At 45.6% G+C, this 57671-nt stretch carries 41 protein-coding genes, 2 tRNA genes and 1 pseudogene (2 of these 44 running past the window's edge); 16 read left to right on the top strand and 28 right to left on the bottom strand.

The window, feature by feature from the left end; translation table 11 throughout:
- Positions 1-638 (bottom strand): annotated as a pseudogene (locus JJU34_RS16125) (glycoside hydrolase family 43 protein); its annotated part reaches 457 nt to the left of the window's first position; the annotation flags it as partial.
- Positions 639-756: 118 nt separating this feature from the next.
- On the opposite strand from JJU34_RS16125, the gene JJU34_RS16120 reads away from it, so the two are divergent.
- Positions 757-1254 carry a GNAT family N-acetyltransferase gene (locus tag JJU34_RS16120; RefSeq protein WP_228693429.1) on the top strand — a complete coding sequence of 166 codons (498 nt, stop codon included), beginning with the start codon at positions 757-759 and terminating at the stop codon, positions 1252-1254.
- 56 nt (positions 1255-1310) lie between these two features.
- Here JJU34_RS16120 and JJU34_RS16115 read toward each other — a convergent pair whose 3' ends face one another.
- Positions 1311-2642 (bottom strand): DUF5723 family protein, encoded by a 1332-nt coding sequence (locus tag JJU34_RS16115; RefSeq protein ID WP_228693428.1) that lies wholly within the window; start codon positions 2640-2642, stop codon positions 1311-1313.
- A gap of 129 nt (positions 2643-2771) precedes the next feature.
- Here JJU34_RS16115 and JJU34_RS16110 point away from each other — a divergent pair, with 129 nt between their 5' ends.
- The 3 genes from JJU34_RS16110 to JJU34_RS16100 all read left to right on the top strand — a co-directional run bounded on the left by JJU34_RS16110 (position 2772) and on the right by JJU34_RS16100 (position 5072).
- Entirely contained in the window at positions 2772-3659 is an 888-nt protein-coding gene (locus tag JJU34_RS16110; RefSeq protein ID WP_228693427.1) for a hypothetical protein, read from the top strand.
- A gap of 38 nt (positions 3660-3697) precedes the next feature.
- Positions 3698-4780, top strand: a complete 1083-nt coding sequence (locus tag JJU34_RS16105; protein ID WP_228693426.1) for a S41 family peptidase — start codon at positions 3698-3700, stop codon at positions 4778-4780.
- Positions 4781-4961: 181 nt separating this feature from the next.
- Positions 4962-5072, top strand: coding sequence for a CbbQ/NirQ/NorQ C-terminal domain-containing protein (locus JJU34_RS16100; protein WP_228693425.1), 111 nt, complete (start codon positions 4962-4964; stop codon positions 5070-5072).
- 63 nt (positions 5073-5135) lie between these two features.
- Here JJU34_RS16100 and JJU34_RS16095 read toward each other — a convergent pair whose 3' ends face one another.
- From JJU34_RS16095 to JJU34_RS16060, 8 genes are all read right to left on the bottom strand, one after another.
- Positions 5136-5714, bottom strand: a complete 579-nt coding sequence (locus tag JJU34_RS16095; protein ID WP_228693424.1) for a DUF4202 domain-containing protein — start codon at positions 5712-5714, stop codon at positions 5136-5138.
- A gap of 53 nt (positions 5715-5767) precedes the next feature.
- A complete protein-coding gene (locus JJU34_RS16090; protein WP_228693423.1) occupies positions 5768-6796 on the bottom strand; it encodes a PAS domain S-box protein in 1029 nt (342 codons plus the stop codon).
- Positions 6793-7230, bottom strand: coding sequence for a response regulator (locus JJU34_RS16085; protein WP_228693422.1), 438 nt, complete (start codon positions 7228-7230; stop codon positions 6793-6795). Before JJU34_RS16085 ends, JJU34_RS16090 begins: the two co-directional genes overlap by 4 nt.
- 252 nt (positions 7231-7482) lie before the next feature.
- The gene (locus JJU34_RS16080; RefSeq protein WP_228693421.1) at positions 7483-8829 is read right to left on the bottom strand and encodes an ATP-binding protein; all 1347 of its coding nucleotides are present in this window, start codon (positions 8827-8829) and stop codon (positions 7483-7485) included.
- A gap of 81 nt (positions 8830-8910) precedes the next feature.
- Complete coding sequence (locus JJU34_RS16075; RefSeq protein WP_228693420.1) at positions 8911-9882, bottom strand: ATP-binding protein; 972 nt, start codon at positions 9880-9882, stop codon at positions 8911-8913.
- 241 nt (positions 9883-10123) lie between these two features.
- Positions 10124-16567 (bottom strand): PAS domain S-box protein, encoded by a 6444-nt coding sequence (locus tag JJU34_RS16070; protein ID WP_228693419.1) that lies wholly within the window; start codon positions 16565-16567, stop codon positions 10124-10126.
- A 485-nt stretch (positions 16568-17052) separates the two neighbouring features.
- On the bottom strand, positions 17053-18327 hold the full coding sequence (locus JJU34_RS16065; protein ID WP_228693418.1) for an ADP-ribosylglycohydrolase family protein: 1275 nt from the start codon (positions 18325-18327) through the stop codon (positions 17053-17055).
- On the bottom strand, positions 18320-19303 hold the full coding sequence (locus JJU34_RS16060) for a phosphotransferase (protein ID WP_228693417.1): 984 nt from the start codon (positions 19301-19303) through the stop codon (positions 18320-18322). The genes JJU34_RS16065 and JJU34_RS16060 overlap by 8 nt, the downstream gene beginning before the upstream one ends.
- Positions 19304-19423: 120 nt before the next feature.
- Between JJU34_RS16060 and JJU34_RS16055 the strand changes: the two genes are divergently transcribed.
- The gene (locus tag JJU34_RS16055) at positions 19424-22381 is read left to right on the top strand and encodes an FAD-binding and (Fe-S)-binding domain-containing protein (RefSeq protein WP_228693416.1); all 2958 of its coding nucleotides are present in this window, start codon (positions 19424-19426) and stop codon (positions 22379-22381) included.
- Between the two features lie 163 nt (positions 22382-22544).
- Here JJU34_RS16055 and JJU34_RS16050 read toward each other — a convergent pair.
- The 7 genes from JJU34_RS16050 to serA form a co-directional block, all read right to left on the bottom strand.
- Positions 22545-22619: transfer RNA gene (locus JJU34_RS16050), tRNA-Val, on the bottom strand.
- Positions 22620-22804: 185 nt separating this feature from the next.
- Positions 22805-23020 carry a hypothetical protein gene (locus JJU34_RS16045; RefSeq protein ID WP_228693415.1) on the bottom strand — a complete coding sequence of 72 codons (216 nt, stop codon included), beginning with the start codon at positions 23018-23020 and terminating at the stop codon, positions 22805-22807.
- A gap of 107 nt (positions 23021-23127) precedes the next feature.
- Positions 23128-27729, bottom strand: a complete 4602-nt coding sequence (locus tag JJU34_RS16040; RefSeq protein ID WP_228693414.1) for a PAS domain S-box protein — start codon at positions 27727-27729, stop codon at positions 23128-23130.
- 90 nt (positions 27730-27819) lie between these two features.
- Positions 27820-28317, bottom strand: a complete 498-nt coding sequence (locus JJU34_RS16035) for a dihydrofolate reductase (protein WP_228693413.1) — start codon at positions 28315-28317, stop codon at positions 27820-27822.
- 23 nt (positions 28318-28340) lie between these two features.
- Positions 28341-29276 (bottom strand): DUF4412 domain-containing protein, encoded by a 936-nt coding sequence (locus JJU34_RS16030; protein WP_228693412.1) that lies wholly within the window; start codon positions 29274-29276, stop codon positions 28341-28343.
- A 90-nt stretch (positions 29277-29366) separates the two neighbouring features.
- Positions 29367-30290: a universal stress protein gene (locus JJU34_RS16025; protein WP_228693411.1), complete on the bottom strand. Its 924-nt coding sequence runs from the start codon at positions 30288-30290 to the stop codon at positions 29367-29369.
- A gap of 551 nt (positions 30291-30841) precedes the next feature.
- Positions 30842-32734: a phosphoglycerate dehydrogenase gene (gene serA / locus JJU34_RS16020; protein ID WP_228693410.1), complete on the bottom strand. Its 1893-nt coding sequence runs from the start codon at positions 32732-32734 to the stop codon at positions 30842-30844.
- A 247-nt stretch (positions 32735-32981) separates the two neighbouring features.
- Here serA and JJU34_RS16015 point away from each other — a divergent pair, with 247 nt between their 5' ends.
- The 7 genes from JJU34_RS16015 (at position 32982) to JJU34_RS15985 (ending at position 39504) form a co-directional block, all read left to right on the top strand.
- Positions 32982-33482 carry a DUF4920 domain-containing protein gene (locus JJU34_RS16015; protein ID WP_228693409.1) on the top strand — a complete coding sequence of 167 codons (501 nt, stop codon included), beginning with the start codon at positions 32982-32984 and terminating at the stop codon, positions 33480-33482.
- A 33-nt stretch (positions 33483-33515) separates the two neighbouring features.
- On the top strand, positions 33516-33719 hold the full coding sequence (locus tag JJU34_RS16010; protein WP_228693408.1) for a hypothetical protein: 204 nt from the start codon (positions 33516-33518) through the stop codon (positions 33717-33719).
- Positions 33720-33728: 9 nt separating this feature from the next.
- The gene (locus JJU34_RS16005; protein WP_228693407.1) at positions 33729-34118 is read left to right on the top strand and encodes a DUF983 domain-containing protein; all 390 of its coding nucleotides are present in this window, start codon (positions 33729-33731) and stop codon (positions 34116-34118) included.
- Between the two features lie 171 nt (positions 34119-34289).
- Positions 34290-34970 carry a TetR/AcrR family transcriptional regulator gene (locus tag JJU34_RS16000; RefSeq protein ID WP_228693406.1) on the top strand — a complete coding sequence of 227 codons (681 nt, stop codon included), beginning with the start codon at positions 34290-34292 and terminating at the stop codon, positions 34968-34970.
- Positions 34960-36672: an ATP-binding cassette domain-containing protein gene (locus JJU34_RS15995; protein WP_228693405.1), complete on the top strand. Its 1713-nt coding sequence runs from the start codon at positions 34960-34962 to the stop codon at positions 36670-36672. Before JJU34_RS16000 ends, JJU34_RS15995 begins: the two co-directional genes overlap by 11 nt.
- Before the next feature lie 4 nt (positions 36673-36676).
- Positions 36677-38029: a biotin/lipoyl-binding protein gene (locus JJU34_RS15990; RefSeq protein WP_228693404.1), complete on the top strand. Its 1353-nt coding sequence runs from the start codon at positions 36677-36679 to the stop codon at positions 38027-38029.
- 23 nt (positions 38030-38052) lie between these two features.
- Positions 38053-39504, top strand: a complete 1452-nt coding sequence (locus JJU34_RS15985) for a TolC family protein (protein WP_228693403.1) — start codon at positions 38053-38055, stop codon at positions 39502-39504.
- A gap of 9 nt (positions 39505-39513) precedes the next feature.
- On the opposite strand, the gene JJU34_RS15980 is transcribed toward JJU34_RS15985, so the two are convergent.
- From JJU34_RS15980 to JJU34_RS15970, 3 genes are all read right to left on the bottom strand, one after another.
- Positions 39514-39891, bottom strand: coding sequence for a response regulator (locus JJU34_RS15980; RefSeq protein ID WP_228693402.1), 378 nt, complete (start codon positions 39889-39891; stop codon positions 39514-39516).
- A gap of 170 nt (positions 39892-40061) precedes the next feature.
- Entirely contained in the window at positions 40062-41696 is a 1635-nt protein-coding gene (gene groL / locus JJU34_RS15975) for a chaperonin GroEL (protein ID WP_228693401.1), read from the bottom strand.
- A 42-nt stretch (positions 41697-41738) separates the two neighbouring features.
- Positions 41739-42017, bottom strand: a complete 279-nt coding sequence (locus JJU34_RS15970) for a co-chaperone GroES (protein ID WP_209330265.1) — start codon at positions 42015-42017, stop codon at positions 41739-41741.
- 226 nt (positions 42018-42243) lie between these two features.
- Here JJU34_RS15970 and JJU34_RS15965 point away from each other — a divergent pair, with 226 nt between their 5' ends.
- Complete coding sequence (locus JJU34_RS15965) at positions 42244-42954, top strand: hypothetical protein (RefSeq protein WP_228693400.1); 711 nt, start codon at positions 42244-42246, stop codon at positions 42952-42954.
- A 55-nt stretch (positions 42955-43009) separates the two neighbouring features.
- Here JJU34_RS15965 and JJU34_RS15960 read toward each other — a convergent pair whose 3' ends face one another.
- The 7 genes from JJU34_RS15960 to JJU34_RS15930 form a co-directional block, all read right to left on the bottom strand.
- Complete coding sequence (locus JJU34_RS15960; RefSeq protein ID WP_228693399.1) at positions 43010-43969, bottom strand: sterol desaturase family protein; 960 nt, start codon at positions 43967-43969, stop codon at positions 43010-43012.
- Between the two features lie 263 nt (positions 43970-44232).
- Complete coding sequence (gene secG / locus JJU34_RS15955) at positions 44233-44595, bottom strand: preprotein translocase subunit SecG (RefSeq protein WP_228693398.1); 363 nt, start codon at positions 44593-44595, stop codon at positions 44233-44235.
- 8 nt (positions 44596-44603) lie between these two features.
- Positions 44604-45506, bottom strand: a complete 903-nt coding sequence (locus JJU34_RS15950) for a hypothetical protein (RefSeq protein WP_228693397.1) — start codon at positions 45504-45506, stop codon at positions 44604-44606.
- Between the two features lie 45 nt (positions 45507-45551).
- Positions 45552-46055 carry an LptE family protein gene (locus tag JJU34_RS15945; protein ID WP_228693396.1) on the bottom strand — a complete coding sequence of 168 codons (504 nt, stop codon included), beginning with the start codon at positions 46053-46055 and terminating at the stop codon, positions 45552-45554.
- A 25-nt stretch (positions 46056-46080) separates the two neighbouring features.
- Entirely contained in the window at positions 46081-47385 is a 1305-nt protein-coding gene (locus JJU34_RS15940) for a sigma-54 dependent transcriptional regulator (RefSeq protein ID WP_228693434.1), read from the bottom strand.
- Positions 47386-47404: 19 nt separating this feature from the next.
- Positions 47405-48865 (bottom strand): tRNA (N6-isopentenyl adenosine(37)-C2)-methylthiotransferase MiaB, encoded by a 1461-nt coding sequence (miaB, locus tag JJU34_RS15935; RefSeq protein WP_228693395.1) that lies wholly within the window; start codon positions 48863-48865, stop codon positions 47405-47407.
- A gap of 463 nt (positions 48866-49328) precedes the next feature.
- Positions 49329-49401: transfer RNA gene (locus tag JJU34_RS15930), tRNA-Gln, on the bottom strand.
- A gap of 347 nt (positions 49402-49748) precedes the next feature.
- On the opposite strand from JJU34_RS15930, the gene JJU34_RS15925 reads away from it, so the two are divergent.
- On the top strand, positions 49749-52496 hold the full coding sequence (locus JJU34_RS15925) for an outer membrane beta-barrel protein (RefSeq protein ID WP_228693394.1): 2748 nt from the start codon (positions 49749-49751) through the stop codon (positions 52494-52496).
- A gap of 146 nt (positions 52497-52642) precedes the next feature.
- Here the strand turns inward: JJU34_RS15925 and purL are convergent, their stop codons facing one another.
- Positions 52643-56323, bottom strand: coding sequence for a phosphoribosylformylglycinamidine synthase (gene purL, locus JJU34_RS15920; RefSeq protein WP_301005389.1), 3681 nt, complete (start codon positions 56321-56323; stop codon positions 52643-52645).
- Between the two features lie 384 nt (positions 56324-56707).
- Here purL and JJU34_RS15915 point away from each other — a divergent pair, with 384 nt between their 5' ends.
- Together JJU34_RS15915 and JJU34_RS15910 are read left to right on the top strand one after the other, a co-directional pair.
- Complete coding sequence (locus JJU34_RS15915) at positions 56708-57373, top strand: TetR/AcrR family transcriptional regulator (protein WP_366512721.1); 666 nt, start codon at positions 56708-56710, stop codon at positions 57371-57373.
- A 5-nt stretch (positions 57374-57378) separates the two neighbouring features.
- Positions 57379-57671, top strand: partial view of a TolC family protein gene (locus JJU34_RS15910; protein ID WP_228693392.1) — the start only. The gene runs 1105 nt beyond the window's last position; 293 of the gene's 1398 nt are visible here — the first part of the coding sequence; its start codon is at positions 57379-57381; the stop codon falls past the right edge of the window.

Genomic DNA, 57671 nt, shown 5'->3' with positions numbered 1-57671 from the left:
CCGTCTCCGACAACGTTAAATTGGTTGTTTCGATACTTCTGTAGCTGTCCGCCCCATATGCCGCCCCAGTAGAGGTAGTAGGTGCCGTCCGCATCTTTAAAAACTGCCGGATCGATGGAATACGTACCGGGAATGGGGTTGGGTTCGGCAGTAAAGGGGCCTGAAGGATTATCCGCTACCGCTACACCGATCTTGAATATGCCTGCTTCATCTTTGGCAGGAAAATAGAGGTAGTAGTTGCCATCCTTTTCGGCTGCGTCCGGCGCCCATAGTTGCCGGGAGGCCCAAGGGACATCTTCCACACGGAGAGCAGTGCCGTGGTCTACTACCTTGGCGCCTGGCTTTTCCATGGAGTATACGCGATAATCCCGCATGCCAAAGTGAGATCCAAGGTCATCGGAAGGGATCCCTGCATCTATATCGTGGGAAGGATAAACGTAGATTTTACCCCCAAAGACATGTGCGGATGGGTCCGCAGTGTACTGTTCGGTAACCAACGGGGCATGGGCAAAGGTTTTTGTGGGGGGGTGGTTTGAGGAGGTTTGGGTTTCTTTTGGCGGATTGGCACAGGCAACCGCCAGCAGGGTGCTCAGAGCCAAAGCAAAGTGCCTGCCGCTGTAGGGATTCAATTTTTTCATTGTAGGATGTTAATAGGTTTGACGGGAAAGTTACGACAAAATCATCATTTGATCAACCCGTTTGCGATTGCAGGGTATTCGCTGTATCTTAAAACCCTGCTACTAAATAAAGAAGTCAATGGAAATTGGAATAAGGCCTATGTGGGAGGAAGACTGGGAGTCCGTGTCTACGATATTCAAAGAGGGCATTGCCACCGGTAACGCTACTTTTCGGGAAACGGTACCTTCCTGGGAGGAATGGGATAAGCTATTTGTGCAAAATTGCCGCTTCGTTGCAGAGAAGGAAGGGCGTGTGGTGGGGTGGATTGCCCTTTCATTGGTTTCGACTAGACCCGTGTATGCCGGCGTGGCGGAATTGAGTGTGTATGTATCTCCGTTCCATTTTGGACAGGGTATTGGGAGAATGCTGTTGGAAGAGCTGGTGCATGAAAGTGAGCAAAAGGGGTTTTGGACGCTACAGGCCTCTATTTTTCCGGAAAATTTGGCCAGTCTCAAGATTCACTATGAAAACGGTTTTCGGCTGGTGGGCGTACGCGAAAAAATCGGCCGGCATTTCGGTGCCTGGCGGGATCTGTTGCTTTTGGAACGGCGCAGCGATCATGTGGGTTTGGAATAAGGAAAGCAAGGGTAGTTTGATAACGAACTACCCCTGCCAAAATTTGGGCAGTATACTTATTTTTTGCCTACGCCAAAGCTGAATCCCATGTGGAAGTCAGCCTGCATGGAGTTGGCCAGGGTACCGGTAAGTAGGGCATTGCTACCGATGAAAAAACCACCCGCTTGAATTCCCAAGCCGCCGGTTAGACCGGAAACCTGATTATGCGCCCAAGGGGAATAAATCTGAAACGAGCCCAAAACCAGTCGAGGGGTAAGCACGATCATGTTTTGGGCTGTGATTACATTGTTGTTAGCTTCGTTAGAAAGCCGGCGCTGAATAAAAAGGGAGGCATGAAATACTTTGGCTGGACTGATTTCTCCGTATAGATTCATGAGGGTAGGGAGATTCACCGATAGTCCTTCCGATCCACGACTTACCGTAAAATAGCCACTTTCTAGCAGTTGTTCCTCAATGTCCTCGAAATCGCCCTCCAGGTTATCAATCTGAAACCGCTGATTGGCGGGTACATTCATGGCGTACGAGCGGTTGGTGGAGTTTGTTCCAAATGACATGCCGCCAATATTTTTGATGGCCAACCCCGCATGGACAAACGACCTACCCCCGGATTTTCTCCATTGGTAGTTGCCTCCGAGGTCCATGGCAAAGCCACTCAGGGAGCCTAATCCATATCTGAAGTCCTCGTTGATGGTTGCGTCTGAATAGGCAATGCTCAGTTCACCCCTGGCATCGCTCAGGAAAGTTCCTTGTTCGTCCTCGATCAACGTGCCGCGGAATTCGCCGAATCCCATGCTAGCATACAAGCTGGGTAAGATTAAACGCAAATTGGCGCCGGCAGCGAAATGGTGGGGTCCTATAGCGAAAACCTCCCGTCCCAGCAGCAAGTCCAGTTCTGACCATCCCGCTGCCACGATTCGTTGGTTGTATGAACTGGTAAGGGAGGTAAAGGTTTGGGAGGAGGATTCCCATGAATCCCCGAATAGTGCATTGGCAATACTCGCATCCAAATCGATGATGTCTGCTTTTACAAATCCTTGAGTGGCGATGCCAAAGGACCATTTGCCCACAGAGAAACCAACTGAAGGGCCCAAGGCAGCTACTTCAGTTCGAAGGTTCATGGGGCCGTCCGCCTTTTCCAACGCCAATTCCAATAGATCTGCATCATTCAGGATATCCTGAAAGGTGAGGACGTCGTTATTGATTCCAACGTGAGCGGAAACCAAATGAACCTCTACTTTTTTAGAAAGGGCGGTGATTTCTGCTGGATTCATGATGGCGCTCTGCATTCCCTTTCGAGGCCCATTTTGAACGCCTAAGAAAGGGGACTGCGCGAAAATTGCTGTTACGGGCAATGCGCATAGCATTACCATTGGTAAAAATTTCTTCATGTGTGTATTGGTTTACTTTTAGAGATCAAATGCCCCCTTGCCAGAGGGTAGGTATTCCTGTTTCGTCAAATTTACCTGCTGTTCATTTGTGCTACAAAAATAGCAGAATAATTGGTAATAATAGGAAGGATGATAGGTGCCCTAGTGTTTTTGACGAATGGTGTTAGGTTTGTTGGGGGGATTGAATTAGAAGAAGAGAAAATCACCTATATTAAATGGGGATTTATTCCGAGTAACCTAAAAAACTCCTACATGAGGGTGCTAGTTGTATGTGTTTGGATGTGTTGCGGTTTGTCTGTCCAAGGCCAATCATTAAAGAGTTTGGGCGTAGGCAGCGGAATGCAGGTTTTTGCTGAGCGCGACCGGGCTTTTTCCCCGCTGCTATATCGAGGGCAGCGATCTGTGTTTAATCTGAATTACACACAGGAGGAAAAATCCAAGACCATGCTCTCTACTATATACTATGCGCGGGGTTTTGCCGAGAGTGCAGGGGAGAATGAGCTGGAACTGTGGACCGGAGGAGCACAATGGCATACCTATTATCATCAACAAGGCAATGTTCCCCTGCGTTTGGGTTGGTCTGCGGTGAGCGAATTCAACAAACGGCGACACGAGGGGTTTGCCAATTTCAATGAACGATCCGACTTTACCATCTCTTTGGGTCCTGCATTATCGTTTGCACTGCCGTTTAGGTTGGTCAAGAGCCACCTGCATTTGGAAGGCAGTGCACATCTACAAGTGGTTGGGTTTAAGGTAGCCTCTGATTTCATCTCTCCGGAACCCCGTAGACGAGGGATTGATTCGGAACAGCATTTTTGGGGATTTCTGGATATCTTGGATCCGTTTATCGTGCCCCGGGATCTGCGTATGGGGTTAGATACGTCCTTGGTTTACCAGTTTTCCTCGGGCAACGCCCTCGCGTTCAGGTATGCATTCGATTTTCAGCAGCTTCGATTGGCCCATTCGCTGCAGAGGGGACGTGGAAATTACGGATTGGTACTTCATGTTCGGCTTTAAAAATGGGCAAGAAGCTAACGAAAAATAGGTGTCTAGATTTGAAAAGTACGCTATGGAACTATGGTTGGGCGCAGCAGATGCAGCGAATGCATGGCGAAATTTGGGATAGGTTGAAGCTACTGAATATCAACAGAAGAATGAAGGAGAAGGTGATAGCTACGTTGCTGTATGTGATCTTGGTTTTGGGGGGCTGCGAGTTGGTATGGATTTCACCGGATCCGCAGCCTACTCCTGAGGTGGTTTTCGAACACCTTTGGAGGGATCTAAATGAGCGATATGCTTACTTTGACCACAAAGGAGTCGATTGGGGTGAGTTATACAGTGTTTTTCGACCCCAGATATCGTCTGATATGGACGATCAGAAGCTGTTTGAGGTATTGGGTGAGATGCTACATGAGCTTAAAGACGGGCACGTGAACCTATCTAGCGACTTTAATCGTAGTCGAAATTGGGAATGGTACCAGCAGTTTCCAATGAACTACAATGAAAATGTGATTCTGCTTACTTACCTGAAGAATGACCACTGGATCAGTGGTTCGCTTTATCATCAAATGCATGGTGAGGTGTTGTATATCAATTACCGGTCCTTCGCCCAGGAGATTTCGGAAGCAGATTTGAATGCGATCATGGAACGTGCTGCCGGTACCAAAGGTGTGATTTTGGATATCCGTAGCAACGGCGGAGGAAATCTGGCCAATGCCTATCGATTGGCGGGATGCTTCACGGATTCCCGAACGAGATTTGCAGAGCAACGCTGGAAAAACGGCCCCCGGCAGGATGATTTTACCCCATGGTCGCCCATGTTTGTCGTACCCCGAAATGGACTTCGCTACGCGGGGAAAGTGGTGGTTTTGACTAACCGAAGGGCTTACAGTGCCAGTACATTTTTTGCCCAGATGATGCGTTCTCTTCCGGGCGTTCAGTTATTGGGTGATCAGACAGGTGGTGGCGGTGGTACACCTGCTTTTGGCGAGCTGCCCAACGGGTGGATATACCGGTTTTCGGCTACCCAGACGATTGATCTGGAAGGAAGGCATTTGGAGGATGGTGTGCCGGTGGATCTAGAGGTACGTCTGCGAAGGACGGACGAAAACGCAGGCAGAGACACGCTGATCGAATAGGCGCTGAAGCTCCTGCGTGCACAGCATTGAGGGATTCCTACTCTCGGCGGGGTGCGGCTGGTTTAATGGAGTCTTAGAATGGTCTCGATGCTCACCAGAACATATCGTATCCCCTCCTTTTTTTTGGCCGGGATGGATTCCCGGATTTGGCGCATATCGGCAACCAGCCTAGGACAGGCTGTTGGTAGATGCAGACAAGCTGATCCACAGCGGTCTGCCCAGGCGTCTGTCTGTTCAGGTGGCCGTGATAGAACCATTGACGGATGATACGCAGACTTTGGAAGCGTTATAGGACTTATCAGACCTGATGATATAATCGGGTAAATGAGCGATTTTTCCCGATCCTTACAACATGCTATGGCTCCAATGCTCTCTTTACCAGAATGGATGTCTTTTCGGAAAGTTGAAGGTTTAGCGCTGCAGCATGGCCTTTGGAAGACATCTTTTTCCACGTTTTTCGCAGGATTTCCACCACTTTATCCTGCTCGGCTTCATGTTTGGATAGAAAATCTTCGAAGTAGTAGGAAAGGAATACCAAGCAAGTCACGTCTTCTAGGCATTGAGCTTCTGTATCCGTCTTAAGCTGCCGTTTGTTAAGCAAATCATCTACGTGATGAACCTCCTCAGGTGCATATCCACATGTGTGCATGAGCTCTCCAGTTAGAGCACCGTGGAATTTTTTCAATTTGGTGCGCCAAGTCAAGTAGCCGGTACGATCCATTGGGTAGGTGTCTCTGGGAATGCTCCAACGTTTGATGTGCTGTGCGCGGGCGGCGATCTGTAGCAATTCCGAAGCCTCCGGTTCGAAGGACATCAGCATTTGGGTCATTTTTCGGCTGTAAGCCAGTTCTCTCGGTGTGCCGTCCGGCTCCAAATTAGGATCGGACGCGTTTACCTGGTCGATTGCTTCAATCACCTGGGATAGACGCTGCATAGTTCAAAGGGTTAGGTGTTGATGGGAATACCTGTTTCGAACCAAGTTAGCGGTTAAAGATCGCCTTCCTGTTTCAGGTTCTCGGTTTTTCGCACGATCTCCCGAATGATTTCATCAATTTCATAGGCAGATCCTTCGATATATCCCAATAGCTGAATTAAATCTTCTGGCGGGGAAATCTCGGTCGTTTTAATCAGGTTAATCAAACCCATCATACGTGAAAGTGGCGCTCTCACCACGTGGGACTGCTCGAATGCGATTTCCTTTAATCGACGGTTTTGGTCTTGTATGATATTTAAGTGCGTCAGTCGTTCTGTTACGTCGTTAGCAAGAATTACCTCCGCTTTGATTCCATTGAAAAGCAAGAGGTTGCACCTTAGTTCTACGTCGACCCAAACACCTGATTTAAGCCGAAGTTTGACTAGATCTCGAAAGGAAGATTGATCCTGATCACTGGACGATTCCCGACATTCGTAGTGGTTGAAACCTACACCATTCTCCGGCATGATATCTCGGAGTCCCATTCCAAGGAACTCCTCTTTGGTATAACCATAATGCGTGATAGCCGCCTCATTTACGTCGAGGAATTGATGTCCTTCCCGATCCACCACAAACATTGCCTGGGGGCTTAGGTGGAAAAGGTCGCTGTATCGCAGTTCGGATTCCTTCAGACTAAGCAGCGTTTTGTAACGCTCAATATTGTAAATTAAGCTTTTATAGAGGGTGGTGGCAGTTAGTTCATCTTTCAATAGATAATCCGATGCACCCAAGCTAAGTGATTTGGTGGCAAAGGAGGCGTCTGTATAACCGGTAAGCACGATGACTGGGGTATGTTTGACCATCCGTAATATTTGGATGATCAATTCCTCGCCACTTTTGTCTGGTAGCGATAGGTCCAAAAAAATAGCGCTGTAGGTATTGGGAGACAAATGCGTAAGTTTTTCTGCTGCCTGTTTGAAATCCGAAGCATGTTCGATCTCAGGCGCTAGAATAGTCTCTTCTAAAAAATCACTGACTAGAATGAAATCTCCTAGGTTATCTTCAATGATGAGGACTTTATACGGGTCTTTATCCTTTCTCATGTTTGCATGGGTGAGGGCAATACCGCTGTTTTAAACCAAAATTTATCGATCATCGCAACCGTTTCCATGAAATCTTCCACATCCACCGGCTTAGTAATAAAGCAGTTCGCATGGTTTTTATAGGCTTTTAGGATGTCGGAATTCGAAGAAGAGGTAGTAAGCATGATGACAGGAATATGCTTGATCTCCTCTTTATTTTTGATAAATGAAAGCACTTCGTGCCCACTTTTCTTGGGAAGATTGATGTCTAATAAGACAAGATCTGGTTTTTTGGTCCTATCAAAGGGCTCTTCTTGAACTAAAAATTGCATGGCCTCTTTTCCGTCCTTCACCACACTGAGTTCATGGTCGAAGTTGCCCTCGGCTAACGCCTCTCGGGTCAGTAAAATATCTCCCTCGTTATCCTCCACTAGTAGGATATGTATCCTTTTCATTCTTTTCAACAGTTGTTAGGATCCTTAGCCATTTGGATCTCTCAGTCGTTCATCGCATAGCATTCGACGGGCTAAATGGAAACCTGGTGATATTCGATATTTCTTCTCGGATAATAGCCATTACGCAACGAAGCTATTAGGTATCCGACATGTTTGACGTGCAAGATACGGAGAAATTTGTCAGGTTTACAAAATTGAAAAAATCTATTTACTGACGCCAGAATTATCCTCCGTTTTGTTCACTTTGGTTTTTTAATTTTTTTTAAGGGTGAAGTGAAAGGTGCTTCCTTTGCCCAATTCAGATTCCACCCAAATCGTTCCATTTAATGACTCGACGATTTTCTTAACTATCGCCAGCCCAATGCCATTCCCTGGGTAGGAATTTCGGTCGTGCAATCGTTTAAATATCACGAATATCTGATCAAAATAGGCTTTATCTATCCCTATGCCGTTGTCATTTACGGAAAACTGATGGCAGTTTTCAAGTTCTTGGTGGGAGATTTCCACGCGTGGAATGCGTTCGGCAGGGCAATATTTTAGTGCATTTTCGATGAGGTTTTGAAAAACTTGGGCGAGATGGGATTCGGAGCTTTTAATGACGGGTAGTGGCCCAATTGAAATGACTGCTTGCTTTGTCTCAATGGTAGTTTGTAGCGTTTTTAGTGCGGTATCTACTATGGCAGCGATATTTACTTGTTCAAACTGATGCGCTTCAGCACCCACTCTCGCATATTGCAACAGGTCCAATATGATTTGCCTCATCCGGTCGGCACCGTCCACGGCAAGGGCTATGTAGGTCTTACCCTTTTCGTCAAGTACATTGTTGTATTTGGATTCGATACGGGAAAGAAAACCTGAAATCATGCGAAGTGGTTCCTGTAGGTCATGGGAGGCAACATAGGCGAACTGTTCTAACTCGTCGTTTTTTTTTTCGAGCAGTCGAAGCGATTCTTGTAATTTTTGCTGTTCTATACTCAGTTGCTCCTTCAAGAGGATCTGCTCGTCCAAAGTTTGTTGCATGCCAAGAAACATCCGAGGGATCAAGACAGCGAAAAGTGCGTTCAGAAAAAGGAAGTTAGAGGATACGGCAAACCAAGAAAGCAAGCGGTCTTCATCTGCGGCATGAATCCCGCCCAGATCCAAATGGATCAACAGACCATAGGCGAAGCAAAATACAACATTAATAGATAGCGTGTATAGTGCGTATTTGTTTTGAAATATGATGATGCTAAATACAGCTACTGCCAGTAAATAGACCAACCCTGGGCCATAGCTACCTAGGGTTTTGAAAAGGATCACAGCGAAGCAGTAGACGATCAGGATAAACAGGACTTTCTTAGCCTGGATCGATAGACGTTTTTGAAATCCAATCAGATAAAGAACCACCGCTAGTACTGCATCGAAGAAGATGATTTCGTAAAACTCCGCTACCAATGAGGCTACTATGCCCGGAATAATGGCCACTAAACTAAAAGGGATGAGATAAAGAATGGTGATGAAAAAAAGGTAATCTCTCCAATAGCCTATTGAAAATGACTTGTCCGCAATTTCCGGAAAATTTTTACTGACGGTTTGGTAATAGCGGTTCCAGATAGTCAATGTATTTCTCTATTAAATTTCCAATGAAGGATTTATTTTCGTTCCTGGCGAATAATTTTCCCTTGTTTTTCTACATGTAGTTTACGACGTGGTCCTTGAAACGGTCTCTTTAGGAAGGGTCAGCGTAAAGGTACTGCCTCTACCCGGTGAAGATTCTACGGCTACATTTCCCCGCTGCAGTTCTACTGCTTTTTTGACGGAAGCCAAACCAATCCCCGATCCTTCGTATCTCGCTGAATTATGCAGCCTTTGGAAAATTACGAATATTTTTTCAAAATATTCTTCTTCAATTCCTATCCCGTTGTCTTTTACTACCAGTACCCAATGTTTACCGAGATCCCGACAATTGATTTCTATCGCTGGTTCGGTGTCGTTTTTGGTAAATTTTAGCGCATTGTCTACGAGTTGGTAGATAATCATGCGAAGTAATTTAGCATCCCAACTAAACGCAGGGCAGGACACGTTTACCTGTATACTTGCTTTAGTCTCGGTAATCTTGGGTCTTAACTCTGCCAGGCATTCTTCGATAATGCTTTGTACGTCCACCATGGATGGTTCATCGCTAATTCGACCGATCCGGGAGAATTCTAGAAGATCGATGAGGATTTTCCTCATTCGTTTGGCGCCGTCTATGGCAAAATAGATGTATTGGTGAGCTTTTTCGTCCAGTCTTTCATGGTATTTTTTGTCTAACTGTGTCATAAAAGCGGAAATCATCCGGAGCGGCTCCTGTAAGTCATGGGAAGCAGTATAGGCAAACTGCTCTAAATCCTGATTACTTTGCTTAAGCTGCACCGCCTGGCACTCCAGTTGCTTATTTAACAACTCGAGTTCTTTCACTTTTTTTTCAATTTGATCCAAATAATGTCTGATCAAGAAATACAACAAGACTCCGGTGATAGACACGTAGATTAGTCCTTTGATGGTCTGAAAGTCGATCCAAATAGGGGAGGTGTCGGTATCTGTCAGCCAAAGCAGTATACGATCACTGAAAATTATCCAGCAATAACCAACTGAGAGGTAAGCCAGCGTAATTTTTAGAGCGGGTTTCATGTGTCTATAATTGTTTTTCAGTGGTCACATGGAATCTCGCATGGCGGATAGTCATCCCAGTGTGTGACGGCTACGTCATGCTCGATTTCATATGTCTATAATTGCTTTTTTAGCGGTCACAATTTGTTCCAGTTTATCGGGATGCCTGCCTCCTCGGCAGACAGGGAATCCCTTCTTACCGGCAGGCAGGTCGCACATAGTATAATCATCCGTTTAGACTTGCTTCGCTTAAAACTTCGATTCACAGGCTGCCTGATTTAGTGGGAGATGAACTGAAGGGTTGTTTTGGCAGGGTAAAGAAAAAAGTACTACCCTGATTTTTTGTTGATTCTAACCACACATTTCCTCCCATATTTTCAACGATTTTTTTCACGATTGCCAACCCTATTCCGGTTCCGGAGTACTCGTTTTTGTTATGCAATCGCTGGAAGATAATGAAAATTTTCTGAAAATATTCTTCTTCGATGCCAATTCCGTTGTCACGTACGCTAATCTTATATTGAGTTTCCTGATTCTCACAAGCGATTTCAATTTCGGGTGCTTCCGATTTTTTGCGATACTTCAGCGCGTTCCCTATTAGGTTGTTGAACACCTGAACGATCGGTGAACGAAATCCAATGATCGTTGGTAAGCCTTTTACCGAAATTTTGGCCTGTGTTTCTTCAATTAGTTTTCGATTTAGCATGGTGACCTCCGTTACGATATCCGTGAGAGAGACTTCCGAAAGCTTTTCGTCATTTTTACCTACTCTGGAAAACTCCAATAGATCCAAAATAATCTGCCGCATCCGACTGGCACCGTCTAACGCAAAGTGAATATATTCCTTTGCTTTGTCGTCAAAAAGACTGCTGTATTTCTTATTCAATTGAGCTAGGAAGCTGGTGATCATCCGGAGCGGTTCCTGGAGGTCATGCGAAGCGACGTAGGCAAACTGTTCCAACTCTGAATTGGAAATGGCCAGTTCTTGAGCTCGTGCTTCCAAGGCCAAATTTAATTTTTCCAATTCGTGGTTAGCCTTTTCTAGTTTCTCTGTAGCCATCACCCGGTCGGTAATTTCAAACCGAATGGCGAGGTATTGTTTGGGCAGGCCATTATCGTCCAAAAAAGGAACCATCGTGGAATCCATCCAATAGTCGGTTCCGTCCTTCGATTTATTTTTGATGGACCCATGCCATACTTGACCTTTAGCTAGTGTTTTCCACATTTCATGAAAGAACTCCCTGCTGTGGTATCCGGAATTGATGATTTGGTGGGTGCTGCCTACCAATTCTTCTCGACTATATTTAGATATTTCGCAGAACTTGTCATTTACCGAGAGGATGTTTCCTTTGCTGTCCGTCAGCGCAACAATAGCTGCTTGGTCCAATGCAAACTTGTAGTCTTCCAGCGTTTGTAGGTTTTGCCTAAGGCGATCTTCCGCTTGCTTTCGTTCACCAATGTCCGTGTGAATCCCAAATACTGCGACCAAGTTGCCTTTCTCGTCGCGAATAGGACCGGCACTTAGGAAATAGGGTGTGACCTTTCCGTGCCGGTCCATCAGGTCTATATCTCCTTTCCAGGATTCCCCTACTAATAGGCGGTCAAATACCTCTTTCGCAATTTCCTTGTTTTTGTATACTGAGGGAGGTCCTCCCGCTGTTTGAAGTTCATCGGTATCGAATCCCAGGCGATCTTGAAAAGATGGATTGAGGTAAATGACCTGGCCTTCCAAACCTGCCACCGCAATGCCCTCCTGCGAGGTCTCAATTATTCGTTTGAAAATCAATAACTGCTGCTCGGCCATTTTTTTGTCATGAATATCTTGCACGCTTCCAAAAAGTTTGCTGATTTTTCCATTGACAAATTCAGCCTGACCGATTGAGCGGATCCATTTTTCATTTCCCTTGGCGGTGATGATGGGTGCCTCAAAATCAAAGGAGGTACCTGACTGCATGCAGTTCTCTATTGTTTTGGCTACAAATTCACGGTAGTCTTCTCGGTAAAATTTTAACGCAGCTTCCACGTCTGGGACATAGGAAGCATCCTCTACTTCGTGGATTTCACGTGCGACTTCAGACCACTGGGTGATTTCACCGTTTAAATTCACCTCCCAACCACCGATTCTTGCCATTTTGAAGGCATTGTCCAGCATCATTTGGAGTGACTTTTGCTTGGTTATATTCTTTCCTACGGTATAAATGACGCCCTCACCCGGCAGTGCAGTAGAAGACCAAGTTAGCCAAATGGTTTTGCCTGACTTGGTGATGTACCGGTTTTCGAAGACGATTGGACTCGTGTCAGTCGTAAGCCGCTTAAATTCAGTGTGGGTTTTGGCCAAATCGTCTGGATGGACAAAATCAAAAAATGGGCGTGAGGTGATTTCTTCTTCCGTATACTCAAGCATATGGCAGGCTGAAGCATTGATGCGGATGAAATAACCATCGTAATCGGCGATACCGATTAGATCAGGGGCGGTTTCGATTATTTGGTTTAGCTCTGTTTCCAGTTTTTTACGCATGAGCTCACCGCCTAAATATTCTTCCAGTGTACTGAAAATTGCCTTTAAGGACTGAAGGCGGTCTACTGAACCTGTAGTACCAAAGACCATTACACCGATGGTTTCGTCCCGGTGGATCAGTGGTACACCAAATATTGCCGAGATGCCCGATTTGCGGGCTGCGTGGTTTCGGAAAAATTCGCTTTTGGAGCCTACTTGATCCCATATTTCAGGTTGTTCCGTTGCCCAAACGGTTCCTGGTAAACCTTCGCCTTTTAGGAAAGAGTCGTATTGCGTGCTAAGGCTTTGGAAGATTTCCGCGGGGTGAGTTCTCAGATGCTGGGATACTAGTTTGATAGTTTTTTTGTCGGAGTGAATCAACCAGGCCTCTGCCAAATCCACCTTAGCGAAGTCGCCCAAGAATCGGGTACTCTGCCCCAAAGCTGCGATCAATCCAGTGTTTTGGTTGAAGATGAGGCTGATCTCTCGTTGTAGTTTCTTTTCAATTTCTTTATTGTACTGTTGGGTGATGTCCTGCATAGCTCCAATTACACGAACAGGTCGTCCTTCTTTGGTTCTAACGATCAAGGCTTTATTGGAGACCATTGCAAACGTGCCATCTGCCTTAAGGTACCGATGTTCGCATTGCCAACGGGTATTCTCTGATTTGAGCGCTGCATTTGCATCATCCAATATGCTTTCCAATTCTGCGGTATCTAATCGTCTGTGAACTTGCTCTAGGTCACTTAATCTGGTATCGTTCGCAATTTTACCGAATACCTTTTCGTAATTTTCTCCCCAATGTACTTTTCCAGTCGCTATATCCCAATCCCAGATCACATCCGAAGTTGCCTGCGTGACATAGGTAAACCGTTGGTTACTTTCCCGGATTCTTTCCTCAGCCTGTTTTCTCGCGGTGATATCTTGGATCGAACCGAATACACGGACAATTTCTCCGTCTACGGTCTCTGCTTTTCCAATTGACCTCACCCATTTCGGTGTTCCGACATAGCTAACAAACTCCAACTCCAAATCAAAGGGGGTTCCTTTTTCGATACAATCTGTAATGGCCTTACTTATCAGGTCTCGGTTTTCGCCTTCTTTGTAAAATTCTACCCCGTTGGTAACACTCAGCATATAGGACTCCGGAATTTCATAAATCAAACGGGTAATCCTCGAATAGTTGAGCCGGTCGGTTCCCACGATATATTCCCATGCCCCAATTTGGGCCATCTCTTGGGCCTCGGCCAGGAGTTTCTTGGTACCTTTTTGCTGCGTGATATCTTTGACAGATGTTATCTTAAACTTCTTACCATCCGGCTGGATCATTAAGTCAGAAGAAACCTCCACCTCTATCGTAGTTCCGTGCTTGGTGACTACCCTTTCTTCCGCGATTTCCTCCAAGCCGGTTTTGATGGCCCGATCGTGCAAAGACTGTAGCCGATCCCGGTGTGCCGGAGGCACCACTTTAGTGAACTTTTCGCCGATAAGTTCTTCCCGTGTGTAGTTATACAGTTTACAATACGCTTCATTTACATCAACGAAATAGCCCTCCTCGTCCGTGATACAAATACCGAGGGATACAACATTGTAAACGGAAGAAATCAGTTTTTCTGCCTTGGTGAGGTTGGATTCGATTTCCTTTAGTGAGGTGATGTCCAGTAAGCCGAGCGAGATACCCGTTACCTCTTCAAGGTTAAACAAAACAGGAGTGTAGTTTACTGCCAGCCACTTGGATTGGCCCGATTTGTCCTTGAATTGCTTTTCGCCAGTGAAGGCTCTTCCAGCAATGACATCCTTGAAATTTTGAATGAATTGCTCCGTTTCTCCCTCGGGGAGGTAGTCCAAAATAAGTGAACCGATTACCAAATCTCGACCACTCAAATTTTGAAAAAGATGGACAGCTTGTGTATTAAATTTTTTGATCAGGTAATTGTTATCTACCAGTACAAATGCTTGCAGTTCATTGTTTAGTAGGGCTTCTGTATTGGCTTGGAGGTATTGCAGATCGAGTTCCTTGGCTTCTAGCGTTTCATGGGCGGATTTAAGCTCCATGTAGGCAACTTGGATCTCCTCGTTGGTGCTTTGAAGTTCTTCGTTTGTGGTCTCCAATTCCTCGTTTGCCGACTGTAGTTCTTCATTGGTACTTTGCAGTTCTTCGATTAGTGATTGGAGTTCCTCGTTGCTGGTTTCGATTTCCTCGATGTACGTCTGAAGTTGTTCTTTGGTCTCATTTAGCTCCTCTTCCAGTTCGCGAACCCTAAATGGTTCTGCATCTCCGTTATTTGTCGGTTGTCCGGGCACAATGAACTCTTCGATGTCCAGTTGCTCAAAAAGCACCATAAAAAGCGGCTCGGCGCCGGCACGGTCTTCTATGGGAAACACACTGACCCGTACATAGTAGATAGAACCGAATAAAATGAATTTCTTGATTTTACTCTTGATGCCCTTGTTCGATTTAATGCATTTGCTAAGTACAGAGCGGACTTCTATCTGAAGTTCAGGGTTCAACATCTTGATTAAGTTGGCCTGAATTCCTCCTTCACTTAGGCTAATGTAGAGGCGTACGTCGCCGTGAACCTCCTGAATATCGTGGGATTCGTTTACTACTACGTAGGGGATATCCAATGCCAACAACAGCGTTTTTTTCACTGCTTCTTTTAGGTTGGAAGCCGTGTCAGACTGCAAGGTCCCGGTTTTTTTTGCTGGCACGGTTTGAGGTTTGAGTGCTGAAAACCGAATGGTTTGCAACCCTTGGGATATCTTTTTTTTGTAAATGCGGTGTTTGGCATTTTCCTCCCCGAACAGAGAGGTAAAGGCTCCGATGGATTCGGATTTGCCCAAAAACAGGTAGCCTGAGGGAAGGAGAGCAAAATGAAAAAGGGGAATGAGCTGCTGCTGAAGCGAATTCTTGAAGTAGATGAGAAGGTTTCTACAGGAAATTAGATCCAACTTCAAAAAGGGTGGATTTCGCATGATGTCGTGTCTCGAAAACAGCACCATGACCCGAAGGGATTTTGCCAACTCAAAGTCCTGTCCTTTGGGGGTAAAGTACTGTGCGATGGTCTCCCTGGAGAGCTTTTCCAATGCCGATGCAGGATAAACCGCGGACCTCGCATGGGCGATTGCGCGGTCATCGATATCCGTTGCAAATATCTGTACGTCCAATTGCTCCTTACTGTGGGTTTTCAATAATCGGTGGAGCATGATGGCTATGGAATACGCTTCTTCACCAGTGGAGCACCCTGGAATCCATACACGGATCGACTCGTGGTTTTTTTTACTTTGGATCAAGCGGTCTAGACAGGACTCCAATGCAGCAAATGATTCGGTATCGCGGAAAAAGGAAGTGACACCGATGAGAACCATCTTGAATAGCTCGTTGACTTCTTCAGGATTCTCCTCGAGGTATTCTACGTAGCGGTCCAGTGAGTCCATGTGCAGTGTGCTTACCCTTTTTTCCAACCTCCTGGTTAAGCTTGCGTTTTTATAGTTGAAAAAATCTGTACCACTTTTTTTGCTAAGCAGCTCGACGATCTTCTCGTAAGGCGTTTTTTCAAATGCTTGAGTTCTAAAAAGATCCGATGTAGCAGTCAATGACATTAAACCCGTCAGGTGCTTCCCTAGTTCTTTGGCCGATAGGACCTCGTGCACGTGTCCTGTTTGTATCGCGGAATTGGGCATTCCGTCGTACTTGGCGCTGGAGGGTTCCTGTGCGAGAATATACGCATCTCCAGCCATTGCTAGGCGATTGATGCCTTCCGAACCGTCTGTGCCAGTGCCTGAAAGGATGATGGCGATAACCTGATTGTCCTCTTTGGCCAAAGACTCGAACAAGACATCTACCGAAGGTTTTGGTCCAATGCTGGAATGTGGCTTGGTTAGGTGGATGGTTTCCTCCACGATGGATATCTCGGTGTCCGGAGGGGTAATATAGATGGTTTTTTCGGTCAGAGTCTGAAGGTTTACCGCTTCCTGTATCGCGAAGGGGGTGGCTTTGGCAAGTAGTTGCACCAACATGCTGCGGTGGGTAGGACTCATGTGTTGGGCAATCACTACACAACAATTGTCCAACACACGCAGGTTGGACAGAAAATCTTGCAGGGCCTCCAAACCTCCCGCAGAGGCACCGACGGCAATAATCCGCAGAGCATCGTTATTGGTAGATGTATGATCTATGGCTGACTCGGGTTTCGAGTTCGATGTCATATGTAAGCTGGGGGTTTTTTAAATGAATAGTACTTTTGGTTAAGTGGGGTATGTGCACCATACTTGGAAAGCTACTTACACCTATTTGCGTCGTCCTTGATTTTGTTAGAATAGTGAGAGCCGCTTTTTTTTGCCCATAAAATCAACCCGCACAAACGATGTCCGTAAAAAAAAACGTCGTCGCAAGGTTACAATCCGAAGGGCTCTTAGTCGCTGTTGTTATCCCATGCTAAAAGGTACCGAACACGTAGAACGGTCTTTTTGGGAGAGTAATTGAGTATTCCCAACTAGCCAGACTAAACGTAGTTCTAAACTCACATGAGACTGATAAGCACTGAATGGGCCCTGCGAGTATGTCGTTTAGGTGGCGATGAACTTACCGTCTGGATAACGGTTGGATTTCCCCCTACAAAAACCATTAAACTAGCTGGTAAGCTATCAATAATATTTTATTTATAAAAGAATAAATGATGGAAAATACCGGATCAGCCCGACGGGCGGGAATGAATTGATTGCACCTTCTGGGTATATATTTTAGCTAAATCCAAAATGTCAAGGTCAAGTTGCTTTTTGCTTACGTTAAGTACTTGTTGGTACATAGTTTCAGGTAATTGGGCAATTCCCCAATAAGCGCCTAAGATGGCCCCTGCGATCGCTGCTGTCGTGTCGTTATCTCTGCCGTAGTTGACCAAAAACTGGAGAGTAAGCTCAAAGTCAAAATCCGACAATAGCATGGCCGTAATTACTTGAAGGAATATTTCCCCCGCATGGAAGGGCATATCCTGAAGATGCTCGTCCAACAACACGAAGGCTACCTGCATCTCGTCCCTCGTCACAACTTGCTTTTTGGATGATTCACCATCGATTTGTCTACTTTCTGTGCGAGCATTCGCCACGATGCTCTCTGCAATACCTAGGATTCGCTGTGCGGTACGCCCCACCAATCTTGCGTCGCCATAGTGATAGGGGTCTATGGTACGAATCACAGCGATCACATCCTCCGGGGTAGCACCGGGTTTCATGGCTGCTGCCGTCATGGCAGCAGCCAGTGCACTAATGTCCCTAGCATATCCCAAATCAAATATCGCCAGTTTAAAAGCCTCCGAATAGGCCTTCTCTGCCTGCCCTGGAAACAGGCCACCAATAGCTGGGGAATACAATAATCCGGCACAAACCATTTCCCCACCGTAAAAGGTGCTTAGGCTGTTTAGGTAGTTCACATAGTCATTTTGAACATAGGGACCACTGACTTTTGCCCATTCCTGTAACCAGCCTACCCGGAGAAAATTCTCCTCCAACGCAAGAGAATCTTCCTGGCCGATCGTCTTTCTTTCATCCAAATAGCTTTGGTATTGGGTGAGAATGTGCCTAGCAAACCGCTTCGCACTCAATTCATGCCCTGGTTCGTTGTGGAGATATTCAACGGTCAGTTTTTTCCAGCGCGTATCGTCCGTGGTGCCTCCTGCCGGAAGATCAGCTACCCAGATTCCTTCGGGAGAAACCTCCCGCACCATGGTATCCAATCGATCCACCCAGCCGTATTTGGCGTTGATTTCCGTTCGGGGCCACATCTCTGTTGGCGCCCCCATGGCGTCGCCAATGGCAGTGCCTACCAATAGGCCCAGCACTTTGTCGTTTAATACGTCTTCGTCAAATGGAAGAGCTTGGCCCATTTCTCTCTCAAAATCCGCTTTCTGCGGTAAGCATGCGCCGATGGTCAAAAGGGCGAAGATCAATGTTTGGGGAATGATACTATGCATGTAGGATGTTGTTTTTTGCCTCTTGGGCGAGGACTTGTTTTTTCTCCAGTGTCAGATGTAAAGGTAGCTGGGCAACTCCAAATAGCCTCCGAAGAATTTCGATACCGGCATAGCGATGCATCAACGTATCGTCAATACCTACCGTGTCGTATACCTCGAGGAAATAGTTTAGTAGATCTTGATCGACTCCTGCTAGTTTCAGATGGGCAAGGGCCACACCCAAGTCGAACTCCCGGTCTCCCATGAAGGCGAATTCGGTATCGATAATCCGAATTCCATCTGCTGTTTTCAACCAGGACCCCGGATAAAAGTCTCCATGTAACAGGGTGCGACCCTGCTGAAGGTATCTATTGCCGGTAGTTCTGATCTGATCTTTCAGTATAGTATCTTTTCGGTAGGGGAGGGAGATTTCCTCTAAGCCTGGCTGAACCTGGTCCAGGTTTAGTCCATTTTCGAGCATAAAGGGGATTTCGAAGATATGCGCATGGTTCAATAGTTTCATTGCTTCATTGGTCGGAAAAGCCTCAGCCGATACGGCATGCAGCCTCTTCAGGAAAACAGCTAACGGCTCGATGTCGGACCTTCTCAGCAGCGAGGGAGTCTGGTAGATGGCAGCGAAATCCGCGGATGGACCCAAATCCTCCATTGCCAATACTTGGTGTTCGTCATCAAAGGCAATCAGAGATGGTGTCATTTCTACCAAGCGATTGTCCGTCAAGAGGGTATCATAAAATGCCTTTTCGATGGACATTCGGTGAAAGGGAGCGGGAATTTCGGGATACTTGTTTACATAGGGCCGGGATTGCTTGAGGATCAGCTGCCGGTGGTTGGTTCGCACCCGGAGGACCATATTCATGTTTCCTGCTCCAGCCCGCTCTACAGTGTCAATTGATTCATCTATTGATAGGATTTTTAGTTTGTTTCGTAAAAAGTACAGCTCCTTTGCACCCAGAGGGACTTCCAATTTTATTTCCATGAATTCGTTTTATTGATGCTTCTTCCTGGGCAAAGATAGGCGTTTAGGTCAAACGAGGGCCCCGTTAAAATAATTTAACTATCTATTTATTTCTATGCGCAACTGTCTTAATTTTGAGCCATGAGTAAGGACACCAACCCCATCACCCCGGTACTTGACCAATTGGCCAATAGTTTGGAGGGCGAGCTACACCACGATTCTTTGATGAGGACGCTATATGCCACGGATGCTTCCGTGTATAGGGAGATGCCGCTAGCCGTGGCGTTTCCAAAAAACACCAAGGACATCCAAAGGCTGATCCGGTTTGCCACCGAGCATAAAACCTCGCTGATCCCACGAACAGCCGGAACTTCTTTGGCTGGACAGTGCGTGGGGGATGGGATAGTGATGGATGTATCCAAACACATGAACAAAATCTTGGAATTTAACAAGGAAGAGGGATGGGTAAGGGTTCAGCCTGGCGTGGTGAGGAATGAGTTAAATCATTTTTTAAAACCCCACGGGTATTTCTTTAGTCCCATTACCAGTACCGCGAGCCGAGCAATGATCGGGGGTATGGTTGGAAATAATTCCTGCGGTACTACCTCCATCGTCTATGGCAGTACCCGGGAGCATACCCTTTCCCTAAACGTGGTGCTTAGCGACGGGTCCGAAGTCGAAGTAAAAGCCCTGACAGAGGGTGAGTTTGAACAAAAATGTGCCTTAGATACGCTGGAGGGAAGGCTATACCGGCACATGAGGGATGAGCTGGGCAATCCTGAGGTGCAATCGCAGATAAGGGAAAACTTTCCCAAGCCCAGTATCCACCGACGAAATACCGGCTATGCAGTGGATTATCTGTTAGAATCCCAAGAGTTTTCCGATAAGCCAGCTCCGTTCGATTTTTGCAAGTTGCTGTGTGGGTCAGAGGGAACCCTAGCCGTTACTACAGAGGTGAAACTGCACCTAGATCCCCTCCCTGATCCACATGAGATTGTGGTAGCAGCCCATTTCGATTCCATCCATCAAAGTATGAAGGCTGCCCAAGTGGCCATGAAACATCAGCCATCCGCTGTAGAGCTGATGGACAAGATCATTCTTGACTGCACGAAGGAAAATGTGGAGCAAAGCAAGAACCGGGATTTTGTGGAGGGCGATCCCAAGGCTATTCTGATGGTAGAATTCAGAGGAAAGGAGCTATCAGAGGCCATTATACAGGGCGAGCAATTCATCCAATCACTGAAAGACGCGGGTTTGGGATATGCCTATCCGGTGATCGGTCCCGAAAGGACTAAAAGTGCATGGGAACTCCGTAGTGCCGGTTTGGGACTGCTCGCCAACATACCCGGCGATCCCAAAGCCGTGGCGTGCATCGAGGATACCGCGGTAGACATTGAAGATCTGGCCGATTATATCGATGAGTTTGCCGAGATCATGGAGGGGTTTGGTCAAAGTCCGGTCTACTATGCACATGCGGGCGCTGGTGAAATTCACCTAAGGCCTATATTGGATCTGAAGAAGGCCGATGATGTTCAAAAATTTTACGAGATCAGCGAGGCTTCTGCCAAGCTGGTAAAGAAATACAGGGGGTCACTTAGTGGTGAGCACGGAGACGGTAGGGTGAGAGCGGCATTTATTCCTTTGATGGTGGGAGATGCAAATTATGCTCTTTTCAAACGCATCAAAGAGGCCTGGGACCCCAACCACATCTTCAATCCAGGCAAGATTGTGGATGCTCCTCCTATGAACACCTCCCTCCGATACGAACCCGGAATGGAGACACCAGAACATCAGACAATGTTTGATTTTAGCTCGGTAGGGGGTATCCTGCGCATGGCCGAAAAATGCAATGGAAGTGGAGATTGCAGAAAGCTTCCTACAACAGGTGGCGGTACCATGTGTCCGAGTTTTCAGGCAACCAGAAACGAGCGTGATACTACGAGGGGCCGCGCCAATACCCTGCGGGAGTTTTTGACAAATAGTACCAATGAAAATCCTTTTGACCATCCTGAGATCAAAGAGGTAATGGACCTTTGTCTTTCCTGCAAGGGCTGTACGTCTGAGTGTCCGTCCAACGTGGATATGGCCACTATGAAAGCAGAGTTTCAACATCAATACTATAAAGCGCATGGGGTCCCGCTTCGTGCCAAAGCGTTTGCCTACATCAACCAGCTCAATGGGATTGGGAGCAAGATACCAGGTATTTCCAATTTTTTCCTCTCCAACAGCCTTTCGGCCGGATTGCTGAAAAAGGTGCTTGGCGTGGCGTCTGATCGGGATCTACCGAAGATTTCGCATATATCCCTCCGGGCATGGTACGCCAAGAATTATCACAGCCTGAAAGGGAAAACACCCTCCATCAAGACCGTTTATTTGTTTGCTGATGAGTTTACCAACCACAATGATACTGAAGTAGGCATCAAGGCCATCAAGCTTTTGCGGCATTTGGGCTATGAGGTGAAGATGGTGGATCATCCGGAGAGTGGGCGAGGGGCCATTTCAAAGGGATTATTGGAGTACGCTCGTAAGGTTGCAGATAAAAACGTAGCGATATTCAGTAAATTGGTTTCCGCCGATGTACCGCTAGTAGGTATTGAACCATCTGCGATTTTGAGTTTCCGCGATGAGTATCCCCGCTTGGTGTCCAAAGAATGGGTCAACGCTGCCAAGAAATTGAAGGTTTACGCATCGCTCATAGATGAGTTTTTGGCCAAGGAGGTTGTGGCAGGTAATATCACGGAGGATCAATTTACCGAGGGAGAATTAGAGATTTTGCTACATGGTCACTGTCACCAAAAGGCCCTGTCTTCGGTAAACTTTACGTCCAAGCTGTTGTCGATCCCGAAAAATTACTCAGTGACAGTCATTCCTTCAGGCTGCTGTGGCATGGCAGGATCCTTCGGTTACGAGGAAGAGCATTTTAAACTCAGCATGCAAATAGGAGAGATGGTGCTTTTTCCGGCGGTTCGGAAGGCTGGAGATCAGGTAGCCATCGCCGCGCCAGGTACCAGTTGCCGCCACCAAATAGCGGATGGAACCGGGAAGAAAGCCCTGCACCCAGTTGAAATTCTGTTCGTTGCGGCAGGGCTAGATCGATGAGTTTGAATCCATAGCATGGTATGCACGAAGGAAGGAGGATTGTTAGGAACATTTCAGGTCAAAATCCCTGATAATCTCGCGGGTGAAGCGTGAAAACTTTGCGAACGGCTGGCTAAAATCCAAACGCCCTCTTCGTATCAAGATAGGATTGGGGTTGAAAAAGTAGGTCGTACCAGGCTCGAACTGGTGACCTCTGCCCTGTCAAGGCAGCGCTCTGAACCAACTGAGCTAACGACCTAAGTTCACGCTGCAATATTAAACTTATTTCGCAGAATAGCCAAACCCTAATTTTGTGCTTACACAAATTCCAAGACGGGTATGGTTGTAGTCCTTTTAGTGGTAGGGCAATTGGACAGGATAGGCCGCTAAGAAACGAAAAAAGCCCCAGATTACTCCGGGGCCTAGGTGTTTTTTTTCCGTTTCTTAGTTTCCGGAAACTTCTTCTAGTTGCTCTTCCGATGCTTCGGGAGTGTCCTCAGAAGGAGTCTCTATTACTTCCTCTTCCCACAGTTCCTCAGACTGAGATTCTTCGATAGAAGATTCAATGGGTTCAGAAAGTTCTTCTTCTACTTTTTTTTGGCCGCAAGAGGCTACTGCCAATGCTGCAGCGATAGTCATCGCAATGATGCTTGTTTTCATTTTCTTAATTGCTTTTTTTATGTCTACTTAGACGCCGCAAAGGTACGAATAAATTGAGTAATAATTACAAATGGTAGTATGAAAAAATAAATGGAAGATAATTTACTTTAATGGCTACTTATATCTTTCTTTAGTGTGAAATGAAAGGTCGAACCCACATCCAGTTCGGAATCAACCCAAATATTTCCTCCGTAGTTTTCAATAATTTTTTTAGTGATCGCCAGCCCCATACCTGTTCCAGGAAGAGAAGGCTCTCGGTTTAGGCGCTGGAAAATGATAAAAATTCGATCGAAATATTCATCTTCAATCCCCAATCCATTATCCTGCACGGTGATTTCGTAGGCATCGTCTTTATCGATAGCTTTGATGTGGATAAATGGCGTTCTCATTGCTGATCGGTATTTCAGGGCATTGCTGATTAAATTTTGAAAAACCTGCCGTATGGGGACTTGAAAGCCCTGTATGGTAGGAAGGTTTTCCGTAGTGATAACAGCCTTTGACTCTTCGATGGTCTTGCGGAACAGCAATTTGGTTTCTTCCACGATCTCCATCAGGTTGACGGATTCCAGTTGATCTTTTTCCCGACCAACCCGCGAGTATTCCAGCAAGTCTAAAATGATCTGCCGCATTCTCCTGGACCCATCCACGGCAAAGCCGATGTATTGTTTGCCTTTATCGTCGAGTATGTGGCTATACTTTCGCTCGATTTGCCCCAAAAAGCTAGTGATCATCCGCAGCGGTTCCTGTAAGTCGTGTGAGGCCACGTATGCAAATTGTTCTAGCTCTTGATTGGAGATGGCAAGTTCTTTGACCTTTGCTTTCAATTGAGCATTTAGCGCTTTGAGGGAGTTTTCATGTTCTTTTTGTTGGGAGATGTCTGTCATGGCTCCCAAGACCCTCGTGACTGTCCCGAAAGAATCCCGGATAAAGATCGCCCGATCTACTACGTGTGCATAGGTGCCATCAGCACGCAGGAAACGATACTCCTCAATCCAGTGGTTGTTAGGATAGGATGGTTGCATGTATTCGCCGATTTTTTCGCAAATCCGGTCCTTGTCATCGGGGTGTATGAGGCTGATCAAATGTTCCAGCGAGGGGTTTACTTGGTGCACTTTATAGCTGAAAAGGTGTTCGAAGCCTTTGCCCCAAAACAGGGAGTTCTTTGGTACATCAAAGTCCCAAATGGCATCGTTGGTTGCTTCTGCGATTTTTTGAAACCGTTCATTGGACAGGCGGATCTCCTGCTCCGATTTTTTACGATTGCTGATATCTCTAAGAAAGACGCCCAGTTGATCCCATGTTGGATAGATGCCTATTTCCAGCCACTTACCAGATTCCGTATCGTGACTTTCCAGGTGTAGGGAGGTTTTTGTTTTGAGTGCTTCTTGGCATTTTTGCCGAAGGCCGTGTTTTTGGAGTTCTGGCACAGCGTCCCAGATGTTTTTCCCAACGACCCGACCTCGAGGGACATGGAGTAGATTTTCGGCGCTCTTATTCCAATACAGTGTGTTCCAATTCTTGTCCACCGAGAAAAAGGACTCTCCGATGCTCTCCAAGATGTTGTTCCGTTCATTGAGTGCTTGCTCTATCGCTCGCTGATCTGTTTTGTGTTGGTGAATATCCTGCACACTTCCAAACAGTCGTACTACTCTAGTTTCGACAACTTCCACTTTTCCTTCTATTCTCACCCATTTTTCATTGCCAAGAGCAGTCGTAATGGTTGATTCAAATTCAAAAGGTTCGGCCAATTCGATCGCCCGATCAACTTTTTCCTTCACGAACGGTTGGAGTTCCGGTGGGTAAAACCTGATCACCGAGTCCAGTTCGGGTTCGTAATTGGCAGGCACTTCAAAAATATCCCGGGTTATGGGTGACCATTTGTGTGTGCCATTTTCCAAGTCGATTTCCCAAGCACCTACTTTTGCCATTTCGGAGGCGTCTTGGAGCATTCGCTGAAGCTCAAAAATCGGCGTGACGTCTTTACCGTAGGAAAATAAATAGCCGTCGTCTCCAAAAGGGGTAGAAGAGCCCCAGGAAATGTATTTGTAGGTTCCTGTTCTCGTCCGGTACCGGTTGATGAAGTTATCGGCCTGACGTATACCCGTACTGGTTTCCAAAAATTCTACGGAAGTTCCCGGCAGATCGTCTGGATGCACGAAATTACTGAAAGGTTTGTAGAGGATTTCCTTTTCAGAGTAGCCCAAAAGCTTACAAAATGCTGGATTAACCTTCGTAAAATATCCTTTTGGAGATGCAATGGCCAGAATGTCGGGCGACCACTCAAAGAGAAGCCGCATCTGTTCTTCCTGTTGTTTATGTCTGATCTCTCCCCCCAGGTAGTCTACGAGTTGTTCGATAATCTCTAGCCTGTAGTGGACATCGGCCAGTGGTTCGGCACTGTAAAGAACGAGTGTGCCGACGAAGTTTTCATTCTGAGTGATTGGAAATGCCATACAGCTCCGAAGGCCTGTCCGATTGGGAAGACCTACAGGATATAAGCCGCTTTGGTCAGACAAATGATCCCAAGTCTTGGTCTGTTTAGCTTCCCAAACCAACCCGGGTATATGTTCACCAAGACGTATTTTAGCGGGGGGATTGAAGGTTTGCTCATCTGCCTGCAAAGCGTTTTCGACATAAAATGCACTCAGGCTTAAGCTGTCATTTTCTTCACTTTTCAACCAAAATTCAGCTGAATGGAACTCCATTCCATCGCAGAGGGTTTGCAATGTTTCTTCCAGCGTGTACGTCAGCGGATGAGAAGTTTTGAAAAGGGAGGAGATCTTTTGTCGATATAGCTGAGCTAAATCGTTTTTCTTTGTGTCAGAGATATCCCGAAGCACTCCCACCATGCGTAGCGGCCTGCCCGATGAGTCCCGGATCAAATACCCAATTTCCTCTACAAAAGCATAATTACCGTCGCCCTTTCTCCATCTAAAAATTTCCTGCCATTTTAGCCGGGAGGAATCCTCCATAAACGAAACCCATGCTGCCCTGTTTTTTTCGATATCTACCGGATGCTGGGTAACTTCCCAGTCTCTGATAGAAGTGGGTACTTCTTCAGGCTTGTATCCGAAAATTCTTCCATAGGACTCCCCCCAATGAAAGGTGTCCTGCTGAATATCCCAATCATAAATGGCATCGTTGGTTGCTTTATTGATTAGCTCAAAACGTTCGTTGCTTTCGATCAACAGTTGTTCGGCCTGAACGCGTTGGGTGATATCGATACCCATGCATTGAAGCTCATAGGGAGCTCCTGATGCATCTGGCACACAAATAAAATCCCACAGAGTGGTCATCGTGCCGCCATCTTTTGTGGGTTTGTCTATTTCAATTTTTATAATGGATTCCGGATGTTCGATGCATTCGGCGACTGTATCCCTTACTTTTTGCCAATGATAATCCCGGATGGACTCCAAACTTAGGTTTCCCAAGATTTCACCATTTTTATATATCCAGCCAAACTCATCCTGAAATTTCCTATTCACGTACGTATACCTACCCTCTAAATCGGTTCGGATTACATAGTTGGTTTGAGATTCATATAGACCGCGAAAACGTGCTTCGCTTTCGGTAAGCTTTTGATTTGCGTGAATGATATCTGTGATGTCGTTACTGTTGGCAATAAATCCTTGAATATCCGGGTCTTGAGATAAATTCACTAGGGTTGTCCTTATCCAACGCCAGCTACCCTGCCTTGTCTGGAATCGATAGGGGGAGGTAATGGACTGTTTGCCATCTACGATTTGTGCACTTTCCATTTTGACGCGATCGCGATCTTCCGGATGGATGAAAGCATAGGCCGAATTCCCCAGTAAATCTTCGTCGGCATAGTCAAGGTTACGTCTATACGTTGGGCTAACGTACGTGAAGATTCCCTTAGGACTCAGGATTGCGACGAAATCTCCGCCTGCCTGAATCATGGACCTGAAGCGGCGTTCATTCTTTTTGATTTGAAGTTCCGCCTGCTTGAGTTCGGTCACATCCCTTCCTACACAATAGATACGTTGTTGCTCGAGGTCATAATGGGCGGTCCAAACCATCTGGATACAGCGACCATCTCGATGTAGGTAAGCATTTTCAAAATTTTTTACCTTTTTTACCTTAAATAACTCCCGCCAGATTACCAAAGTTGGGTCCAAGTAGTCTTTATGGATGAAATCCGAAAAATGGCGTCCTTCCAATTCTGCGGGGCTGTACCCTAAGATTTCCTTGGAGGCCTTGTTAATTTGAGTAAAACGTCCTTCAGTGTCTAACACGCAGATAAGGTCCAACGAGCTATTTAGAATCGTTCGCAGTTCCCGTTTCTTTTCGGTAAATTCCGTGATATCCTGAAAAATCCCGATGAGCCGTATCGCACGGCCTTCATCATCCCGAATCACATGCGCTTTGGAGACTACGTGAACGATATAACCATCTTTGTTGATAAGCCGCTTTTGAAAATTGTATTCTTTTCCTTCGTTTATGGCCGCATGCATGTGGTCGAAGGCTCGCTCCCGATCCTCGGGATGGATGACTTCTACCGCAGAGGTAAAATCAAGCATAAATTCGCCGGCTTCATAGCCGAGCATCCGAAAAACGCCCGCAGACCACTGTATGGAGTTTGTAAGAAGAAAAAGTTTCCAAGTACCCGACTTGGTTAGGGCTTCTGTAGTCTCTTCTAGTTGGTGTTCCTCTGATTTCTTGCTTTCTTCATCGCTACCCTTTCTCATATCCTAAAGCAATTAGAGTCATAGAACGAAATTTAGCGAATCATAATCGATTTGTCCCCATTTTAACGGATATTTTCCTCCACTAATGGGTTATTTTCGCTTTAAGACTACGAAATCCATGCTATACTCATCCTTTGTGTTCAGATGGTCTACATGTACTCTCTCTGTTTCCTCCCATTCGTCTAGGTTCAGTTCTGGGAAAAAAGTGTCTGCATCTGGTCGGGCATGAACCTCGGTAACAATCAGTTCATCGGTATAAGGTACAGCCTGCCGGTATATTTCTGCTCCACCCAAGATGAACAGCCTGTCGAGGCCTTTGGCTTTTGCAGCCTCTAAAGCATTCTCCAAGGATGAGAATACCGCATGTCCCTCCGGTACTTGGTAAGAGGGATTTCGGGTAACCACATAATGGGTTCTCCCTGGTAGTGGTTTGTCTAGACTTTCGAAGGTTTTCCGTCCCATAACCACGTGGTGCCCCCTTGTGCTCTCTTTAAAATGCTTTAGGTCAGATGGAAGGTGCCAAGGCAAACCATTGGCTTTTCCTATGGCGTTGTTTTCCCCTTTTGCGACGATGATGGATACTTTCAATTCTGTTTTCGTTCGGTAGTAAGTTACTGAGGGCCTAGTGCGTTGGCATAGTCTGCCATTACAAAGGTTTGAGTATTGTCCGTGTCGATATTTACCATGGTAAATTGGGAAGTGGACTTATCTGTTTTGCTTTCAAAGTACATTTCCATGAGACTTCCCTCGGGAAATTTGTCCAAAGTGACTTTGTTATCGGCCTTCATACGTTGGGTTAGGAAAGGACTGTTGTTTCCCCAAAAGGATTGAAGTCCGGGAATGGATTCTTTACTTATCCAATAGGATGCTTCCATGTCCTCGTTGCTGGCACGATATTCATCGCAGGAATAGCCCAAGATATTCTTGGTATTGCCGGTTTTTTCGAACGTAAAGTCCTCGAGCTTATAGTCGGTTTCCTCTTCTTCTACTTCAGCCATTTCGACCATTGAATCCATCATGTTTTGCCAGTCAAGTCCAAAGGCCATGCGGGTTTTTTTGTCGCCTTCCTCTATCAGCATGATGGTGGCATTGTTTTTAAAGTCAAAAATCATGACCGACCGTTCCTTATTTTTCTTGTCGGCGGGATCCACAAATTCCATTCCTGTGAGCTTTTCGTTGCTGCTCAAGTAAGATTTGATCACTACTGGATCTGCTTTCTTTCCATTAGATTCTGTCCCGGTAACCTCCATCTCCGCTACTCCCACAAAGGAGTACGACTCGTCGATCTCTACATTGGTGTTGATGGACTCAAGAATTTTGCTGAAGTCATACCCGGCACCGCCACGTGGTCCGCCGTACAGGTTTCCAAAGGCTTTTTCAAATTGCTTTTGAGTGGCTTTTTCTACCTCGCTGACAACCCGTTTTTCCACAGCCCGTGCGACACCTTCCTCGGCGGCGTTCTTTAGCCTACGAAGTAGTTGCGCCTCTGTCGTAAAGGGACCTACAAAAAAAAGGATCGACATAAAAATGATGGATACAGTTTTCATAGTACTAATCTTTTGGTTTAATTCATAAAGTTACTTAAATAATAATAAACTTCAAAAAAAGGAGGTTTGAATATAAAATAATGTATTTTGTTAAATTTCTAGGATATATTCTATGATTCCAGCATTTTTTCCTTTCGGCCTCGTCACCAATAGCGGGAATTGGTCGTTGAGTTGGATCAAGCGCTCTGCCATGCTGCCAATAAACAATGCTGTGGCAGCAGTGCGGCCTTTTGCTCCGATGATGATCCCATCCGCCTTCATTTCTTTGGCCATTTGAATGATGTCTTCCACTGGATCATCATCTTCATCTTTGGTGTACACTGCATGCACTTTGATGTTTTTAGTGTCGATTTTTCTGATAAATTTTTTGAAGTTTATTTCGGCATGGGTTTGCATGATAGAGGCAAATTCCTCGTAGCTTTTTCCGGTAAAATGGTATCCCGAGGGGACTGTGAATACGTTTTGGCAGATGATTTCAACTTTTTCACCGTTTCGTTCTGCGATGGTGATTGCCTCTTCCATGGCATCTCTGGAATAGTCGGAAAAGTCACTAGGAACCAGCAATTTCTTGATTCTGGGTTTGCTGTTTTCAGGAACAATCAATAAAGAACAACTGGCCCGCCTAGCCAACCTCTGAGAAACCACCCCGGAGCCTGGAAGGGAAACCTTTTTACCTACCAGAATCATATCCGCAGACTTGTCGATGGCTAGTTTGAGGATTTTTTTGGAAAGTTGCCCCTCCTTTACCACATACGCAATCTCGGCCGTCACGTCTTTTCCAAAGTGTGCATCCACCGTTTTTTTCATCTGCGCTTTTCGCTCCTCGATCATTCCGTCAATGAGGTTTGGAAACTCTTTGAGGACCTCCTTAGGTATGTTCAGGTTGCGGATGACATTTGTGAAATAAATTTTTTTGGCCTGGTTTGTCTCAGCAATGAATGCGGCAAACTTTACCAAAGTGGCATCCATATCTGTCTGGTCTAAGCAGACGATCAGTTTCTTGATTTGGTACATGCTGATTTTTACTGCGTTTGGCTAATGGTAAAATAACGTGTATAAAATGGTTAAAAAAAATAACTCCATGTTTTCGAAGATATGCTTTTTTGGGCTTGATAGCAAGAAGCTTTGGGATATTTAGACTATAGATCCGTATGATTGCACATTCCCGGTGTTGGGTGGACACCGGTTTTTTTACCCACTTGCAAGGCAAACTACCCACTTTGGTTATTTGAAAATTAAAGCGTATACCTCCCTGTGCAGGTTACTTTCTGCCCGGCAATTTACAATTACCGATTTCCTATTGTATATTTGTCAGGAGTTCGGGCCAATGACATGTTCAAACTTCACAAATTAATTAAAATGCCGAGTGAAGCCCTTTTTCAAAACCAGGCCTCATCCTACGCCTCAGGGCTCTAGGACCTCGCGTTCACGCAGGATAACAGTGGAAGGTTGCGATCTGAGGGCAGCTCAAATCTTGTTTTACAGGAGGTTTGTAACACTCCAAGGTCCGGACTCTTTATAGAAGTGGGACCATTTAGCAGCGATGCCGAATGGTCCCGCTTTTTTTAGTAGAGCATTCGGAATCGGATGGTCCCTTGGATATTTTTCAAATCATCAATCACCTTGCTGGAATAGGCTTTGTCAATGTCGGTGATTACATAGCCGATTTTCTCGTTAGTTTTCAGGTATTGCCCCACAATGTTTATCTCATGGTTGGCCAAAATTTGGTTGATTTTGGCCATGATGCCTGGTTCGTTTTGGTGAATGTGGATCAGACGGTGTGCGTTGTGTAAAAAAGGCAACTGTATGTTTGGGAAATTTACACTGTTATACGTGTTTCCGGTGTTGATGTATTCCATGATTTTGCCGGGCACAAATTTGGCGATGTTAATCTGCGCCTCCAGCGTACTGCCCCCGATGTGTGGCGTCAAAATAGTGTTTGGGAGGCCCAATAGTTCAGATTCAAATGGTTCGTCGTTGTTTTTTGGTTCGGAAGGAAAGACGTCAATAGCAGCTCCGGCCAAGTGTCCGGATTCCAATGCCTCTTTTAGTGCAGGGATATCCACCACGTGCCCGCGGCTCAAATTTATCAATAGCGCATCTTTCTTCATTTTCTGAAGCCGCTCCCGGTTGATCAGGTTGTGGTTTTCTTTGCGACCATCCACATGCAGACTGATTACATCGCAGGTTTCCAAAAGCGTGTCGAGTGACTCGATTTTGGTGGCATTGCCCAGGGCCAATTTTTCGAGGACATCGTAGTAGTACACATCCATGCCCAGGTTTTCAGCCAAGACAGACAACTGAGCTCCTATATTTCCATATCCAATGATTCCCAGTTTTTTCCCTCGAATTTCAAAACTTCCCGAAGCGGACTTATCCCAAATCCCCTTATGTAGGTTTACGCTCTTATCAAATAGTTTCCTGCGGAGAAAAATAATCTCACCAATCGCCATTTCTACCACCGACCTCGTGTTGCTGAACGGCGCATTGAACACCGCAATGCCTTTTTCCTGGCAGGTTTCTAGATCAATTTGGTTGGTGCCAATGCAAAATGCACCGATGGCGATCAAGCGGTTGGCATTTTCCAGGACCTTTTTGGTAACTTGTGTCTTTGAACGAATCCCGAGCACGGATACCTTTTTGATTTTTTCGGCAAGTTCCTCTTCTGATAGAGCAGAACTCACTACCTCTACGTTATACCCCTCCTGCTTCATCAACTCTACGCCAATGGGATGCACGTTTTCCAGGAGCAACACGTTGATACGGCTTTTTGGGTACGAAAACTTTTTATTCAGCTTATTCACATAGAGTATTTCATCAAAACTCGGGGCTACGTGGTCTGCCTTTGCCAGTACCTTTGGGCGGTTGACATTTTCTGTGAAAGCGTAGAATTTGTTGGCTACGCCGGAGGCTTTGATCTCATAATCGGTGTAGCCATCACCAACCACATAGATGTCTCCTTCTAGATTGAGGCCTTTAATAGTCTCGGGTTTTCCGTTGTTTTTGGAAAGTGGGTTTTCCCGGTTAAAATCTACGATTTGTCCTGCTTCGTCATAAATAAACTCATTGGCAAAGACATTTTCTTCCCGGATGCCGTACTCCGCCACGATAGGGAGAATGAAATCTTTGAAGCCGTTGGAGATGATATAGATGTCCGCAGCGTTTTCCTTCAAAAATTCCTTGTTACGTTGAAACGATGTGGATACCCGGCTTCTAAGTGCCTGGATCAATTCGGAGATCTGCGACTTGTTGGCATTCAGTAGGGACAGGCGCTGTTCTAGGCTTTCCCTAAACGTGACGCTGCCTTCCATACCCCTGTCGGTGATATCTTTGATCGCCTGTAGTTTTTCCTGCTTTTGCGGATCGTCTTGTAGACTGATTTCTCCCAAGATATCCAAGGCTTCCACCTGGGTAAAAGTGCTGTCAAAGTCTATAATGAATTTCTTCGTAACTGTCATTTGGCTGGTGAAATTTATTTAGCGAGACGCAAAATTAACAGATTAAAAAATATTATGAAGGTTTAGTTTGAAATTACTTTAGATTAAAATGTCTCCTATGCATCGAATGGTATGGAGGGAAGACTAGGTATTTAAAACTTCAAACCAACCTGCTTGGACGCAAAAAAGATCGTTTATTTAAGCGTGGATGGAAACTGTTTTCCTATCTTTCGCAGTTATTTCAGCATATCAACAGAAAGGTTTAAAGATGTTACATAAGTTCCTATTAGCAGGGCTGCTGATTAGCCTGTTTAGTTACTGCGCCAATTCCTCCGATCAGGTTCGTTCGGATGATCAGCTCCATCCGCAGGTCTCCGGAGCCTACGGCGATCCGTTGAGTGGTCTTCCTCCGGTTTCTTTGGCACATATGGTTCAGGAGATTCAGCATGAAGGGGTATTTGAGGGGAAAGTCTATGGTACTATCAAGGAGGTCTGCGCCCACAAAGGTTGTTGGATGACGGTCGAGCTACCCGACGGGTCGGATATGCGTGTTACCTTCAAGGATTATGGTTTTTTTGTTCCTAAGAATGCGCAGGGTTTTCGGGTGACCTTAGAGGGCATGGCGGAAAAATCGGTGACAGATGTAGCTACGCTCAAGCATTATGCAGAAGATGCTGGAAAAGCGCAGACTGAAATCGATTCTATTACCGAGCCGGAGGAGTCTGTAGCTTTCGAGGCAGTTGGGGTTGAGATCGAAGAAGGCGCCTAAAGAACATCCGTTAAATTTTTAAATCAAAAAACTATGCCATTGGCACTGGACAATCTACGAGTGGGAAGGGCCTATAGGCTGGTCAATTATGGAGAAGAAAGGACTTTAAAGGTGCTTGAAAAGATCAGCGCCACCAATTTTCGAGTAAAAGACTTGGACACCCTGGAGCTATACGAATTGGAGGAACTTCTGCGATGGGGTAAAGGTCGGGATTACGACTTAGACGAATTAATTTGATAAACAACTATGCATAATACAGATAAAAAAATACCGAGTCTGACGGGTGCGATATTGGGCTGTAAGTGCCCGCATTGCAGGCAAGGAGATCTCTTTCCGGTACCCGTGTACAGTTTTTTGAAGCTGACGGCGGTGAACCGGCAGTGTGCAATTTGTGGGGAGGAGTTTGCACCAGAGCCTGATTTTTTTTATGGTGCGATGTACATCAGCTACGCCTTGTCAGTAGCATTGTTTATTAGCATTATGGTAGCGTTGAATGTATTGTTTGAAGATCCTGCCTTGATGCTTTACATAGGAAGTGTGGTCTTTTTTAATATGCTACTCCTGCCTCTTATGCTGCGGTATTCAAAGACTCTCTATTTGTATGCAGTGGGCCGAATTACCTTCCGAGGATATTGATGGCTTGCTGTAATTAGCATTCAATTTTTTCCGTTTCCGCATATAACTAAGGATTTCATTTCTTTTTGACGAAAAAAAAATGAAAAAAAGTTAAAATTTATTAATTGTTAGTAAAACTTACTAAAACAAAAGCCGTATACACCTGTTGTTAGTTCGCTTAATGGCTTGTAAATGGATCAGATTCTCAATTCAATTGTGGTTCAGGTGACCGATGAGGTATACTTGAAAGACCCGCTAAGCTCGGAGTTGGGCAAGAAAATTATTCATCAGAGTCTTTTTCTGATCGCAGAGTTAGGGATGGAAGGGTTCACCTTTCGGAAGCTAGCTGAGCGGGTGGGGAGTACCGAAGGTGCTATTTATCGATATTTTGAAAACAAACACAAGCTACTGGTATATCTCACCGCTTGGTATTGGGGATGGCTGGAACATCACTTGGTGTTTTACATTTCTAATTTGGCTGATCCACACGAAAAGATGCGTATCGCGATAAAGTTGTTGGTGGAGGGGCCTGATACAAAAAAAAACCAATACCTTGACCCCGAGATGTTGACACAGATCGTAACCGAAGAATCCTACAAGTCATTTTTGACGAAGGAGGTGGATGTAGAAAACCAAAACGGTTATTTCAAACACTTCCACAGATTGAGTGCACGCCTCGTGGCTTTGGTCAAAGAAATAAACCCATCCTATAAATATCCTAAAACCTTGGTTTCTACCCTCATGGAGTCCACGTTACTGCATGCCTATTTTCGAAAACACATGCCTGCAATGACCGAGGTGGGTTTGGTAGGCGATGAAAAGGTAGATTTTTACAATGAGTTGATATTTAAAACCCTGAAGAATGAAAGCTGATTACCTGCAAACGCCTTTGAATCGGTTTTTTAACCTTCTCAAGGAAGAGAAAAAAGAAGTTTATGCGATTTATTTCTATGCGGTACTAAACGGTATCGTCTCCCTTTCCTTGCCACTTGGAATTCAGGCCATCCTCAATTTTATCTTGGGTGGCAGGATGACTACTTCTTGGACATTGTTGGTTGCCATCGTTGCCTTGGGGGTGATTTTTGGGGGATTTCTGCAAATCAGTCAGCTTTACCTGACAGAGAAGTTGCAACAACGAATCTTTAGCAAGTCGGCATTGGAGTTTGCTTATAGGCTTCCGCGTATCAAGCTGGAGGCCTTACGGGGAAAATACGCTCCTGAACTGGTAAATCGGTTTTTTGATACCATCAACCTTCAGAAGGGGCTTTCCAAACTTTTGATCGACTTTAGCACAGCGACCTTGCAGGTCTTTTTTGGTCTGGTACTTCTAGCCGTGTACCACCAATTTTTCATCATCTTTGCGGTCACCCTCATTTTACTTTTATATCTAGTCTTCCGGTTTACAAGCCCCAAAGGTATGCAGACCAGCCTGAAAGAGTCCTCCGCCAAGTACGAGGTGGCTTATTGGCTGGAAGAGATTGGTCGTACACTGGGTACCTTTAAGTTAGCGGGATTTTCCGATTTGCCGTTTGCACGGGTGGACAAATTGGTGAAGAAGTATGTGGACTATAGGAACAGTCACTTTGCCGTCTTGATTTTTCAATATAAGATAATGATTGCGTTTAAGGCGTTGATCGTTGTTTCTTTGTTGGTGGCAGGTAGTATTTTATTGATGAATGACGAGATCAGTATTGGTCAGTTTGTTGCCGCAGAGATCATTATTGTGTTAATCATTGGCTCAGTGGAGAAGTTGATATTGAGTTTGGAGACTGTCTACGATACCTTGACAGCCACTCAAAAGATGGGATTGATCATGGATATGGAGCTGGAACGTACCGAGGGTGTAGACAAGCCGTTGAAGCTTACCAAAGACGGATTGACTTACGAAATCAGAAATTTAACGTATCGGCCGGAGGGAATGGACGTTCCAATTCTGGATAGGATTAATCTGGAGATAAAGGAGGGTGAAAAGGTGGTTGTGACCGGCAAGAGTGGCTCGGGAAAGAGTTCTTTGCTGTACCTAATGGCGGGGTTAATAGAGGGGTATTCCGGCAACATCATCGTGAATAAACTACCGATGGAGACGATTGCCCTGGAAAAGCTACGGGCCATGATTGGAGACAGCCTTTCGCATCAGTCCATTTTTTATGGAACTATTCGGGAAAATATCACCGTAGGAAAGGCAGTAGATGATGAAGAGCGACTCCGTGACATCATCAAGCTCGTGGAGTTGGATGAATACGTTTTCGGGTTAAAGGATGACTTGGAGACCATGCTGCTGCCAGAAGGTAAGCAGTTGAGCCATGCAGTGATCAGTAAGATAGTTTTGGCGCGAAGCATTTATTGCTCGCCTAAGCTGATGCTCTTGGAGGAGGAGTTTAACCACCTGAACAAGAACGATTCCAAGAAGCTGCTGGATTATATCTTCGGTGGCCCTTGGACCCTGGTTGCAGTTTCCAATCAGGAGCAAACGCTGGAACGGGCTGAAACCGTGATTGAACTCGAACGGGGTGAAATAGCCTTTAAAGGAAGCTATCAAGAGTACAAAAAATATTTAGAGGGTAAGAAATCGTAAAACTATGCTTAACATTTCGAATAATTCGGTAAAAGATCGGATCGATCCCTATTCATTTGAGAGTTATAAGCAGACCATTCCTAACAATGAAAGCAGAAAGAGGGTAAGGATTCTACTGTATTCGTTGTTGGTAGCTTTTGTGATGCTGTTTCTTCCTTGGACGCAAAATTTCAGATCACGGGGCATGGTCACGGCGCTCAAGCCAGAGCACAGACCCCAGACGGTGCATTCCATAATACCCGGAAGGATCGAACGTTGGTACGTGCAGGAAGGAGATTATGTAAATAAGGGGGATACCATTCTCTTTATCTCTGAAGTCAAAGATGAATACATGGATCCCGAGCTACTTATGCGTACACAAAGGCAGGTGGAAGCTAAAGCAATGGCGGTTCTTTCCTACGAGGAGAAAGTAAAAGCACAGGCCAATCAAATTAGTGCGCTGGCCGAGAACAACAAACTAAGGAAGGAACAGGCAGAGAATCGCCTCATCCAAGCACAACTAAGTGTGGAGTCGGACAGCATTGTATTGGAGGCCGAAAAGTTAAACTTATCGGTGGCAGTACTTCAACTAGACCGTATGGAAATGCTGTATGAGGAGGGGCTCAAGTCGCTTACCGAGCTAGAGCAGCGTAAGATCAGGTATCAGGAGGCTTTGGCCAAAAAAATCAGTGCAGAGAATAAATTGCTAAGTAGCCGGAACGATTATATCACGGCACAGATCGAATTGAATGCTATTGACAACGATTTTAGGGACAAACTAGCCAAAGCAAATGCGGACCGATATGCAGCGTTATCGGACCAATACGATGCAGAAGCTACGGTAACCAAGTTGGAAAACCAGCTATCAAATTACACCGTCAGATCCGGTATGTACTATGTGCTGGCCCCGCAGTCTGGGTATATCACCAGGGCGATACAGGTGGGCTTGGGTGAGACAATCAAAGAAGGAGCGGAGATAGTCAGTATCATGCCCAAAGATTATTCTTTGGCTGTGGAGCTATATGTCGCCCCTATTGACCTGCCCTTGGTGAAGTTGGGGAATAAGATCCGGTTTATCTTTGACGGTTGGCCTGCCATCGTGTTTTCCGGCTGGCCACAGCTTTCTAATGGTACTTTTGGGGGTAAGGTATATGCGATCGATAATTTTACAAGCACCAACAATATGTACCGAATATTGGTAGTGCCCGATCCAGACGAAGAGCCCTGGCCCGATGCCCTACGACTTGGATCAGGAGCGGATGGGATAGCCCTGCTAAATGACGTACCTGTCTGGTATGAGATCTGGCGTCAGATGAATGGTTTCCCCGCTGATTTCTATACATTGAAAGAGGCTAAAGAAGTAAAAGGCAAGAAGTGAGAATTAGTAAAAATTACCATTGTTTGACTAAACTAAATTCAAAGGTGTTGACACAATCCGAACCATCGAACCAACGAACCCGGTTTCAAAAGAAGAGTGTGTTATTCGTTTTCTTTTTATTCTTGATTGGTACGTCCGCTTTTGGACAGGAAACGCTCACTTACTCGGATTTTTTGGTTTGGGTTAGAGACTATCATCCCTTGGCCAAGCAGGGTGACCTCACATTAGAGTTGGGTAGGCAGGAACTGCGTATGGCTAGGGGAGGCTTTGATCCGATTCTATTTGGAGACCAAAACGAAAAGAAATATAACAATACGCCATACTACAATAAGCGTGAAGGCGGCATCGTGCTTCCTACGATGGCAGGTGTCGAATTCAAGGGTGTATTTGAACAAAATACCGGAACCTATCTAAATTCGGAAAACACCGTGCCCCAAAATGGCCTTCTCGCAGCTGGAGCCTCGGTAAATTTGGGAGAAGGCCTGTTTATCGATCGAAGGAGGGCAGCATTGCGACAGGCTCAGGTGTATGCGAATGCCACCGAAGAAGAAAGGCGGTTTTTATTAAATAACCTCTATTTAGATGCTACGTTTGCCTATTGGGATTGGGCAAAGGCTTATGCCGATCTTGCCGTATTTCAGGAAGGTGTGACCTTGGCCCAAATTCGGTTTGAGGGCATTAAATCCAGTTTTGAGTTTGGCGATCTGCCTGCTATAGATACCGTTGAAGCCTATACGCAGGTGTTGAACCGCATTATACGGCTACAAAACGCAGAAAATACGTTTTTCGCTAAAACCCAAGAGCTGAATGTTTTCCTGTGGGATGAAGAGGAGAACCCCATTTTTTTGAACCCAGACATTCTGCCCATGAGTCTGACTGCCGGCACACCGGATGTAGTTGATATCGCAGAGTTACGGGATGTTTTACCGGGACATCCAGAACTTAGACTGTTGGACTACGATCTCGAGTTCCTGGATATTGATAGGCGTTGGAAGGCAGAACAGCTCAAGCCAATAGTAAAGGTAAACTACAACTTTCTTTCTGAAACGGTGAGCCCGTTAGAGACGGGGCCGTTTTTTGAGAACGACTACAAGTGGGGCATCAGCATCAGCACTCCATTGTTTTTACGAAGAGAACGTGGAGCGTTGGGAGTAACCCGTGCAAAGATCAACATGACGCAATACAAGCGGGATTTGAGTGTACAAAAATTGATGGCCAGTTTGGAAAAGGAGTACAATAGTTTTTTGGTGCTGGGGAGACAGCAGGTGACTTTTGACAGTAATATTCAGGGTTTGCAGCGTCTGCTGGAGGGTGAGCGTATCAGATTTGAGCAGGGTGAAAGTTCGTTGTTTTTGATCAATGCACGGGAGGTAGCTCTATTTGATGCATTGGTCGTGTTGAATTCCATCAATGCAGATCGAAAAATTGCCATTTCCAAGGTTCGGGTTGCCGCTGGACTTGGCTTTGAGGAATAATTCTAGCAGCTATTCGATGAGAGGTTTTAATTTTTCGAAGGTCAGTGGCTTTTCGATAAAACCGCTAACGTAAGGAAATTCTTTTGCCCGTTGGCGGTCCTGAAAATCAATACTACTGGAAAGCATGATTATCTTATCTTCTCTGCCAGTGCCGATTCTGGCATACTCCTCCAAAAAATCCCATCCATTCATTACCGGCATATTGATATCTACCAAGATCAATAATTTTTTCCCAGGTTCCATGGATTGAATATCGAAGAGCGCAACCTCTGCCTCTAAAAATTCTTTGGTTGTCGGGGATATTTGCAACTTGTTTATCAACCGTTTATTTATCAGGTTATTTATTGGATCATCGTCAATTAAAACAATAAGGTGGAACAGGTGCATTGATTGCTTGCTTGGAATGAATAAAATAGGTACGTATAGGTTCAGGAGTGTAGCGAAACGTTTAAATTATACGGTCAAACTCAACGATAGTACAAAATTACAGACAAAAATAAAAAAAAACAGGGAGGGTTTTAAGCCTCCCTGTTAGAAATATCACAAAACGTGCGGGATTACATCATTCCGCCCATTCCGCCGCCTCCGTGCATATGCTGTCCGCCGGCAGGTGACTCTTCCTTGATGTCTGCTACCACACATTCGGTAGTAAGCAGTAACGCTGCGATTGAAGAAGCATTTTCCAATGCCAATCGGGTTACTTTAGTAGGATCGATCACACCTGCTTCAAACAGATCTTCAAACTTGTCAGTTCTTGCGTTGTAGCCGAAGTCCCCTTCACTTTCTTTGATTCTGTTAACGACTACAGAACCTTCTCCGCCGGAGTTTGCTACAATCGTACGTAGAGGAGATTCTACCGCTTGACGGATAATATTGATACCAGTGTCCTCGTCGTCGTTAGCGCCTTTCAGACTGTCAAGTACCTTTGCAGCTCTGATCAATGCTACACCACCTCCGACAACAACACCTTCTTGTACCGCTGCTCGGGTAGCATGCAATGCATCGTCTACACGGTCTTTTTTCTCTTTCATTTCCACTTCAGTAGCTGCTCCTATGTAAAGGATGGCCACGCCACCAGAAAGCTTAGCTAATCTTTCCTGAAGCTTTTCTCTGTCGTAATCAGAGGTTGTTTTTTCGATCTGTGTTTTGATCTCGTTGATTCGGCCTTGGATGGCTTCTTTTTCACCGGAACCGTTTACGATCGTTGTATTGTCCTTGTCAATGTTGATTTTCTCAGCAGTACCAAGGTAGTCGATGGTTACGTTTTCCAACTTGTATCCTCTTTCTTCTGAGATTACGGTTCCACCTGTAAGGATCGCGATGTCTTCCAACATGGCTTTTCTACGGTCACCGAATCCAGGCGCCTTTACAGCAGCTACTTTTAATGCACCTCTGATCTTGTTTACCACCAGTGTAGCCAACGCTTCTCCGTCTACGTCTTCAGCGATGATCAACAGAGGACGTCCTGACTGCGCTACTGGCTCAAGTACTGGAAGCAATTCTTTCATCGCAGAGATCTTCTTATCGTAGATCAGGATGAAAGGGTTTTCCAGTTCCGCTTCCATTTTCTCGGTGTTGGTAGTGAAATAAGGAGAGAGGTAACCCCGGTCAAACTGCATACCTTCCACAGTCTTCACTTCGGTTTCGGTACCTTTTGCTTCTTCAACGGTGATCACACCGTCTTTACCTACCTTTTCCATCGCATCGGCAATCATGTTTCCGATCTCTTCGTCGTTGTTGGCGGAGATGGTTCCTACTTGCGCGATTTCTTTGCTGGTAGAGATTTGCTTGGAAGAATTTTTGAGGGATTTAACCACAGCCTCTACGGCTTTGTCAATACCCCTTTTCAAATCCATCGGATTGGCACCGGCAGCTACGTTTTTGATACCTACTGAGAAGATAGACTGCGCAAGAACGGTGGCTGTAGTTGTACCGTCTCCAGCGTCGTCAGCGGTCTTAGAAGCAACTTCTTTTACCAACTGAGCGCCCATGTTTTCGATGGCGTTTTCCAGTTCAATTTCTTTGGCCACAGTCACACCGTCTTTGGTGATGGCAGGGGCGCCAAATTTCTTATCAATGATTACGTTTCTTCCCTTAGGTCCTAAAGTGACCTTTACTGCATCTGCAAGAGCGTCTACGCCTTTTTTTAACCTGTCTCTAGCGTCTGTTTTGAAAAATAATTCCTTAGCCATTTTCTTTTCTTAATTTAGTTGTTTGAATTGATGGATGAGTGATTAAAGGATCGCGAAAATATCGGCTTCCCTCATGATCAAATAATCAGTACCGTCAACATTTAGCTCGGTGCCTGAATACTTCCCGTAAAGCACGGTGTCACCTACCTTTACTGTCAATGGCTCATCTTTTTTGCCGTTACCTACTGCTACGATCGTGCCCTTTTGAGGCTTCTCTTTGGCAGTGTCAGGAATGTAAAGGCCTGAGGCGGTTTTTTCTTCGGCTGCAGCGGGTTCTACCAAAACCCGGTCTGCTAAAGGTTTAATGTTCACTTTTGACATTTGTTTAGCTATTTAATAAAGTTAAATTTCAACAATTACATTACCCCATATAACACTTTTTATGCCAATCGACGGAAACTGGCAAATACTGCCATATCGTCGCTGTATCCTGGGTTGTGCATGTCAGGTTTGCAGACAATCGCTAAAAAGAATCTGACATTTTTTCGTCAAGGGGTTGATCTGCATGTCAGTTTTTGCTATTTTTTCGTCTGTAAATGTGGAACATATGGTTACGTTGTCTGAAAATTGGTTATCTGAGGGTTGGATGGATTTTGAATATAAAAAATACATCCTGCTGGCCTATCTCAAGTATGTCAACGAGCAGTTTAGAGAGGTGAAACTCTATCCACCGCTCGGTGAATTGATTCAACATTATGAAAAGCTCCGGGCACTTGAATCCGGAAAATCGCTCATGAAGTCTTCGTTTCCGAAAGAGTTTAATGGCATAGAATGGGAAAAACTCAGCCTCTCCTACAGGGAGAAATTGCAGGAGGATGAATGGGTGAAAGAAATGCAATCTATCGTGGATTATGCCATTCCTCAGATAAAGCGGCATATCGAGGAGGGAAAGACCATCTATGAAATAATCGAAAAAGGAATTGCTATTGAGCCTGTCGGGATCACTCCCATCTATCAGCGGGAGGGCTACGCTCTGCTGACCTTTGACCGCAGCAAGGAGATTTTTATCTACAGGTATACGGTAAGTGTTTTTCACCACAGCGGTGATGTTCTAAGGGGTATCGCATTACGGTTTATTGAAATGGTTCGGCATTCACTGGTGAATACCCTACAGAAAATTAAACTGGATCTTGCCAAGCGTTTTACCGATTTGCCCAACCCATCGGCTTGGCATATCCATTCGGAAAAACGGGTCCCCTTTGAGGAGAGTCTGGTGCCCATAAGCAAAAGACTGCTGCTAAAAACAATCAATGCCTAAGCGGAGACCGCTTAGGCATTGATTGTAGGGGAGGGAATATACCTTTCAGGTACGTTTAATCTTCTTTCTTTAACAGCGATTTTTCTTCCCTCGTCAAAATAGGCGTAGGAGCCACAGGTGCCTTTTCCATCGCCATTTCACGTTGTTTTTCCTTGTTTTTGATAATTTCTGCTCCTGGTTTCGCAAACAAGATCTGATATGCTTCTGAAAAGCTTTCGGCTTTTTTCAAATCTTTGAAGATATCTATCCACTCATGGAACACCAGATAGACGGGGTTGTAAGAATCCACATTCTTGGTGATACCATAAGTAGGGCGCTCTTTTTCAGGCATAAAGGTTCCAAACATCCGATCCCAGATAATGAAGGTTGATCCATAATTCTTGTCCAAATAGTGCGCATCGCTGGCATGATGAACCCGGTGATGGGAGGGGGTAGTGAAGAAATATTCAATCGGTGCAGGCAGCTTGGTGATGTATTCAGTATGAATCCAGAATTGATACAACACCGCGATCTGATGGCAAATGAAGAAAACGAAAGGGTCAAATCCCATAAACATCACAGGAACGAAAAATATGATCTTGATATGCTGCGTCCATCCCAAACGGAACGAAACGGAGAAATTATATTTTCTTGAATTATGATGCGTAATGTGGGTAGCCCACCAAAACCGCTGTTCGTGAGAGATACGATGTGCCCAATACCTGGCAAAATCAACCGCAAAGAAACAAAGGATAAAGGACCACCAAGTAGCGGGGATTTTAAAAGGGCTGATATTCCAGAAGAAAAGCGCAATACCAAAGGTGAATACTTTGATGAGTGCACTGATACCTACATTGACTAAGCCAATCGTAGCGGCGGCCATAAAATCCTTGCCATCGTACGAGTCGCGGTTCTTGTAGAGACTTAAACCCCATTCTGCAAAAACAAGAAAAAACATGACTGGGGCTGCCCACATAATGATGTTTGGCCAATTTTCGGCACCCAGATCCTGCATGGTTAAGTGGTTTTCAAACATAAGGTATTGTTGATTTTGTTGATAATAACTTAAGTTGAAAGGTACGAAAAAATATCTTTTTTATCAATGGGTCTTTTTTTCTTGGAGGGTTTCGCGGGTTTATTCCATCGTTTCAAATCACTTTTTCCTCGATAGTATCCGATGGTGAATCAATAAGACCCGTTATAAGGTGGTATACCGCAAGCGATAGAGGAAATAAAAAAACCTCTGAAAATCGATAGGGATTTTTCAGAGGTTTTTTCTAATTGGGAGAAGGACGATGTCTACTCTTCCTCTGGAGTCTCCTCCAATAATAGCTCCTCACCTTCCTGTGGCACAGGAAGTAAGGAATTATCATCGAAGCTTGGTGTTAGGATTTGCTTTCTGGCATTTTCAATATTTGGTGAGCTGATAGAGCTGCTGCTTGTACCCTTAAAGGCAGAAGAAGCAAGTGAAAGCGCCAAAATACAGATTGCCAATACCCAAGTAGTTTTCTCCAAGATATTACCGGTCTTAGTTACTCCCATTATTTGAGAAGCACTTCCGCCAAAAGCGGCACCTACGCCCCCTTTTGAATTTTGGCCTAGGATTACCAAAATCAATAAAACCGCTAACACAATGATGATTCCAATGAATATAGTAAACATACTCTACGTTATTTTTTTTCTAGTTCATTAATACAATCCGCAAAGTAAGCCTTTTTATCTGGATATTTCAACTGTAGCTTCTCATAAATTGCGATGGCTTCTACAAGTTTTTTTTGCTTAACCAGGATCTTGGCAAAACTCTCCGATACCATGGAATCATTGAGTTGCGTGCTGCTGATGGATAGATCCTCTGGCTCCTCAATTGGATCTGTCGGGTTTGCTAGTGGGGCTAAGCGGGTGTTTTTTTTCGCAAACCGGTTGATTAACGCGATTTGTTCTTTACGCTTTTCGCTGGGAATTTCTTTCTTCTTCTTTTTTTTGATGGCTTCGATCAGCTCATCGGCCGGCTGCTCTTCATGTTCTTCCGTGCTTTCCTTCCTCATCTTCTCTGATTCCGGCTCGATGGATGTATCGCCGTGGCTATTTTCCTGTAGCTTAGAGAGGTTTTCTTCCAGTTGCTTCAGCACCTGTTGGCGTTTGGATATGGGATCTATGGGAGATTGTTCAAGCAGCGGTTGTTCTGGTCCTTGCGGGTTATTGTCAGATTCATCCGGTGTAGAAACATCTAATTTTGTTGCGGGTGACGCTTCAGGCTGTGTTTCCGACTGGGGAACCTCTTCTTCCTCCTGTTCTATGGCGGGCAGGGTCGGTTCATTTTGGGTTGCGGGGATAAAATCCCAATCACCGTAAACCAACTCCTTGAGGCGTTTTCGGTTGGGGACCCTAATCGCAGCATTGGAGATACATTCGGTTGCTGACTCGTTTTTTTGGCGTACAGCAATCCTGGCGGCCAAGATGCAGGGAATGCTAAAATATGGGTAGGCAGCCGACAGCTGCAGGGCCAGCATTAAGTCCCCGTCCTGAAGGTCGTTTCCCCGATTTACCATGTCCAAAAATTCCTTAGCCGTCACCGTTTATCCGATTGTTTTCCTAAATATAAAATTTAAAATCTAAACTTACCAGTTTGCCACGGTGGAAGTGAAGACGTCTTGAATGATATTTTCGAAGATCACCTCTACTAGTTCTGTTTCTACCTGCAAAAGTGAAGTATTTCTGGGGTCATAGTCTTGGAAGAAGTTGAAGGTACGTTTCATGTTTTCAGATTCGTCCGCCAGATTTACAAACTCTACTTCCACGGCGATGGTGATACGCATTTGCCCGGCTCGGTCCGGTTGGTTAGGGCTTTGACTGGATACCGTTGCCTGGGGAGTGATCGTATAGCGACTGATGGCCCCGGAAAACTGCAGGTCCCCATTGCTACGAATGAGTTCCAGTTGGGTATTTCGTTGGAAATAGTCCTTTAGGTTTTCCGTAAAAAGCTGTCCCATGTTTGCAGGACCGCCACCGGAATCGTTGAAGAAGTTTTCTACCGAGAAGGTTTGCGTGACATTGTAGTCCAGAGTGGTTCCGGTAAAGCTATATTCTACCTTGCACGAGGTAAGAAAAAAAACCAGTGTCATAACCGAAAAGGTCCAGACAGATTTGTTATTCCTCAATATCATATTGCTTAATCTTACGGTATAGCGTTCTTTCGGAAATCCCCAAATCCTGTGCCGCATACTTTCGCTTGTTGCCATGTTTTTTCAATGCCCGGATGATCAACTCCTTTTCTTTCTTCTCGATCGATAGGGAGTGGTCATCTTCCTCGTGTGCGATGTCTTCGATGGCGTCTTCCTGGTAGTCTCTTTTGGGTAGGCTTCGATCTGAGGGCTCGGATTCGGGTAAATTTTCCAATACCAACGGCAGGCTGGATGTCATTGGCTCCTCTGAGGCAAAATTTTCTCCGTGGGAGTCCATGTCTTCAAACAGGCCCTGGTGTTTTTTCATGATGGACTGGTTGAGTCCGCCCGATTGATAGGTTTCTAAGACGAGTTTCTTGAGATCCGTCATGTCCTTTTTCATATCAAAGAGCACTTTGTAAAGGAGCTCTCTTTCTGAAAAATCCTGACTTTCAGATCCCTGTCGACTTCCAGGCAACGTGACAGGAAGGTTGTAGCTCGTGGCGGGGAGGTATTTGGCCAGGGTATTGGCATCCACGTCCCGCGAGTTTTCCAATAGCGAAATCTGCTCGGCCAGGTTTTTTAGTTGACGGATATTGCCAGGAAATGGAAACTTGAGCAAGAGGGCCTTGGCTTCCTCTGTCAAGGTAATGGGTTTCACATGATAGCGGTCTGAGAAGTCAGACGAAAACTTTCGGAACAGCAAGATAATATCTTCGCCCCGCTGCCGCAAAGGAGGCACATATATGGGCACTGTATTCAATCTGTAATAAAGGTCTTCTCTGAATTTACCCTTTTCTACGGCTTTAATCAAGTTCACATTGGTAGCGGCAATTACCCGCACATCGGTCTTTTGAACCTTGGAGGATCCTACCTTAATAAACTCACCGTTTTCGAGCACACGCAGTAGCCTAGCTTGAGTTCCCAAAGGCATTTCACCGATTTCATCCAAGAAAATTGACCCGCCGTCTGTTACCTCAAAATACCCTTTTCGAGCTTCGTAGGCGCCTGTAAAGGACCCTTTCTCGTGCCCGAACAGTTCGGAATCAATTGTTCCTTCTGGTATCGCACCACAATTGATGGCGATAAACTTTCCATGTTTTCGGGTGCTGAGCGAGTGGATAATCTTTGAAAAGGACTCCTTCCCACTACCACTCTCTCCGGTGATTAACACGGTCATGTCAGTAGGAGAGGCCTGCATGGCTACTTGTATAGCGTGGTTAAGCAGCGGGCTATTACCGATTATTCCAAACCGCTGCTTTACACTTAGAATTTCCGAATCACTGATCATCATCATAGCGCAGGAAGATTTAACGGCTTATTTCGCCGAATAGCGTAGCCGATGAGCAGTCTGTGATTTTGACGGTGACGTATTGGCCTATTTCCAAATCCTCCTTTGGCACGATAACCACTTTGTTTGCGGAGTTACGACCCTTCAGGTAATCTTCGGACCGTTTGGAAACACCTTCAATAAGGATTTCCTGGTATTTCCCGATATCCATCTGGTTTCTGACCAGGGAAAGCTGGTTTTGCTTTTCAATGATTTCCTGGAGCCGTCGCTTTTTGATTTCCAACGGAATGTCGTCAGTGTATTTTTTTGCCGCGAGGGTTCCGGGACGTTCGGAATAGTAGAACATGTAAGAAAAGTCGTACTGGACCAGGTCCATCAGGCTCAGTGTATCCCGATGCTCTTCCTCGGTTTCGCTACAGAATCCTGCGATCATGTCTGATGAAATGCCGCACTCTTCTCCGAGTATTTCCCTGATTTTGGCGACCCGCTCCAGGTACCATTCCCGGTCGTAGGTTCTGTTCATCAGATCCAGTATCCGGGAGTTTCCACTTTGTACCGGTAAATGGATGTATTTGCAAATATTGTCATACCGCTTCATGGTATACAGTACCTCATCGGTAATGTCTTTCGGGTGGGAGGTAGAAAAACGTATACGTAGGCTGGGACTGATTTTTGCCACCATCTCCAAAAGACCGGCGAAATTCACAATTTGGATATGCTCCGCCTCTTTTTTATTCAACCGCGCCTTGTTGTTCTCTTCGGGCGACCATTTGTAGCTATCCACATTTTGTCCAAGAAGGGTTACTTCCTTATAGCCCTTGGCTACGAGTTCCTGTGCTTCCTTCACGATGGAGTGAGGGTCACGGCTGCGTTCCCTTCCCCGCGTGAACGGTACGACACAGAAGGAACACATATTGTCACATCCCCGCATGATGGAGATAAATGCCGAGACGCCGTTTGAATTTAGTCGTACAGGAGAGATGTCTGCATAGGTTTCTTCACGGGAGAGAAAAGTGTTTACGCCTTTTTGCCCTTCTTCTGCGGCCATTACTAGATTTGGCAGGTCACGGTAAGCATCTGGACCTACCACCACATCGACCAAGTGTTCTTCTTCCAGTAATTTTTCCTTCAATCTCTCGGCCATGCATCCCAATACGCCGATGGTGAGGTCCGGGCGGTTGGATTTGATTTGGTTAAATTGCTGAAGGCGCTTTCGGACGGTTTGTTCGGCCTTGTCCCTAATGGAACACGTGTTGAGAAAGATCACATCGGCGTTTTCAAAGGTCGCTGTGGTGTCAAACCCATTCTCTTTCATGATGGAAGCTACAATTTCGCTGTCTGAGAAATTCATCTGGCAGCCGTAGCTTTCGATGTAGAGTTTTTTTGATTTACCAGTATTTTCCTCCGCGGTCACTTTGTATTCGCATGCCTGCGCTTCGTCCGCAGGCAGTATATCGATGTCTTTTATCAGGTTATCCATGAATGTCCGTACTATGAAGGAGCAAAATTAGTAAAAATCGGACAAATTGACAGACGTTTGCTTGGATATTAATCCATCGACTGGATAATCAAGAAAAACCAGTTGTAAAAAGCCTTACCACCACGTTCAGGACGTTTTGGGCAGATATCCACAGATAGTAATTACCTTTTAACGAACAAGTCCCTTTTTCCGAAGGAAGAAAGGGACCTGAACATCAATTAATTCTCACACTTCAACCCAAGAAGTGTATGTAATTTTAAAGATACAAAAAATACTGAAAACACCAATTTATTTGTCGATACATGGGACTTAGTATTAAAAAATTTATCATAACAAAAAAGTCGTAGCTTTGGTATATGCGACAGGGCTTTTTTTGAAATGTTAGGGGCTTCTAATTATGCACTAACCTTTAAAACAAAAAAAGGGCGTTTTTGACGCCCTTTCACCGTTTACTCCTTAAATGTTGACCGACTAGGGCTCGAACCTAGACTCTTCTGAACCAAAATCAGACGTGTTGCCAGTTACACCATCGGTCAATTTTGTATCCCTTTTTGCTAAGGTGTCACAAATGTAGGATGTCTTTTTTTTTAATGCAAATTCATTTTGCTTCAATTTGCTGAATATTTTTCCCAACGGTGAGTTTCTTGGGTTTATTTGTTTTGAAATGGGGTTGTAAATCTGTAATTGTCAGTCAATTATTTGGGCAAACACCTTCTTTCAGTGTTTTTTGCCCAAAATGCGATTTTTATCATCTACCACCTGCAACCCGTCATATAACCATAAAACACCTCAAAAGGACTCTAACATAAATTACATAGGTAAGGCGTTCGCATATTTCCAACTTGCGAAAAAATTAAGCTATTTATTGCAAAAAATTCTTTCCATGCGCAAGTTCTCCTTTCTTCTTTTAGTGGTGTTGTCGTCGTTGCAGGTCCTTGGTCAAGACGTTTTTACAGGCAAGGTGTTGGATAAGCAAACGAAGGAGGAGCTTTTTGGCGCATATGTTTTTTTGAAAACGGATACGGACGAAACTCTAAGCTCCACATTCACGGATTTTGACGGTACCTTTAGCATCAAAAAGCCCAAGGAAAGCGAGTTTGTCGTCGAAATATCTTTTATCGGCTACAAGACTCTCAGGCAGAAGATGAAGGCTCCCTCTGGAAGTCAGCTTGGCACCTTTGAAATAGAAAGTGACGGGCAGGAAATGGAGGCTTTTGAAATATCCGCTGATGCCCTGGGAGGCGAAGTACGCGGCGATACCGTAGCCTTTAATGCGGCCGCCTTTAAAACACGGCCTGAAGCGGATGCCGATGAGCTTGTCCGAAAAATGCCGGGCGTCGTCATCCAAAACGGGGTGATTCAAGTACAAGGGGAAGATGTAAAGGAAATTTTGGTGGACGGCCGTCCATTCTTTGGAGACAACCCAGCCGCAGCCCTGAAGAATCTACCCGCAGAGGTAATCGAGCGGGTGGAGTTTCTGGACCGACGCAGTGATGAGTCCCAGCTCACTGGGGTGGATGACGGAGAAACCGTCAAAACCATCAACATCATCACCAAACCCGATAGGCGTGCAGGCCGCTTTGGAAAATTTTATGGAGGCTATGGAACAGACGGAAACTATCTGGCCGGCGGCAATATGAATTTCTTCAACGGCCCGAGAAGGCTGTCCATCCTCGGGTTAAGCAATAACATTAACCAGCAAAACTTTGGTGCAGATGATTTGGGTAACCTGGAAAGCGACGACAGTCGCCGGGGAGGGGGAAATGAACTGACGGTGGGCAATCTTCCCGGAATCACCAATACCAATGCACTAGGAGCAAACTTTTCCGATGAGTACTTGGATGAGAAGATGAAGGTAACGGGTAGTTACTTGTTTAACAATCGGGAAAACGTTTTGAATAGAAATTCCTCCAGGGAATACATCCTGCCAAATGATAGCTTACAGCTTTATAACGAAACTCGGTTCAACCAAACCACCACCCAAAGCCACCGGATGAATTTCCGCATCGACTATAAGATCAATGAAAAGCATGCCATCATCTTGCGTCCAAGATTCGGATACGATAAGAGCAATTCCTCCAATATTCGGGATGCGGTAAACCTATTTGACCGGGATAATCCGATCAGCCGTAACGACAATATCACGTTGAATAACCGAGAGTCCATGAATTTTGGCAATTCCTTTATCTACCGATATCGGTTTGCCAAAAAGGGTAGGGCACTTTCAGCGAGTGTCTACACGAGTACGTACGACAGCAAGAGCAACTCGGATTTGATCGCGGTGAATGAAAACTTCCTAAACAACAACCTGGATAGCCTGATACAGTTTCGGAATAATACTTACAACAGTACCTACTACAGCGCCAGCCTAAACTACTTCGAACCTCTTAGTGAAAAGTCTAATCTAAGGTTCAATTACCGGATTTCAAACAACCTCTCCGATACCGATCAGCAGGTGACTGCCCAGGAACAGGAAAGCGGAATCATACGCTTAGATAGCGCGCTCACCAATATGTTTGAAAATAGCTACATGACGCAATGGGCAGGCTTAGGGTACAGTTTTAGGTCGGAGAAGGTATCTATATATTCCAATTTTAATTTGCAGTCTGCAAAAATAGATAGTGACCGCCTCTTTCCCGGTTTTGAAAACACACAGCGTGAGTTTACCAACTTTCTTCCTCGGGTAGTGGTAAATTACCAAGTAGGCGAACTAAGCAGCCTCCGGATCGACTACAATACCCAGACAACCGCACCGACCATCCGCCAGCTTCAGGATGTAATCAGCAACGCCAACCCCCTTCAGGTATCGAACGGTAATCCAGACCTTGACCAAGAGTTTAGTCACCGCATGTTCATCCGTTTCCGTCGGATCAACCCGGAGACCAACCGCTCCTTCATGGTATTCCTGTATGGTAACTTCCGAAATGACTTCATCGGTAACGAGACCTTTGTAGCAAATAGAGACACGCTACTCCAAGGCGAGGTGCTGCTTCCCCAGGGCGGGCAATTCAGCCGTCCGGTTAATTTGGATAACTATTGGTTTTACAGGGGATACATGAGTTATGGCTTTCCGCTTCGATTTATGAAGAGCAATATTAGCCTCAATTCAGGTATCCGGACAAACAATCGTCCCGGAATCATCAATGGAACCAAGAACTTCAACCGCAATACCGGTTTATCCCAAGGGATCAATCTAAGTAGCAATATCAACGAACGGGTAGATTTCAATCTATCCACTACCGGTAACTATACCATGGTAAGAAGTAGTCTCCAGCCGGATTTGGACAACAATTTTTACACACACAATACCCGGGCGGATCTCTTTTGGAACTTTGTAGGTGGCGTATTCATAGGAGGCAGTGCCAATCACTTGGTTTATTCTGGCCTGGGAGAGGATTTCGATCAATCGATCTTACTGGCAAATTTGGAGGTTGGATTTCGCATTCCACCCAGTAGAAAGACGGAAATCAAGCTGACCGTGTTTGACTTATTGAATCAAAACACCAGCATAGACCGAAATGTGACCGACGTGTTTATCGAAGATGTAAGAACCCAGGTGTTGCGTCAGTATTTTATGCTTACGCTGACTTATAACCTTCGGAGGTTTGGAGGGTATAATATGAACATGTAAATTCAGTTTGGGAATCGAGACCCAAGGTCGGGAGAAAGCAGAAAACCTGTCGCCATAGACACTACTTATGGCAGATTTAGAAATGCAGGAAGGGAGTTGGAAAAAGAAAAAACCTGGCCGTCGGTTGACCAGGTTTTTTCTTTTTTTTATGGATGATCTTTTACCCAGTTTTTAGCGTTGATAAATGCCTCTATCCAGGGCGTAAGCAGCTTGCCCTGGAGCTGCTCGCCGGTGTACGGCCAGTTCCATGTAAACAGGGAGCGCTCTATATGGGGCATGATTGCGAGGTGTCTGCCATCTTCAGAGACAATACCAGCTGTAGCATGATCGGAACCGTTCGGATTTCCGGGGTATGCTGAATAGCTGTACTGTAAGGCAAAGTGGTAGGAGTCTTTCGGTTGGGGTAAGTGAAACTTTCCTTCACCGTGTGCTACCCATACCCCTAGGCGTTGGCCTGATAGGGATCCAAACATCACCGACTTATTTTCCGGAACCGTCACATTGACAAAGGAAGATTCAAATTTGTGGCTTGTATTGTGCAGCATTTTGGCTGCGTTGGTGGCTTCCGGGTAGATCAATCCCAATTCCACCATTAGCTGGCACCCGTTACAGACTCCTAAACTGAGCGTGTTCTTTCGGGCATAGAAATTGTCGAGCGCCTGCTTGGCTTTTTCGTTGTAGAGGAATGCGCCTGCCCAGCCCTTTGCAGAACCGAGTACATCCGAATTGGAGAATCCTCCCACAAACACAATCATGTGGACGTCTTCAAGGTTTTCCCTCCCAGCTATTAAATCGGTCATGTGGATATCCTTCACATCAAATCCAGCTAGCCACAGCGCATAAGCCATCTCCCGATCTCCGTTTACACCTTTTTCGCGAATGATGGCTGCCTTGATGCCACTCGCACCTTGACGGTTTGGGCTAATCCCCAGGCTGTCATATGTACCACTCCAAGCCGGTGCAATGGAATAATACAGTTCCTGCTGGGCAAAATTCTCAAAACGCTCTTTGGCTAGGGTGGGACCGCTTTGCTTTCGGTCCAATAGGTAGGAGGAAGTAAACCATATACTACGAAGTTCTGAAATGGACAGGGTTTCCTTTGCCGATTCGAGCCGTAGGACACCCGCTTTGTTTACCTTTCCGATCGTTCGGGCTGTTAGTCCGGATTGGGTTAGCCTGTCTGTCAGCGCGAGGTTTGCGTCTACTTGGATCAGCACACCCGGATTTTCGGAAAACAGTACCTTTACCAGGTCGGCGGGGAAGGAAGAAAGATCCACGTCAATGCCCAAGTCAAGCGTGGGGAAGCACATTTCTAAGAGGGCGGTGATCAGACCGCCCGAGGAAATGTCGTGTCCTGCCAGGATGTTATTTTCCAAGATAAGTGTCTGAATCTCAGTAAACGCTTTTTTGAAATAGGCAGCATCTGCCACGTCCGGCACGGTTTGACCTAATTGGTTCAATACCTGGGCTAGGCTACTGCCGCCCAGTTGCAGTTCTTCTGCCGAAAAGTCTATCCAGATAATTTCTGTGTTTGGCCGATCCTTCAAATCAGGCGTTACTACGCGTTGAATGTCCGAACATTCGCCCACGGTGGAAATAATAACGGTACCTGGTGAAAAAACCGTTTGGCCGTTGGGGTATTTCTGGGTCATAGACAGTGAGTCTTTACCCGTTGGAATATTGATGCCCAAGGCTATCGCAAAATCACTAACTGCCTCCACCGCCCGGTATAGGCGGTCGTTTTCTCCGGTGTTTTTGGCGGGCCACATCCAGTTTGCACTCAGCGAAACACCCTGCAATCCATCTTCCACAGGAGCCCAAACCAGGTTGGTCAAGGCCTCGGCAATCGCGAGCCGGGAACCCTTTGCGGGGTCGGCCAATGCGGCTACAGGAGCGTGGCCAATAGAAGTGGCAATGCCACGGTTGCTGCTGAAGTCCAATGCCATTACCGCAACGTTGTTCAACGGCAGTTGTATGGGTCCGGTGGTCTGCTGTTTGGCCACTCTGCCCGTCACCGAGCGGTCCACCTTATTGGTCAACCAATCTTTACAGGCCACTGCCTCCAATTGCAGTACTTCGTGGAGATATGCAAGCCATTTTGTAGAGTCGTATTGCAGGGGTGCAAAATTGCTGCTATGGGTTTCGTCTTCCAGAATGGTCTTAGGGGATGACCCAAACATATGGGAAAGCTCCCAGTCAACCGGTTTTTCTCCAGTCTTTCTGTTTTCGAACGTGAAACGCATGTCTCCGGTGGTTTCACCTACTTGGTAAAAAGGAGCCCGCTCCCGGTCCGCGATCCGCTGCAATGTTTCAGCATCTTCCTTCCTGATCACCAGGCCCATGCGTTCCTGGGATTCATTGCCAATGATCTCTTTAGCCGACAGCGTAGGATCTCCCACAGGGAGTTGGTCTATGAATATTGTTCCGCCGGTTTCCTCTACCAGTTCAGACAGGCAGTTGAGGTGTCCACCCGCACCATGGTCGTGGATGGATATTACAGGATTTTTGTCGCTTTCTGCCATGGCCCGGATGACATTCGCTACCCTTTTTTGCATTTCGGGATTTGAACGTTGCACGGCATTGAGTTCGATGGCGTTACTGAATTGACCGGTATTTACCGAGGATACGGCACTACCGCCCATTCCGATCCGGTAGTTGTCTCCTCCCATTACCACGATCTGATCTCCCTTAGCGGGCGTGTGCTTGAGACTATAGGGTGCCCGGGTGAATCCCACCCCCCCGGCCAGCATGATCACCTTATCAAAGCCGTAGTGTTGGTTGTTTTCGGCGTGTTCAAAGGTGAGCACACTTCCGCAGATGAGCGGTTGTCCGAACTTGTTGCCAAAGTCGCTGGCACCATTGGAAGCTTTGATCAGGATTTCTTCAGGACTCTGGTAGAGCCATTTTCTGGGTTGAAGGTTTTTTTCCCAAGAGCGGTTTTCCTCCGAGCGGGCGTAGGCGGTCATGTATACAGCCGTGCCCGCCAAAGGAATAGAAGCGGTGCCCCCCGCTAGTCTATCCCTGATTTCCCCGCCTGTCCCGGTGGCTGCCCCGTTAAAGGGCTCTACGGTAGTGGGGAAATTGTGCGTTTCGGCTTTGAGTGAAATGACGGTGTCAATGGGAGTTGTTTCAAAAAAGTCGGCCTTATCCTGCGTTTTGGGAGCAAATTGCACGGCTTGGGGTCCCTTTACAAAGGCCACGTTGTCTTTGTAGGCGGATACAATGCGGTTTGGATTTTTCTTTGAGGTCTTCTTGATCAGCTGAAACAGGGTCTCTGCTTTGTCTTCTCCGTTTATGCGGAAGGTGCCATTGAAGATCTTATGACGGCAATGTTCGGAATTAACCTGGCTAAAGCCAAATACCTCGCTATCTGTCAGCGGTCGACCAAGCTGCTTGCTTACTTCCTCAAGATAGGCTATTTCTTCTGCGCTGAGAGCCAATCCCTCCGCCTCATTGTACGTTGCAATATTCTCTATGTGGATGACTGGTTCCGGCTGGATGGCAATGGAAAAAATATCCTGGTCCAATCCTTTGTAGCGAGCCTGTAGCATCGGGTCAAAGGATTGTTCGGTATCCACCCGCTCAAATTGTTCGATGCGGCTAATGCCTCTCAATCCCATATTGGCGGTAATTTCCACGGCGTTGGTGGACCATGGAGTGATCATTTCCTTTCGTGGACCAACAAAAATCCCCTCAATCGCTTTTTGTGCAAGTCGCTTGGCATTGCCAAACAGCCAGGTCAACCGCTCTGTTTCCTCGGGCGTGAAATCTTGGGCTGTATGTAGCGCGTAAAAGGTTTTTTCTGTGGATTGGAAAAAGATAATCATAGCTGAATGGATTGAATAGCGAGATTTTTGAGCCACAAAGGTAAGAAAAGGGTGGAAAATACGGTATGTGAATTTCTAACTATTTGAAAGAGCCACAAAGCGTTTGCGATCTCTGTTCATTTTTGTGTCAGTGTGATTCATTTATGTTCGATTTCGAACAACTAAAAAAAGGTTTCCGTAGCTGATTTAGGTGCAGGGACCGTCAGCAAAACAACTTACAGGATATTTTTTTCAGACTCAGAAAAATAGATCAGATAAATGGTGAGGCTGAACTTTTGTAGATATAAAATGTGGATATTTGTTCAATTTTAGAATAAATAGTGGTAAAATGGGCCTGATTCGATAGTTCAAAAAGCAAATATTCTGTAAAAAACTACGGAAACTTTGAACCTTCCGTGGGTTTCCAGAGTTTTTGGTCTGATATTTACGAGACGAAACGAATTGGAAACAAGAGATAAGATAATCGCAGTGGCGATTCGGGAGTTTTCAGCCGCCGGGATCAAATCGGTTACGATGGATCGGATAGCCAGAGAGGCCGGAATTTCAAAGAAGACCATATACCAGGAATTCAAAGATAAGAAAGAACTGGTTTATGAGACTTTTTTTCGGGAACTGGAAAAAAATGCCTGCAAACTCAAAGATATGGAGGTGGATGCAGATGGTGTTATCGAGCACCTTATTGAGTTTTCGAGGTTTCTACGAGAGCGGTTTACGGATATGCACCCGATGGTGTTGAATGAGATCAAAAGGTATTACCCAGAGAGTTGGGCCCTTTTTGAGCAGTTCAAGGAAGAATATGCCATCCGGAATTTAGAGGATTTGATGGAAAGAGGGAAAGCGCTGGGGTATTTCAGGCCCGAAATCAACTCCCGGTTATTGGCACTGATGCGCCTGGAACAGATATCTTTATTGCTGGACCCGTCCAGATTTAATCCTGTGAAAGTAAACTTGGGCGAAATCCAACTACAGATGTTTGAACATTTCCTATATGGGATATTTACCGAAAAAGGAAGAGTAGCCTATCAAGAACAGATGAACCATCAGCTTTAACAAACATGATACACAAACGACCCTTAATTTTATTTCTAGGCATGCTGCTTTGGTATATACCGGGCAGTCTTTTTGCGCAGGAGACGATTCGTCTTACGCTGGAAGAGAGTATCCGCTACGCATTGGAAAACAACGTGGAGGCCAAGAATGCCCAATTGGAAGTGCTGATTTCGAAAGGAATTATTGGCGAGCAGCGGGCTCAAGGATTACCACAAATAAACAGTACGTTGGAATTTACCAAGAACCTTCAGCCACCATTGATCATTTTGCCGGCAGAGGCGGGTGATTTCCTGGGGGG

The sequence above is a fragment of the Lunatimonas sp. genome (genome assembly GCF_020832325.1).
Taxonomy (GTDB): Bacteria; Bacteroidota; Bacteroidia; order Cytophagales; family Cyclobacteriaceae; genus Lunatimonas.
Note: the sequence above shows the minus strand (reverse complement) of the source record. Positions and strands in the feature narration are given on the sequence as shown.

Coding starts and splice junctions, on each gene's coding strand:
- JJU34_RS16120 (WP_228693429.1), top strand. CDS start 757: ATGGAAATTGGAATAAGGCCTATGTGGGAGGAAGACTGGGAGTCCGTG.
- JJU34_RS16115 (WP_228693428.1), bottom strand. CDS start 2,642: ATGAAGAAATTTTTACCAATGGTAATGCTATGCGCATTGCCCGTAACA.
- JJU34_RS16110 (WP_228693427.1), top strand. CDS start 2,772: ATGATAGGTGCCCTAGTGTTTTTGACGAATGGTGTTAGGTTTGTTGGG.
- JJU34_RS16095 (WP_228693424.1), bottom strand. CDS start 5,714: ATGCAGCGTCTATCCCAGGTGATTGAAGCAATCGACCAGGTAAACGCG.
- JJU34_RS16090 (WP_228693423.1), bottom strand. CDS start 6,796: ATGAGAAAGGATAAAGACCCGTATAAAGTCCTCATCATTGAAGATAAC.
- JJU34_RS16085 (WP_228693422.1), bottom strand. CDS start 7,230: ATGAAAAGGATACATATCCTACTAGTGGAGGATAACGAGGGAGATATT.
- JJU34_RS16075 (WP_228693420.1), bottom strand. CDS start 9,882: ATGAAACCCGCTCTAAAAATTACGCTGGCTTACCTCTCAGTTGGTTAT.
- JJU34_RS16070 (WP_228693419.1), bottom strand. CDS start 16,567: ATGACATCGAACTCGAAACCCGAGTCAGCCATAGATCATACATCTACC.
- JJU34_RS16065 (WP_228693418.1), bottom strand. CDS start 18,327: ATGCATAGTATCATTCCCCAAACATTGATCTTCGCCCTTTTGACCATC.
- JJU34_RS16060 (WP_228693417.1), bottom strand. CDS start 19,303: ATGGAAATAAAATTGGAAGTCCCTCTGGGTGCAAAGGAGCTGTACTTT.
- JJU34_RS16055 (WP_228693416.1), top strand. CDS start 19,424: ATGAGTAAGGACACCAACCCCATCACCCCGGTACTTGACCAATTGGCC.
- JJU34_RS16045 (WP_228693415.1), bottom strand. CDS start 23,020: ATGAAAACAAGCATCATTGCGATGACTATCGCTGCAGCATTGGCAGTA.
- JJU34_RS16040 (WP_228693414.1), bottom strand. CDS start 27,729: ATGAGAAAGGGTAGCGATGAAGAAAGCAAGAAATCAGAGGAACACCAA.
- JJU34_RS16030 (WP_228693412.1), bottom strand. CDS start 29,276: ATGAAAACTGTATCCATCATTTTTATGTCGATCCTTTTTTTTGTAGGT.
- JJU34_RS16025 (WP_228693411.1), bottom strand. CDS start 30,290: ATGTACCAAATCAAGAAACTGATCGTCTGCTTAGACCAGACAGATATG.
- serA (WP_228693410.1), bottom strand. CDS start 32,734: ATGACAGTTACGAAGAAATTCATTATAGACTTTGACAGCACTTTTACC.
- JJU34_RS16015 (WP_228693409.1), top strand. CDS start 32,982: ATGTTACATAAGTTCCTATTAGCAGGGCTGCTGATTAGCCTGTTTAGT.
- JJU34_RS16010 (WP_228693408.1), top strand. CDS start 33,516: ATGCCATTGGCACTGGACAATCTACGAGTGGGAAGGGCCTATAGGCTG.
- JJU34_RS16005 (WP_228693407.1), top strand. CDS start 33,729: ATGCATAATACAGATAAAAAAATACCGAGTCTGACGGGTGCGATATTG.
- JJU34_RS16000 (WP_228693406.1), top strand. CDS start 34,290: ATGGATCAGATTCTCAATTCAATTGTGGTTCAGGTGACCGATGAGGTA.
- JJU34_RS15995 (WP_228693405.1), top strand. CDS start 34,960: ATGAAAGCTGATTACCTGCAAACGCCTTTGAATCGGTTTTTTAACCTT.
- JJU34_RS15990 (WP_228693404.1), top strand. CDS start 36,677: ATGCTTAACATTTCGAATAATTCGGTAAAAGATCGGATCGATCCCTAT.
- JJU34_RS15980 (WP_228693402.1), bottom strand. CDS start 39,891: ATGCACCTGTTCCACCTTATTGTTTTAATTGACGATGATCCAATAAAT.
- groL (WP_228693401.1), bottom strand. CDS start 41,696: ATGGCTAAGGAATTATTTTTCAAAACAGACGCTAGAGACAGGTTAAAA.
- JJU34_RS15970 (WP_209330265.1), bottom strand. CDS start 42,017: ATGTCAAAAGTGAACATTAAACCTTTAGCAGACCGGGTTTTGGTAGAA.
- JJU34_RS15965 (WP_228693400.1), top strand. CDS start 42,244: ATGGTTACGTTGTCTGAAAATTGGTTATCTGAGGGTTGGATGGATTTT.
- JJU34_RS15960 (WP_228693399.1), bottom strand. CDS start 43,969: ATGTTTGAAAACCACTTAACCATGCAGGATCTGGGTGCCGAAAATTGG.
- secG (WP_228693398.1), bottom strand. CDS start 44,595: ATGTTTACTATATTCATTGGAATCATCATTGTGTTAGCGGTTTTATTG.
- JJU34_RS15945 (WP_228693396.1), bottom strand. CDS start 46,055: ATGACACTGGTTTTTTTTCTTACCTCGTGCAAGGTAGAATATAGCTTT.
- JJU34_RS15940 (WP_228693434.1), bottom strand. CDS start 47,385: ATGATCAGTGATTCGGAAATTCTAAGTGTAAAGCAGCGGTTTGGAATA.
- miaB (WP_228693395.1), bottom strand. CDS start 48,865: ATGGATAACCTGATAAAAGACATCGATATACTGCCTGCGGACGAAGCG.
- JJU34_RS15925 (WP_228693394.1), top strand. CDS start 49,749: ATGCGCAAGTTCTCCTTTCTTCTTTTAGTGGTGTTGTCGTCGTTGCAG.
- purL (WP_301005389.1), bottom strand. CDS start 56,323: ATGATTATCTTTTTCCAATCCACAGAAAAAACCTTTTACGCGCTACAT.